This is a genomic window from Clostridium sp. OM02-18AC, assembly GCF_003481825.1.
Taxonomy (GTDB): Bacteria; Bacillota; Clostridia; order Lachnospirales; family Lachnospiraceae; genus Brotaphodocola.
The window spans coordinates 57,672-101,335 of the sequence record NZ_QULW01000015.1 but is presented as its reverse complement, the minus strand read 5'-3'; the positions used below and the strand labels follow the sequence as shown (position 1 = coordinate 101,335).

Annotated in this window: 48 protein-coding genes and 2 pseudogenes (1 of these 50 only partly in view); 3 read left to right on the top strand and 47 right to left on the bottom strand. The window is 48.8% G+C overall.

Going from position 1 to position 43,664, the window contains the following annotated elements; translation table 11 throughout:
- Positions 1 to 49: 49 nt before the first annotated feature.
- From DXB18_RS11470 to DXB18_RS11435, 8 genes and pseudogenes are all read right to left on the bottom strand, one after another.
- Positions 50 to 241: a hypothetical protein gene (locus DXB18_RS11470; protein WP_118707927.1), complete on the bottom strand. Its 192-nt coding sequence runs from the start codon at positions 239 to 241 to the stop codon at positions 50 to 52.
- The gene (locus DXB18_RS11465) at positions 222 to 689 is read right to left on the bottom strand and encodes a DUF6765 family protein (protein ID WP_182430557.1); all 468 of its coding nucleotides are present in this window, start codon (positions 687 to 689) and stop codon (positions 222 to 224) included. The genes DXB18_RS11470 and DXB18_RS11465 overlap by 20 nt, the downstream gene beginning before the upstream one ends.
- Positions 690 to 912: 223 nt before the next feature.
- Entirely contained in the window at positions 913 to 1,164 is a 252-nt protein-coding gene (locus tag DXB18_RS11460) for a hypothetical protein (RefSeq protein ID WP_118707924.1), read from the bottom strand.
- A 19-nt stretch (positions 1,165 to 1,183) separates the two neighbouring features.
- A complete protein-coding gene (locus DXB18_RS11455; RefSeq protein WP_118540898.1) occupies positions 1,184 to 1,705 on the bottom strand; it encodes a hypothetical protein in 522 nt (173 codons plus the stop codon).
- Positions 1,692 to 2,321 (bottom strand): hypothetical protein, encoded by a 630-nt coding sequence (locus DXB18_RS11450; RefSeq protein WP_118707922.1) that lies wholly within the window; start codon positions 2,319 to 2,321, stop codon positions 1,692 to 1,694. The genes DXB18_RS11455 and DXB18_RS11450 overlap by 14 nt, the downstream gene beginning before the upstream one ends.
- Positions 2,322 to 2,326: 5 nt before the next feature.
- Positions 2,327 to 2,938, bottom strand: a complete 612-nt coding sequence (locus tag DXB18_RS11445) for a sugar O-acetyltransferase (protein ID WP_118541217.1) — start codon at positions 2,936 to 2,938, stop codon at positions 2,327 to 2,329.
- 93 nt (positions 2,939 to 3,031) lie between these two features.
- A pseudogene (locus tag DXB18_RS11440) lies at positions 3,032 to 3,643 on the bottom strand (CatA-like O-acetyltransferase); the annotation flags it as partial.
- Positions 3,644 to 3,671: 28 nt separating this feature from the next.
- Positions 3,672 to 4,001 (bottom strand): helix-turn-helix domain-containing protein, encoded by a 330-nt coding sequence (locus tag DXB18_RS11435; protein WP_118541219.1) that lies wholly within the window; start codon positions 3,999 to 4,001, stop codon positions 3,672 to 3,674.
- Positions 4,002 to 4,137: 136 nt separating this feature from the next.
- Between DXB18_RS11435 and DXB18_RS11430 the strand changes: the two genes are divergently transcribed.
- A complete protein-coding gene (locus DXB18_RS11430) occupies positions 4,138 to 4,710 on the top strand; it encodes a flavin reductase family protein (protein ID WP_118707920.1) in 573 nt (190 codons plus the stop codon).
- Between the two features lie 57 nt (positions 4,711 to 4,767).
- Here the strand turns inward: DXB18_RS11430 and DXB18_RS11425 are convergent, their stop codons facing one another.
- From DXB18_RS11425 to DXB18_RS11375, 12 genes and pseudogenes are all read right to left on the bottom strand, one after another.
- Positions 4,768 to 6,363, bottom strand: coding sequence for an AAA family ATPase (locus DXB18_RS11425; protein WP_118707918.1), 1,596 nt, complete (start codon positions 6,361 to 6,363; stop codon positions 4,768 to 4,770).
- 104 nt (positions 6,364 to 6,467) lie between these two features.
- Positions 6,468 to 7,379, bottom strand: a complete 912-nt coding sequence (locus tag DXB18_RS11420) for a hypothetical protein (protein ID WP_118707916.1) — start codon at positions 7,377 to 7,379, stop codon at positions 6,468 to 6,470.
- Positions 7,380 to 7,420: 41 nt separating this feature from the next.
- Positions 7,421 to 7,858, bottom strand: a complete 438-nt coding sequence (locus DXB18_RS11415; RefSeq protein WP_118707914.1) for a phenylalanine--tRNA ligase beta subunit-related protein — start codon at positions 7,856 to 7,858, stop codon at positions 7,421 to 7,423.
- Between the two features lie 29 nt (positions 7,859 to 7,887).
- Entirely contained in the window at positions 7,888 to 8,379 is a 492-nt protein-coding gene (locus DXB18_RS11410) for an NUDIX domain-containing protein (RefSeq protein ID WP_118707912.1), read from the bottom strand.
- Positions 8,380 to 8,445: 66 nt separating this feature from the next.
- Positions 8,446 to 8,850: pseudogene (locus DXB18_RS11405) on the bottom strand (DUF554 family protein); the annotation flags it as partial.
- A gap of 67 nt (positions 8,851 to 8,917) precedes the next feature.
- A complete protein-coding gene (locus tag DXB18_RS11400; RefSeq protein ID WP_118707908.1) occupies positions 8,918 to 9,385 on the bottom strand; it encodes a YbaK/EbsC family protein in 468 nt (155 codons plus the stop codon).
- Between the two features lie 86 nt (positions 9,386 to 9,471).
- Positions 9,472 to 9,885 carry an EamA family transporter gene (locus tag DXB18_RS11395; protein WP_118707906.1) on the bottom strand — a complete coding sequence of 138 codons (414 nt, stop codon included), beginning with the start codon at positions 9,883 to 9,885 and terminating at the stop codon, positions 9,472 to 9,474.
- Positions 9,886 to 9,975: 90 nt separating this feature from the next.
- Entirely contained in the window at positions 9,976 to 11,265 is a 1,290-nt protein-coding gene (serS, locus tag DXB18_RS11390) for a serine--tRNA ligase (RefSeq protein WP_118540918.1), read from the bottom strand.
- Between the two features lie 149 nt (positions 11,266 to 11,414).
- Positions 11,415 to 12,515, bottom strand: a complete 1,101-nt coding sequence (locus DXB18_RS11385) for a BMP family ABC transporter substrate-binding protein (RefSeq protein ID WP_118707904.1) — start codon at positions 12,513 to 12,515, stop codon at positions 11,415 to 11,417.
- A 131-nt stretch (positions 12,516 to 12,646) separates the two neighbouring features.
- Positions 12,647 to 12,772, bottom strand: coding sequence for a hypothetical protein (locus DXB18_RS16735; protein WP_279220622.1), 126 nt, complete (start codon positions 12,770 to 12,772; stop codon positions 12,647 to 12,649).
- Positions 12,773 to 12,830: 58 nt separating this feature from the next.
- Positions 12,831 to 13,100 (bottom strand): TIGR04076 family protein, encoded by a 270-nt coding sequence (locus tag DXB18_RS11380; protein WP_118540922.1) that lies wholly within the window; start codon positions 13,098 to 13,100, stop codon positions 12,831 to 12,833.
- Positions 13,100 to 13,927: a pyridoxamine kinase gene (locus DXB18_RS11375; protein ID WP_347560038.1), complete on the bottom strand. Its 828-nt coding sequence runs from the start codon at positions 13,925 to 13,927 to the stop codon at positions 13,100 to 13,102. The genes DXB18_RS11380 and DXB18_RS11375 overlap by 1 nt, the downstream gene beginning before the upstream one ends.
- 207 nt (positions 13,928 to 14,134) lie before the next feature.
- Between DXB18_RS11375 and DXB18_RS11370 the strand changes: the two genes are divergently transcribed.
- Together DXB18_RS11370 and DXB18_RS11365 are read left to right on the top strand one after the other, a co-directional pair.
- A complete protein-coding gene (locus DXB18_RS11370; protein WP_118707902.1) occupies positions 14,135 to 14,398 on the top strand; it encodes a hypothetical protein in 264 nt (87 codons plus the stop codon).
- 16 nt (positions 14,399 to 14,414) lie between these two features.
- Positions 14,415 to 14,618 carry a hypothetical protein gene (locus DXB18_RS11365; protein WP_118707900.1) on the top strand — a complete coding sequence of 68 codons (204 nt, stop codon included), beginning with the start codon at positions 14,415 to 14,417 and terminating at the stop codon, positions 14,616 to 14,618.
- A 113-nt stretch (positions 14,619 to 14,731) separates the two neighbouring features.
- On the opposite strand, the gene DXB18_RS11360 is transcribed toward DXB18_RS11365, so the two are convergent.
- The 27 genes from DXB18_RS11360 to DXB18_RS11230 form a co-directional block, all read right to left on the bottom strand.
- Entirely contained in the window at positions 14,732 to 15,922 is a 1,191-nt protein-coding gene (locus DXB18_RS11360; protein ID WP_118707898.1) for a phosphopentomutase, read from the bottom strand.
- 16 nt (positions 15,923 to 15,938) lie between these two features.
- Positions 15,939 to 16,367, bottom strand: coding sequence for a cytidine deaminase (locus DXB18_RS11355; RefSeq protein WP_347560039.1), 429 nt, complete (start codon positions 16,365 to 16,367; stop codon positions 15,939 to 15,941).
- 87 nt (positions 16,368 to 16,454) lie between these two features.
- Positions 16,455 to 17,120 carry a deoxyribose-phosphate aldolase gene (gene deoC, locus DXB18_RS11350; protein WP_118707897.1) on the bottom strand — a complete coding sequence of 222 codons (666 nt, stop codon included), beginning with the start codon at positions 17,118 to 17,120 and terminating at the stop codon, positions 16,455 to 16,457.
- Positions 17,121 to 17,231: 111 nt separating this feature from the next.
- Complete coding sequence (gene deoD, locus DXB18_RS11345) at positions 17,232 to 17,942, bottom strand: purine-nucleoside phosphorylase (RefSeq protein WP_118540937.1); 711 nt, start codon at positions 17,940 to 17,942, stop codon at positions 17,232 to 17,234.
- A gap of 209 nt (positions 17,943 to 18,151) precedes the next feature.
- Positions 18,152 to 19,087: an ABC transporter permease gene (locus DXB18_RS11340; protein WP_118707895.1), complete on the bottom strand. Its 936-nt coding sequence runs from the start codon at positions 19,085 to 19,087 to the stop codon at positions 18,152 to 18,154.
- A gap of 1 nt (position 19,088) precedes the next feature.
- On the bottom strand, positions 19,089 to 20,156 hold the full coding sequence (locus DXB18_RS11335; RefSeq protein ID WP_118707893.1) for an ABC transporter permease: 1,068 nt from the start codon (positions 20,154 to 20,156) through the stop codon (positions 19,089 to 19,091).
- A complete protein-coding gene (locus tag DXB18_RS11330) occupies positions 20,149 to 21,696 on the bottom strand; it encodes an ABC transporter ATP-binding protein (protein ID WP_347560884.1) in 1,548 nt (515 codons plus the stop codon). Before DXB18_RS11330 ends, DXB18_RS11335 begins: the two co-directional genes overlap by 8 nt.
- A gap of 68 nt (positions 21,697 to 21,764) precedes the next feature.
- Entirely contained in the window at positions 21,765 to 22,607 is an 843-nt protein-coding gene (locus tag DXB18_RS11325; protein ID WP_118707891.1) for a YjjW family glycine radical enzyme activase, read from the bottom strand.
- On the bottom strand, positions 22,608 to 24,137 hold the full coding sequence (locus DXB18_RS11320) for a YjjI family glycine radical enzyme (RefSeq protein WP_347560885.1): 1,530 nt from the start codon (positions 24,135 to 24,137) through the stop codon (positions 22,608 to 22,610). It abuts the gene before it with no gap.
- A gap of 101 nt (positions 24,138 to 24,238) precedes the next feature.
- Positions 24,239 to 25,012: a uridine phosphorylase gene (gene udp / locus DXB18_RS11315; RefSeq protein WP_118540947.1), complete on the bottom strand. Its 774-nt coding sequence runs from the start codon at positions 25,010 to 25,012 to the stop codon at positions 24,239 to 24,241.
- 3 nt (positions 25,013 to 25,015) lie between these two features.
- Positions 25,016 to 25,735 (bottom strand): Crp/Fnr family transcriptional regulator, encoded by a 720-nt coding sequence (locus tag DXB18_RS11310; protein WP_118707887.1) that lies wholly within the window; start codon positions 25,733 to 25,735, stop codon positions 25,016 to 25,018.
- Between the two features lie 251 nt (positions 25,736 to 25,986).
- Entirely contained in the window at positions 25,987 to 27,090 is a 1,104-nt protein-coding gene (locus DXB18_RS11305) for a BMP family ABC transporter substrate-binding protein (protein WP_118540951.1), read from the bottom strand.
- A gap of 198 nt (positions 27,091 to 27,288) precedes the next feature.
- Positions 27,289 to 27,885: an ECF transporter S component gene (locus DXB18_RS11300; protein WP_118540953.1), complete on the bottom strand. Its 597-nt coding sequence runs from the start codon at positions 27,883 to 27,885 to the stop codon at positions 27,289 to 27,291.
- A 168-nt stretch (positions 27,886 to 28,053) separates the two neighbouring features.
- The gene (locus DXB18_RS11295; RefSeq protein ID WP_118540955.1) at positions 28,054 to 28,710 is read right to left on the bottom strand and encodes a thiamine diphosphokinase; all 657 of its coding nucleotides are present in this window, start codon (positions 28,708 to 28,710) and stop codon (positions 28,054 to 28,056) included.
- On the bottom strand, positions 28,711 to 29,373 hold the full coding sequence (rpe, locus tag DXB18_RS11290; protein ID WP_118707885.1) for a ribulose-phosphate 3-epimerase: 663 nt from the start codon (positions 29,371 to 29,373) through the stop codon (positions 28,711 to 28,713).
- A gap of 97 nt (positions 29,374 to 29,470) precedes the next feature.
- Entirely contained in the window at positions 29,471 to 30,352 is an 882-nt protein-coding gene (rsgA, locus tag DXB18_RS11285) for a ribosome small subunit-dependent GTPase A (protein WP_118707883.1), read from the bottom strand.
- A gap of 17 nt (positions 30,353 to 30,369) precedes the next feature.
- Positions 30,370 to 32,574 carry a Stk1 family PASTA domain-containing Ser/Thr kinase gene (gene pknB, locus DXB18_RS11280; RefSeq protein WP_118707881.1) on the bottom strand — a complete coding sequence of 735 codons (2,205 nt, stop codon included), beginning with the start codon at positions 32,572 to 32,574 and terminating at the stop codon, positions 30,370 to 30,372.
- On the bottom strand, positions 32,571 to 33,314 hold the full coding sequence (locus tag DXB18_RS11275) for a Stp1/IreP family PP2C-type Ser/Thr phosphatase (RefSeq protein WP_118707879.1): 744 nt from the start codon (positions 33,312 to 33,314) through the stop codon (positions 32,571 to 32,573). Before DXB18_RS11275 ends, pknB begins: the two co-directional genes overlap by 4 nt.
- A 4-nt stretch (positions 33,315 to 33,318) precedes the next feature.
- The gene (gene rlmN / locus DXB18_RS11270) at positions 33,319 to 34,371 is read right to left on the bottom strand and encodes a 23S rRNA (adenine(2503)-C(2))-methyltransferase RlmN (RefSeq protein ID WP_118540965.1); all 1,053 of its coding nucleotides are present in this window, start codon (positions 34,369 to 34,371) and stop codon (positions 33,319 to 33,321) included.
- Between the two features lie 88 nt (positions 34,372 to 34,459).
- Complete coding sequence (gene rsmB / locus DXB18_RS11265; RefSeq protein WP_118707877.1) at positions 34,460 to 35,806, bottom strand: 16S rRNA (cytosine(967)-C(5))-methyltransferase RsmB; 1,347 nt, start codon at positions 35,804 to 35,806, stop codon at positions 34,460 to 34,462.
- Positions 35,799 to 36,515: a zinc metallopeptidase gene (locus tag DXB18_RS11260; protein ID WP_118707875.1), complete on the bottom strand. Its 717-nt coding sequence runs from the start codon at positions 36,513 to 36,515 to the stop codon at positions 35,799 to 35,801. Before DXB18_RS11260 ends, rsmB begins: the two co-directional genes overlap by 8 nt.
- A 2-nt stretch (positions 36,516 to 36,517) precedes the next feature.
- Positions 36,518 to 37,459: a methionyl-tRNA formyltransferase gene (gene fmt, locus DXB18_RS11255; RefSeq protein WP_118707873.1), complete on the bottom strand. Its 942-nt coding sequence runs from the start codon at positions 37,457 to 37,459 to the stop codon at positions 36,518 to 36,520.
- Between the two features lie 4 nt (positions 37,460 to 37,463).
- The gene (def, locus tag DXB18_RS11250) at positions 37,464 to 37,943 is read right to left on the bottom strand and encodes a peptide deformylase (protein WP_118540973.1); all 480 of its coding nucleotides are present in this window, start codon (positions 37,941 to 37,943) and stop codon (positions 37,464 to 37,466) included.
- 92 nt (positions 37,944 to 38,035) lie between these two features.
- Entirely contained in the window at positions 38,036 to 40,168 is a 2,133-nt protein-coding gene (gene priA, locus DXB18_RS11245; protein ID WP_118707871.1) for a primosomal protein N', read from the bottom strand.
- A 132-nt stretch (positions 40,169 to 40,300) separates the two neighbouring features.
- On the bottom strand, positions 40,301 to 41,677 hold the full coding sequence (murF, locus tag DXB18_RS11240) for a UDP-N-acetylmuramoyl-tripeptide--D-alanyl-D-alanine ligase (RefSeq protein ID WP_118707869.1): 1,377 nt from the start codon (positions 41,675 to 41,677) through the stop codon (positions 40,301 to 40,303).
- Positions 41,678 to 41,801: 124 nt separating this feature from the next.
- Positions 41,802 to 43,262: a UDP-N-acetylmuramoyl-L-alanyl-D-glutamate--2,6-diaminopimelate ligase gene (locus DXB18_RS11235; protein ID WP_118707867.1), complete on the bottom strand. Its 1,461-nt coding sequence runs from the start codon at positions 43,260 to 43,262 to the stop codon at positions 41,802 to 41,804.
- 126 nt (positions 43,263 to 43,388) lie between these two features.
- Positions 43,389 to 43,664, bottom strand: partial view of a formate--tetrahydrofolate ligase gene (locus tag DXB18_RS11230; protein ID WP_118540981.1) — the end only. It continues 1,395 nt past the right edge of the window; the window shows 276 of its 1,671 coding nt (coding positions 1,396-1,671); the start codon falls outside the window, past its right edge; its stop codon occupies positions 43,389 to 43,391.

Below are 43,664 nucleotides of genomic sequence, written 5' to 3'. Positions count from 1 at the left end.
AACTTTTAAAAGAGCGGTGGAATTTACTTTTGCACTGGAATTTACTTTTTCAAGTCAGCCATGGAATATAAATGATTGCGCTCTTCTGAAATGCCGTAACCACCAGTCCCAGACAGAGAATATCCAGCATCACCACTTCCGAATTGTTGTTGAGCAGGCAGACAAAGGCGAGAACCACCTCAAAGATTCCCTGCAGAAAATTCAGCTTCCAGACACCGGTCTCAAACCTGCGCGGTTCCATGGATCGTAAGCGCGAAAACCCCCAGATCCAGCGTAATCAGCGCCCGGTAAAGGATAACCCTGCCGCCTACCATATGGATTCCCATGCTCACATAGTATATAATCCAGCTGCCGTTTACAAAGAATCGTCCCCAGGCCGGCTGATACCGGTAATGGGCGAAGCTGTAATCCGGCAGATGCCCGGCCCTTCCATGCCCCAGATTCATGATCGATGTTTCACATCCATTGTTGATGCTGTTTGTATACAGGGAATGCTCCAAATCGTCCTTTGCCGCCGGGTTATGCCGGAAATGGACCGGTACCTCGCAGGTACTGCCGTCTTCTTTCTTCACGATCTTAGAAAACACAAAATCGGTATTATTGATCATCCGGTATTTATTCCGGCAGGTCTTGGACCAGGCCTTCACCGGCGCATAGAGATCGTATGGCAGAAAATGAAAGGGTAACACCAGATCCTGGTAATATTCTGCAGACCGATCAGATCGGTCCTTGCATCCATCAGTTCGCTTTGCAGCTGTGTGGTTGCCGCTGCACGCGCTGCCTGAACCTTTTTTAACAGCGTTTCCGAACAGCAGTCCACAAACTGGGCACTGTAGGCAATGGCCTGACTGTCAGGGGCGCTGTCACATCGATTACCATCAGCACAACCTCTTCCACATCCGGAACCCGTGGTCAGGTATGCGCTCTCAGATCTCCCAGATAGAGCAAAGCACTCCCGCCAATCACGGCAAAAAACAAAATACCTAATATGATCCGCGCCGTTTCCTCGATGATCACTCCATTTACATCAATCGTTTGTCCTCTCATCTTTTCAAACAAAATCTGGATATCCCGGATGCCGGACCACACGGAAAACAGCATGATCCCGAATCCGCCTGTATATAACCGGCTCTGCAAACGGCGCATTTTCTGACCTGTATCCACGGCTTGTCACCTTCTTTTCTTAAGTATCCTGACTCAGGGTTTCTATCGTTCCAAAAATCATTTCTTTGTAATTGCCCTGCTTCACATCCGTAAGTTCATAATTCTTTTTTATCACACGAGAAAGTCCCCAGAAAGACTGCAGTTCTTCCTCATGAATCGCATTGTAAAACAGCGTATGGTTCGCTGGGGAACAGCCCTTCGACCAGGACGGGATACCGTCAAAATCCATTCTCGCCACGATCAGCTGCGGAGTTTCGCAGGTATCCGGGTCTACATTAATCTCCACTGCATAAACCGGCCCGTTGATCCAGCCATTTTCCATGACTGGCCCGTCTTCCTTTCTCTGGAATAACAGAATAAAGCTCCAATAGATCCAGCCCTCCCAGGTAAGATCAGAGCTGTAGCGCATGAAGCGCTCCATCGGCATGTAGTACCGTTCTTCATCCAGCTCTGCCCTGCATTTTTTCATAAGCTTTTCAATACTTTTTAACGTCTGGAATACCACCAAAAACGCATTATGTATATTTTCACCCGAAGTCATAATACAACGTCTCCTCCACTTCCGTCTTGGACCATGTAAAGCCGTCAAAGGCCACAAATCCTTTTTCCGTAAGCAGCTGTTTCAAATCCCCGATCATCGTCTTTCCGTATGGGGTCACGACAGGTAGCTGGTCCAGACCAAGGAGAATATCCTGCCAGGAAAGATACGCAAGATGCACGTTCTGAAACACCGGCTTGGTGCAGTTTTCCGCATAAATCTGCTTCGATTCTTCTGCATCTGCCACCAGAAGCAGGATCTTTTCCTTCTTCCTGCACCACTCATTCTGGAGCACCAACGCTTCTTTTTCCAACTGATCCTCTCCGGATAAACCGCTGCGGTATTTCACTTCAATCCCGATTCCAACATCGGAAAACGGGATAAATCCGTCAATCTCCACCAGCCCGTTTTCCGAACGTTTCCAGAATTCCAACGTAAATGCATCGTCTGTAAGCGTGTTCAAAATACGCATCACCTCAGGATCCCTGCTGACAGTATAATGCCGGAAAATCCACCCAAGGCCACGCTGAAAGGGCATATAACGCATGGTTCCGAAAAAATTCCCAGTCAGCTCATCTTCCAGAACGGAAACCGTCTTATGATATAGTTCTGCGATCACATTATTTAACTCCTTTTTTCATCCTTTGTTTTCCGGTCCCAGCAGGTTTTCCGGTCAGCTTCTGTAATCTTACGAACAACTTTGCACGGATTTCCAACCGCTACAGAATCACTTGGAATATCTTTGACCACAACGCTTCCGCCGCCGATCACAACGTTATCCCCAATGGTGACACCCGGCATGACCTGAACGCCCGCTCCGATCCAGACATTGTTACCAACCGTGATCGGATACGCGTATTCCAGTCCCTGGTTACGGCGCTCCAGATCGATCGGATGCCCCGCCGTATAGAAGCCACAGTTCGGTGCGACAAATACATTATCCCCGAATGTAACTTTCGCGCAGTCCAGGATGACCATATTGTGGTTGGAATAAAAATTTTCGCCCAGCACAATGTTATAGCCATAATCACACCAGAACGGTGCTGTGATGCAGAAATTTTCGCCCGTTTTTCCCAGAAGCTGAAGCAAAATCTCCCGCTGTTCTTCTTCCTGTGCCGGATGAAGCTGATTATACTGATGACACAGTTCCTTGGCATGGATACGTTCTGCCTTCAATGCTCCATCATAATTGGCATCATAAAGCATCTGATTTAACATTTTTTCTTTTTCGGTCATGTTTGTCTTCTCCTCTCCTACCTGCATTCCAGTCATCTCGCTCTGCTTTTCCGCCGCTTCCTGCAGCCCGTCAAGTTCCTCCTGCAAATACTGGAAAAACAGTCCTGCATGATACCCATCTGCTACCGCATGTGCGATCAGAAGATTCACCGGCATCGTGATCTTGTCACCATTTTTTTCGTATTTTCCCATCGTAATGATCGGGAAAAATGCCGGGTCTGAACCGTTCGTTGTCCTGCTGCCGAATGCAGTAAATGAGGTCCACGGCACACCGGAAATGCAGTAAAAGTTGGCTGGCTGTCCTGCCTTTGCCTTGATTCCTTTTTTGTCTTTATAAGTCTGCATATCCGTTATGATATCCCGGTAAAAGGTATCAAAATCACTGGAATAATCCGTCCAGCAATCGGAGAACGTTTTATCGTCCTCATGAAAAATCGTGTAGTTTGGAACCACCTGCTCCCAGACACAAAGGTGCCCATCTGCGTCCCGGAACATGCGGAAATTTTCAATCCGGTTCACTACTTTTGTGACCAGATAGATCAGAGATGCATAAAATTTATAGCCGCATGAATGGCAAAAATCAAGCAAATTCTTCACATCGATAAGCGCTGTCATGTTGCACTCAACCTTCAATTTTTCCGTATAATACTGGTAATGTTCCCGGCGCGCCCAGGTTTCCATATCGATTTTTTGATACGAAGTCATGACTTGTATTCCCCCTATCTTAATTCATCTACAGGCGGTTTTTCGCGCCCCACACACAAAGCTGGTCCAACACCTTCATGAGCGACTTGCCCCGCTCCGAAAGAGAATATTCCACTTTCGGCGGGATCTGCGGATATTCCTTGCGCACGATCAGCTGGTCTGCTTCCAGCTCTTTTAAATTGCTGCTCAATGTCTTGTCTGTGATGTTTCCCAGATACCGCTTCATTTCATTAAAACGGACTGGTTCATATTCCATGAGACAGTACAGGATTACCATTTTGTGTTTGCCGCTGATCAGTGACATCGTGTAGCTAAACCCGGTATCCGCAAAATTCGCATGCTCAATATAACGTTCCATGCATCCCATCTTCACACTTCCTTTCATGATAGTACCTGTCTTTCTTAACAGTACTTGTGTTTTTTACGTCGTCTGCTATCATTATAGGAGGATGACCATACGAAGTCAATCCTTAAGAAGACTGGAGGGATTTTTCATGAAAAAAGATTTAGGAATCAAACCATATCTGTTTCCAATGCCGGTTCTGATGATCGCAACCTACGGCGAAAACGGCAGTGTTGATGTCATGAACATGGCATGGGGCGGCATCTGCGCAGCGAACATGGTTTCTTTAAACATCGATGAAGATCATAAAACTTCTGAAAATATCAAAAAGCACGGTGCTTTTACCTTAAGCATCGCGGATATCCCGCACATCGAAGCGGCTGATTTCTTCGGCATTGCCAGCGGCAACAAAATGGAAGATAAATTTGAGCGCAGCGGTCTGACTTCTGTCAAGAGCGAAAAGGTCGACGCCCCTGTCGTTCAGGAATTCCCGCTTACCCTGGAATGCCGTGTTGTAGAAGACAAAATGGAAGTCTACGGGCACCATGTGATCGGCGAGATCGTCGGCGTTCTGGCCGATGAATCGGTCCTGGATGAAAAAGGAAATGTGGACCCGACCAAGTTAAATGCTTTCGTATTCGACCAGTTCCAGAGCGGCTACTATGCCATCGGGGAAAAGGTTGGCCAGGCATGGCAGACCGGTGCTCCGCTGATGAAGAAATAATCGAGAAATAGATTGAAAAAAGCCCGCTCAAAATTTGGCGGGCTTTTGCAATCCATTTTAATCCTTATACATTCTTTCAATCACACAAGTATGTGTCTTCGTATCTTTCTCATAATTAATCCCCACCAAAAGAAGATTTCCCTGATATTCTTTCAGTGCATCTACACAGTGTTTGTCTTTAATCTGGCTGATTGCACCTCTCGCGCTTTTATCCCATTTCAGTTCCATAACGATTGCCGGTTTATCCAGATACATTTTTCTTGGGATAAAGCAAACGTCTGCATATCCTTTTCCTGTTGGAAGTTCCCGGATAATCGTATAGTATTCTATTGCAAAATAAAAAGCAAGATTGATCGTACAGCTTAGTGAATTTTCATCGTTATACTGAAGAATGGAAATTTCCCGATGCGCTTTATCAATTCCTTCTGCAACTGCCTTTTCATCCAGATTCCAAAGAGCCTTTAATAATTTTCTGGAAGACTCAACTGACGCTGTTACTTCAGCCCAGTCCATGGTACTGATTGCATTGATATATTCCTGGGAAACTTCTTTGTTAGGAATTGTAACCGTTTTATCCGGCCAGTGATAGCTCAGATATCCCAAATGGATCAGCAATGTTAAAACATCATCTTTCCCTTGAAAATTCGTCATATCATTTGAAAATGTTCCCGTATTGATCTGGACTCGTTCTCCTGCAAGCATACGGATTACCGAATCCTTGAGTCCATCAAAATTCATCTTAATATATACTTTTAATGCCTCATATGTTTCTGTTTGATTCCAGTAGTTATCGAACACGCCACTGAGCATCGCGTCTACTACCGATTTCGGACTATACATCGCGTACGAAATTTTTTCTTCGCCGTTCACTGCTACCAGTTCATATCCATCATACCAGGCTTGCGTTTCCTCAAAATTTCGATGAAATCTTTCACACAGTGACGTTACTTCTTTCTCTGTAAAGCCGAAATATTCAGCCATCTCCCTTGGATTCGTCATGGAATATTCCGTAAACATATTCAATGCCGAATGAGAACCATATTTTTTTATTGGGAGAATCCCTGTCATATAAGCCAGCGCCACATAGTCTTTATCTTTCAGCCATGCACGTAAAAAATCCAGATACTTTTTCTGTGCATCTTTATTCTGTTTATACTCACGGAACAGACAATCCCATTCATCGATCAAAATCACAAACGGACATTTCGTATAACGGAATACATCCTTCATAACCTGAATCAGGTTCTTTTCATCCCGAAATTGTATTTCGTGAAAGGTTTCTTTAAAATCCGAAACCAGATAATTTTTAAGCATCTCAAGCATCTCTTCCATGGTTTCTGACATGCTTAAAAATTCCTGCATATTAATCTTGATCACGTCATATTGATTCAGATGTTCTTTATATGATTTTTCTTTACTGATTGCAAGACTCTGAAACAATTCTTCTGTATCTTCATTTCGGTCATAGTACGCGGCAAGCATATTGGCTGCCATAGACTTGCCAAATCTTCTTGGACGGCTTACACAGATGTATTTCTGCTCTGTACAAAGAGCTTCATTCGTCCTTGCGATCAATTCGCTTTTGTCCACATATATTTTTGAACGAAGACTGCCGCGAAATGAAAGATTTCCCGGATTTAGGTAACTTCCCATGCAAATCCCTCCCATCAAAAACGCTTTTATCTGAGTTCATTATACTTGATTCCATTCAGAATCACAAGACAGGAAGCCTTTGTCTCAGACTTTTATTCCAGGCATTATTTTTCCCCAGACCTCTTTCTCAGATCAGATATCGCAGTCATCTTTCTGCTCAGATCTACATTCACCAAAATCTTGATCAGCCAGACAAATACGACCAAGACCAGAAGTGGGATCACACAGGATGTGATCAACATGACTGCCACAGCCTCCACAAAACGGCTCAGGGAATGCTCTGCTTTCTGCAACAGCTCTTCTGTTGATAATGTTACATTTTCCACTGCACTCGTAACAGATTCTTTTGCACTGTTCAAGGCTCCCTTTGCCATTTCCCACAGATTACCGCTTCCTTCTTTTTGCTGCTTCTGTTCTGTTTTAGCATTTTGTTCAGGCTGGACTGCCGTTGTATCGGATTCTGACTGACTTTCCAGGATTTTCTGTGTTTTCCTGGCCTCGTCCAACGTCAGATCGATCTGTGTATGATACGTATCATCAATCAGATCTGCCAGCTTTACGCTGGATGGAACTACCAGGAAAATACAAATTCCAAATACCAAAAGTTTTCTGGCAAGACATCGGATACTGTCGTTTTCAAAGAATTTATTTCCGGCAAACAGCAAACAGGCCAATGGAATAAAAATGCGAAACGCAGCATATCCGGTAATTGTCACCAAATATTTTTCCAAAAATATCGCGCAAAGTACAATCATCAGATAACCGCTTAAATCTGCTATTTTTTCCGCAATGGGTGTTGCCACATCACCAGGCAGCAGCGTGATCAGCGCAGAAGTTGCTGTTGCAGCTACCGTGAGTTCAAGAACCGTATCCTTTTTTTCGTCCAGCGAGGAAATTACTTCTTTATGATGTTCCGGGGCAGAGGCATACTTTGCTGCTACAGTAAACGATAAAACCGCAATCAGCAGCCAGACTGCAACTATGATCCACTTCTTTTTCTCATAAGTAAACGGCATCTTTTTTCTCCTTATGTATCAGTTTGTTGTTTCCTTTCCAACTATAAATTCCATACTTCCACCTGACTGGCTTCTGCTTTGCGAAACACAATATCACCCTGCAGCTGTTCCAGATCATAAGAACCGACAGACAATCCGCTTTCCACGGAAATCAGGGTATTTACATCCACGACAGAATTCACATGGTACAGCTCGTCACCACGCCGCACTCTGCGCAGCAATGCCTCGGAAGAAACACGGTAACGCCCCGGATTGCGGCCAAATGCTTTGTAAGCGGCGCGACTTCCTCGCACGCCTGTAACCTCGCTCCACTCTTTTCCTTCGATATCATTTTTTACCGCTGGAAGGATTTCATGATCCAGATAATCCCAAAATACGTCCGAAGATGCTTTTACTTCTGCGGTAAAATGAAGACAGCCAAGACGGATCTCCGGGTAAACCGAAAGTAAGGCAGGATCTATGTTTATCGTTCTATTCATACGTGTCACCTCTTACGAAATTTTTTGATCTATCTTTCATCCAGATAGCTCTTCAAAAAATACTCGGCCAGACTATTTGGCCGGATATTGGTTCTTGCTTCTTCCGGTGTAAACCACTTGCAGCGGTCCACCTCCTGATTTGTGTGCAGTTCCTCTGCATTATCCACATAGGCCGTAAAATTGCACATCAGCGTGTTCGAGGGCTCGAAAAACTGGGTCCGGTTAAATTTCATGTGGGAAACATGAAGTCCGGTTTCTTCCCTTACTTCGCGCACAACTGCATCTTCCTCGGCTTCCCCGCGGTTCACATAGCCAGCCACCAGAATGTAGGTTGGCTTTCCGTATTGCTGGATCAGCAGGATTTTTCCGGTCTTTTCATCGGTAACGATCATGCTGACCGCCACGTTATACATCGGGAAACGGTACTGCTGGCACTTTGGACAATAGGGAACCATTCCCTCTCCTTCCAGTTCTTTTTCCATCAGCTCCGTTCCACATTCGTAACAATGTTTTTGAATCATGTCACACCTCTTTCTCTCACATCCATGCGTTCTCATGTGCTTTATCGTTATTCCACACCCAAATATTTAGAATCCCCATGGCAGATACGCTGCCACAACCGCTAATATTACCGCCGGGAGCATATTGGCTACGCTCAGCTTTTTCCCCCAGATCAGATTCACGCCGATACAGAAGATCAGCGCAGAACCAACCAGGGACAGATAGTCCAGTGCCAGCTCCGTCATAATTAGAGAAAGCAATCCCGCCAAAAGCGTAATACCGCCTTCAAATACAAACACTGGAATTGCAGAAAACGCACATCCTTTTCCCATGGATGAGGTCATGACCGCAATGATGATAAAGTCCAAAACCGATTTCACGGCCAGGGTAGAATAATCGTGCAAAAGACCGTCCTGGATTGATCCCACGATCGCCATAGCGCCAATGGAAACGGTCAGCGATGCGGTCACAAAGGCATTGACCAATGCAGCGTCACCGGAAAATCGGCAAAATCGGCTTCCGCAACTTTACTGTACGGAATTTTCTTTCAAAAAATTCCTATCCATGTACCGTAACATCCACCCAGCTTTTTGCGCCAGCCACCTGCTCTAACTCCGGAATCGTCAGTTTTACCGCACTGTGGTCATTGCCTGCTGCCGGATAGACTACGTCAAACTGACGAAGGCTCTCATCCAGATACACTTCCACACCTTCCCTGATCCCAAACGGGCATACTCCGCCCGGCGCATGTCCCACATGCTGCTCTACTTCATCAAACGGGATCATCCTGGCCTTCACATGAAAGGTGTCCTTATATTTCCGGTTATCTACCTTTGCCGTTCCCTCTGTCAGAATCAGCACGGTTTTTTCTCCCTGTAAAAATGACATGGTCTTTGCGATCATGGCCGGCTTTACGCCCAGCGCCTCTGCTGCATCGGTAACTGTTGCAGTCGAAGCATCTAACTCGATAACGTGATCCAGAAAGCCCTTTGCTTCCAGATCTGCTTTTGCTTTTTCCAGTGACATTTATTCCTCCTGTGTTTCTGTCATTTATCTGACGATCCGATTGGATTCAATCAAAACTTATCCTGTCCTACTTCCAGTTCATTCCCCTACAGCACCATCAGCAGCGTTCCCGCTCCGATCAGGACACACCCGATCATGGATTTCATTGTAAAGGATTCGTGCAAAAATACAAATGCGAGAACCAACGTAATGAGCACGCTCAGTTTATCAACCGGCACCACTTTGGATGCCTCCCCGATCTGCAGTGCCCGGTAATAACAAAGCCAGGACGCCCCGGTTGCAAGTCCGGAAAGAATCAAAAACAGCCAGCTCTTTTTGCTGATCTCGGAAATACCGCTCTGGGTATGTGTCAGAAAAACCATTCCCCATGCCATCACAACAACCACCATAGTCCGGATCGCTGTTGCAAGGTTGGAATTCACGCCATCAATGCCGACTTTCGCAAGAATGGAGGTAAGTGCCGCAAATACTGCCGATAATAATGCGAATAAAAACCACATAACGCATTTCTCCTCATATGTTCAACTCCGAAAATAATATAATGAAAGCCGCCGCATATCAAACGTGCGGCGGCTTTCTGCCAATATATCTTATTTATGCTTCGGTACCATAACTTCCATACCGCCCATATACGGCTGCAGCACCTTCGGGATCTTGACAGTGCCGTCTGCCTGCAGGTTGTTCTCCAGGAATGCGATCAGCATACGCGGCGGAGCAACTACGGTGTTGTTTAAGGTATGAGCGAAGTACTTTCCGTCCGGTCCGTCTACGCGGATCTTTAAGCGGCGTGCCTGTGCGTCTCCTAAGTTGGAGCAGGAACCTACCTCGAAGTACTTCTTCTGACGCGGAGACCATGCCTCTACGTCACAGGATTTTACCTTTAAGTCTGCCAGATCACCAGAGCAGCACTCCAGGGTACGAACCGGGATGTCCATGGAACGGAACAGATCTACGGTGTTCTGCCATAATTTGTCGTACCACATCTTGGACTCATCCGGCTTGCAGACAACGATCATCTCCTGCTTCTCGAACTGGTGGATACGGTATACACCGCGCTCCTCAATGCCGTGGGCACCTTTCTCCTTACGGAAGCATGGGGAATAGCTGGTTAAGGTCTTCGGAAGCTGGTCTTCCGGGGTAATGGTGTCGATGAACTTACCGATCATGGAGTGCTCACTGGTACCGATCAGGTACAGGTCCTCACCCTCGATCTTGTACATCATAGCATCCATCTCTGCGAAGGACATAACGCCGGTTACCACGTTGCTGCGGATCATGAACGGCGGGATGCAGTAAGTGAAGCCACGGTCGATCATGAAGTCACGAGCGTAGGAAATGACTGCGGAATGAAGTCTTGCGATATCGCCCATCAGGTAGTAGAAGCCGTTTCCTGCTACTTTACCTGCTGCGTCTAAGTCGATGCCGTCAAAGGTCTTCATGATGTCGGTATGATACGGAATCTCAAAATCCGGTACGAACGGATCGCCGAATTTTTCGATCTCTACGTTCTGGCTGTCATCTTTACCGATCGGTACGCTCGGATCGATGATATTCGGAATGGTCATCATGATCTTTAATACCTTTGCTTCCAGCTCGGTCTCCTGAGCTTCCAGCTCTGCAAGGCGTGCTGCGTTTGCTGCTACCTGAGCCTTAACCTCTTCTGCCTCTTCCTTCTTGCCCTGACCCATTAACTGGCCGATCTGCTTGGAGAGCTTGTTGCGGGATGCACGAAGGCTGTCTGCCTCTGCCTTTGCTGCACGGTTCTTCGCATCCAGCTCAATCACCTCGTCCACCAGCGGAAGCTTCTCAAACTGGAACTTGTTTTCGATATTTTTCTTTACGATGTCCGGATTCTCACGGACAAACTTTAAATCTAACATCTCTTCCTCCTGTATACGTTTCTGTTTTCCCAACCGTAAAATACATACTCTGTACTTCCAATATGCCCGGAAAGCAAAAATGTAGTATAATCAAAATCGATTATACTACACTTTTTTCTGAATGGAAAGACTCTATTTTATTTTAGCACTTAGTCTAACTCGTAAACATCGCCGTATTTTGCTTCGAAGGATTCTTTATCAGCCGGTACTTCGATCTCGCTGCTGATGATCTTCTCTTTCACTTCGTTTACTGCCTCGATGACATCGTCTGCGATCAGATCCTGGCTCGGTGCGATATCTACACCGCCTGCTGCCAGGTCATAGGTGTGAACACTGCTCTCCAGGGTTCCGTTTACTAAAGACTCGATGGTATCAAATACAGCATTGTCTACACGCTTCATAGCAGAGGTCAGGACGGTATCCGGGGAGATGCCGGACTGGTCGCTGTCTACGCCGATCGCATAAACACCAGCCTCATGACAAGCCTCGATCACGCCAAGACCGGTTGCTGCTGCTGCGTGGAAGATGACATCTGCACCGTTGGTGATTGCAGTATTTGCCATGGTCTTACCAGTTGCTGCATCTGCAAAGGAGTTTGCGTTGAACTGCTGGATGGTTACATCCGGGTTCGCATCCAGGGCACCTGCACAGTAACCGTAACCAAACTGGTTCATGGTCTCGTTTGCCATACCTGCTACATAACCGATGTTGTTGGTCTTGGTGGTCTTACCTGCTACAAAACCAGCCAGGTAGGAAGCCTGCTCTGCGCGGAACATCAGGCAGGTAACGTTCGGAAGGTCGATGGTTGCATCATCTACGATCGCAAACTTGATATCCGGGTTCTGCTCTGCTGCGGTTCTGGTTGCATCTGCAAGCATGTAACCGATGCTGATGATCAGGTCATACTCCTCATCTGCGAAGGTCTCCAGGTTCGGTGCGTAGTCTGCATCGGTGCTGGACTCTAAGTAGTTTACGGTTACGCCAAGCTCTTTTGCTGCACGCTCCATACCTTCCCATGCGGTCTGGTTGAAAGAACCATCGTTTACACCGCCGACATCGGTAACCAGACCGATCTTTAAATCAGATGCGTCTACTGCTGCGGAACCGCTTTCTGCGGTGTTGCTGTCTGCACTGTTGCTGTCTGCTGCTTTGGTGTCTGCTGCACCGGTGCTGCTGTTAGAACCGCCGCATGCCACAAGAGACATGCACATTGCTGCTGCCATCATAAGAGCTGTAATTCTTCTTTTCATAATGTTCTCCAATATAATAATTTTCACGGTCTCAGAATAACCCTATAGTTTATAACACAAATCAATGTGCTTGAAAAGGACACATGTCACTTTTTCATTGTTTTTTTATAAATACGAGAGCCTGACGTGTTTCATTTTTCACGGACATATTGACAAATAAAATCTGCTTTCGCAGTTCTGGAGACTTCACGGGAGCGGATGGTGCTGTCGATAACCAGAAGCTTCATATTCTTATCGTCCTTTCTTTTTGGATCCAACTATATCATCCTTTTGCATAGAAAATCACCCTTTGTTCCTAATTCCAATTTCAAGGAATTATGCATCTTCGTCAATTCGTTCAATCTTAAATACATTGAGTGTATCCACATCCGGACAGGCAAACAAAGCAGTTCCCTCTTTCTGCCCTGGAATGTTTCCGCCGTACCGCAGGATATCAACATACGGAAACGCTACATGCATCGCCATAGGGCACAGATTGCCTCTTTCCGTGTCAAAATCATAGGAATCACCAATCTTATGCCCTCTGTGGCAGCCAACGGTACCTTTTTGATCAATCAGGGTAATTCGGATCTTTGGTCTTTTCATCAATCAATCTCCTCCAGACATGTCTCAATCGGTATTCCTTTGTATTTATCTGCGTTCCCGGCATTCTTCACGATCATATTTTTTACCGTCGTCATGGCACGCTCTGTGGCATCGCGCAGGCTGCATCCAGCTAATATCTTACCCATGAAAACGGCCGAGAAAATATCTCCTGTGCCAGGAAATCTTACCGGAATCTCCTCAAAATCAATCTGAAAATATTCCTTCGTCTTATCATCATAACCGAACACACATTTTTGTTCTGAACCTTTGATCTTTGCACTTGTGATCACAATGGATTTTGCACCCAGGCGTTTCAGTTCATCGATGATATCCTTTAATTCTGCCTCTGTGGCACCCTCTTCATGGTACTCAGAACCGGCGAGATATGCAGCTTCCGTATAATTAGGAACCGTGTAATCGGAAACCGAGATTAATTTCCGCATAAGCGCAACCGTTTCCTGCGTAATGCCATTGTAAAGCTTTCCCTCATCACCCATGATCGGGTCGGTAAATATGGTAATGCCCGCTGCAGATTCTTCCCTGCAGAATTCCGTGATCAGCTCCGTTTGTTCTTTGGAAACAATAAAGCCAGTTGATATGGCATCGAACTCAAAATTCAGCTGTTTCCATACGTCAAGCGTATTTTTCATGTATTCTGTGGTATCGAGAATATCAAATTTACCATAGTCCAGCGTGTTCGAAACGATAGCCGTAGGAAGGCTGAATATCTCATATTTCATATGAGAAAGCACCGGAATCATTGCAGATAATGCGACTTTTCCGTAGCCTGCCAGGTCATTGATCAGCAAGAGTTTGTTATTCATCATTTGTACCTCATTTTCGTGTTTTTTGACAGATCTTTAAGAGTTTCAAAAGGCCCCGTCAGATATTTTTCTAATGCGAGCATAGCATATTCCTTTTGCAAATACAAGAAAATGCCAGACGATTCGTTCATCTTAGATGACATGAGAGTTGACAACTCCCGATTAAAAACAATAAAATCGAACCATATTTTAAACGAAAGGACCTAACCAATGAAAAGCAAAATCATGACAGCAGCAGGCCTGCTCACCGTAGCCCTGACCTTCACAGGATGTGCAGGAAACCAGGCAAAGGAAACTGCAGCACCGGCAGGAGAAGCAACAACCCAGGCAGAAGAAACAACTGCACAGGCAGATGCATCTGTAAAGGAAACCGAATCAGAAGCAGTATCCGAAACAACTGGAAATGCCGCAGAATCAGAAACAAAAAACTTCGAGCAGCGTCTTGAGCCGGTAGAACCGGTAGACAAGTGTTGAATGGGGCGGTCATTGGATGGTCCTGATCGGTTATGACGATATGAGAACCTCTGACATCATGCTCGATGATGTACTGGTATTCGCTGACTCCTACGACACTTCTGACCAGTGCCAGGATGGTTACTATACCATGAGCTTTGAGCGTTACGTGAGCCAGTGGTTTGACCATCAGGTTATGGGAGAAAATGAGAAGAACCAGCAGTATGTAACAATTAAGTAGAAAAACAGAATCATATCGTTAACGCAACGAACAAGGGCCGAAAGATCCTGCCCCGCCATACGGCGGAGCAGGATCTTTCGGCCCTTTCATGTTTCCTGTATCAAATTACTATTTTATTTCAGCTTATCCAGAATCGAATCCCCAATGGTTCCTTCCGGCATCTTTACACCGAAATCGTCGGCAATGGTTGCTCCGATGATCGCAAAGGTATCGGTCTCCGGAAGCTCGCCGCTCTCCTTGCACGCCTTAGAATATGCCAGAAACGGCACTTTCTCGCGGGTGTGATCGGTTCCGGTGTAGGTCGGATCATTTCCGTGGTCTGCCGTGATGATGAGGAGATCATCTTCCCGCAGCGTATCCAGAAGTAAGCCAAGATTTACATCGAACTTTTCAATCTCCTGTGCGTAGCCGGACGGATTTCTGCGGTGTCCCCACAGGGCATCGAAGTCAACCAGGTTCACGAAGCACAAACCATGGAAATCTTTCTTTGCCACATCGATGGTCTGCTCCATGCCATGAACAGAGCTCTTGGACTTGTAGGCCTCAGTGATACCCTCGCCCACAAAGATGTCGTTGATCTTTCCAATGGAAATGACATCATAACCGGCACTTTTAAGCGCATTCAAAGCAGTCGGACCGAATGGCTTTAACGCATAGTCGTGGCGGTTGCTGGTGCGCTTGAATTCGCCCTTTTTCTTTCCTATATATGGTCTGGCGATGACGCGGCCAACCTTCCACTCATCCTTCATGGTCAGCTCCCGGGCGATCTCACAGCAGCGATAAAGTTCATCAAGGCCAAATGTCTCCTCATTGCCGCAGATCTGAAGCACAGAGTCTGCAGAGGTGTACACGATCATATGGCCGGTTGCGATTTCCTCTTCACCAAGCTCGTCTAAGATTTCGGTGCCGCTGGCGCTCTTATTGCCGATGACTTTATGTCCGGTGCGCTCCTCCAGCTCTTTGATCAGCTCCGGTGGGAATCCGGTCTCGGTGAAGGTCTGGAATGGTTTGGTCACTTCCAGACCCATCATCTCCCAGTGTCCGGTCATGGTATCCTTGCCGCGGCTCTTTTCACGCAGTTTTCCATAATAGCCCAGCGGCTTCTCCACCGGTGCGACCTGCTTTAACGGGATGATGTTTGCCATCCCCAGTTTCTGAAGGTTTGGAATCTGAAAGGTTTCCACGGATTCGGAAATATGCCCCAGGGTGTTCACCCCGATATCACCAAAATCTGCAGAATCCGGCATAGCTCCCACTCCAAGGGAATCCATGACTACTACAAATACGCGTTTAAACTTTTCCATGTAATTCTCCTTAATTTTATTTCAGATTATCCGGCCCGAATCCAAGAGGCAGCAGCTCTTTTAAAGTATAGATCTCATACTGCTCTTTGGAGACTGCCAGAATGATCTGGAATTCTTCCGGGTTACAGAACTCCATCATAACCTGGCGGCAGACGCCGCATGGAGCTGTGATTTCTTTTAATTCTTTATTGGCGCCACCGACTACGCAGATGGCATCAAACTCCCGCACGCCTTCACTCACGGCCTTGAAAAATGCGGTGCGCTCTGCGCAGTTGCTTGGCGTATAACCGGCATTTTCAATGTTACAGCCACCGTAAACGGTGCCGTTTTTCGCCAGCAGTGCAGCTCCCACATGGAAGTGGGAATACGGCACATAAGAGTAATCCATCATGCTGATGGCCTTTTCGATCAGGGCTTCGATCTGATCCTTTTCCAGTTTCTTCATGATTTGCTTAACACTCCTTGGGAGGATTCCCTATTTCGGATTTCCTCACTTTCTTTATCCATGCGCCCACTCAGGCAGGCAGATTTTTTAGTATCCGGTTGCCTCTTCCTGCTTTACCAGCTTGATGATGCGGCTGGTTCCCAGTCTGTCAGCACCCAGGGAAAGGAATTTTTCTGCGTCATCCAGAGAAGAGATACCGCCTGCTGCTTTCATCTTTACATTCGGCCCGATGTGCTCGGAGAAGAGCTTAATATCGTCGAAGGTTGCTCCTGCTTTGGAGAAACCGGTGGAGGTCTTGATGTAATCTGCTCCTGCCTTTGTCACCACTTCGCACATGCGGATCTTCTCCTCGTCGGTCAGAAGACAGGTCTCGATGATGACCTTTAATACCTTGGAGCCGCATGCTTTTTTCAGGGTGCGGATTTCTTCTTCGATGCAGTCAAACTTTCCGTCTTTTGCCCAGCCGATATTGATGACCATATCGATCTCGTCTGCGCCGTTTGCCAGTGCATCTTTGGTCTCAAACTCTTTTGCTGCGGTGGTCATATAGCCGTTCGGGAAACCGATGACGGTGCAGACTGCCATCTTGTCCTGCACATATTCCTTCGCCTGTTTTACATAGGACGGCGGAATGCAGACGGAAGCGGTTCCGTAAGCAACTGCGTCATCGCAGATCTGCCTGATCTCAGCCCAGGTTGCGGTCTGGGTTAACAGTGTGTGGTCCACATGCTTTAAAATTTCTTTTACATCCATTTTATGAATCCCCTTTCGTTTCTATCACTTATCACAGTCAGAAGCAGATTGTCCCGGCACATGCCAGATTCTCCATGTTCTGCTTCTGCATTTCTGTTTTTTGCAATATCGTTATGCCAGCTCTAACGCAATCTCCATCATCTTGTGAAAACCAAGCTGCCGGTCTTCGGCGCTTAAATGCTCGTTGGTGTAGAGATGATCGGAAATCGTGAGCATGCAGAGTGCCTTCTTGCCTGCCTTTGCCGCATTCATATAGAGTGCTGCTGCTTCCATCTCCACAGCAAGCACGCCCATACCGCGCCACAGGTCATTGACATTGCCCATTGCGTTGTAAAACACATCGGAGGAAAGCACGTTTCCGACTACGACGTTTGTGCCCTGGCGCTTTGCGGTTTCCACAGCCCGGCTCAAGAGCTCATAGTCTGCGATCGGCGCAAAGGTTCCCGGCAGTCCATACTGGTATGCATAGTTGGAATCGGTGCAGGCACCCATGCCGATGACAACGTCCATCAGCTTCATATTGTCCTGCAGAGCCCCCGCGGAACCGATACGGATCACCTGATCTACATCATAAAAGTGGAACAGCTCGTAGGAATAGATTCCGATGGACGGCATTCCCATACCGCCTCCCATAACAGAAATTTCTTTTCCCTTGTAGGTTCCGGTATAACCAAACATATTCCGGACCCCGTTTACCTGTCTTGCATTTTCCAGATACGTCTCTGCAATGTACTTTGCACGCAGCGGATCGCCCGGCATCAGTACGGTTTTGGCGAAATCGCCGAGTTTTGCGCTGTTGTGCGCAGTTGGTGTATTCGTCATAATAAATCCCCTTTCCTTCTCCTGTTTTCCAGATAGTGGGAGACATCGAGCTGCCTTTCGCGCCAGACCCGCCTGCCCCCTATTTCTACTTAGATTATTACAGGCCTGTATATAAGTCTTACTTCCTATATACAGACCTGATTAAAATTTTAAAGAACAGTGTAAACCTTTGCTGCTGTGTATGCGCTGCGCAAACAGCAACGTCATTCTTATTTGGACTTTACAAAGATCTTTCCGTTTGCTGCCGGGGTATGTGCCTTACCGACAAACAGTACCAGTGCCACGATGGTTACCACGTACGGGATCATGGAGATTAAGTTCGGGGATACCATGTTGCTCTGCGCTGCCAGGGATTTGATACCGCTGCACAGACCAAAGAGCAGGCATGCCTTAGTTGCTCCCTCCGGGGAGAACTTACCGAAGATAACCGCTGCGATCGCGATGAAGCCCTGTCCTACGATAACGCTCGGGCGGAACTGGTTGATGGTTGCCAGGGTTACGAACGCACCGCCGAGACCTGCCAGGAATCCGGAAAGGATCACACAGGTGTAACGGACTTTGTAAACGTCGATACCCAGAGACTCACATGCCTCCGGATGCTCTCCGACTGCTCTTAAATGTGCACCGAATTTGGTCTTGTAGAATACAAACCAGCAAACAAATGCCAGAACAAATACCAGATAAGCAACTGCGTATACGTTCAATACGTTGTTCCAGAAAGAACCGGTCGGGAACACGCCCTCAAACAGCTTCGGGAGCTTACAGCTCGGATCCATAGCCGGTGTATCGGATGAGTTGTTGTACATGGCCTTACAGAGGAACAGTGCCAGACCAGGTCCTAAGAAGTTGATCGCTGTACCGGCGATGGTCTGGTCTGCATGGCAGGAAATACATGCGTAAGCATGGATCAGTCCGAACAGTGCGCCTGCCAGACCTGCACAGAGGAATGCGATCCAGCCGTTTCCGGTGGTCAGCCCCATAACAGCACCGGTGAACGCGCCGATGGTCATCATACCCTCAATACCGATGTTAACAACTCCGCTTCGCTCAGAGAAGCAGGAGCCAAGAGCCGCAAGAAGAAGCGGCGGAGTCGCGATCAGGGTCGCGTTGATCAGAAGACCAAGGTCTTTTATAATTTCATTCATCTTACTTTGCCTCCTTCTTCTTTGCTGTCTTCAGGACAAAATACTTAAATACATGAGCGATCGCAATCAGTAAAACAACGCAGCCCATGATGATGTCTACAACCTCAGACGGTGCTTTTACGATACTGAGCTTGGATCCGCCGTATTTCATGGCACCGTAGAACAGACCGGAGAAGATGCAGCCGATCGGGTTTGAAGAACCGATCAGGGCAACGGTGATACCCTCGAAACCAAAGCCCTCCTGACCAGCGAACTGGCTTAAACGTCCGGACATACCAAGTACCTGGACTGCTCCGCCAAGACCGGATAACAGACCGGAAATACCAAGTGCAGTCAGAATGGATCTGTTTGCATCGATGCCGCCATACTCTGCAGCGCTGCTGTTAAAACCTACGGCTTTCAGCTTATAGCCAAGGGTGGTCTTCTCGATGATGATCCAGATCACGATTGCTGCGACTACAGCCAGGACAAAGCCCCAGTGTGCACTGGTACAGCCAAGTGCGTTTCTCAGGCTTTCCGGAAGAAGGAGTCTCGCGGAAGCTGCGATATCCTGGGTTGCCTCAGTCTTATCGCGGTGGATGAACGGCAGGTTTACCATGTAGTTGGACAGATAGAATGCGATCCAGTTAAACATGATAAAGGAAAGTACCTCGTGGATGCCGCGTTTTACTTTCAGGAGGCCTACGATCAGAGACCAGATGCAGCCTGCAGCTGCCGCTGCCACCAGACATACGATCGCATGGATGCCTGCCGGAAGCTTTAACACAATTCCCAGAATGCAGGCTACCAGACCGCCGATCACGAACTGACCCTCAGCGCCGATGTTGAACACACCGGTACGGAACGAGAAAGCTACACTTAAACCAGTGAAGATCAGCGGTGCTGCGTAAACCAGGGTCCATACCAGGTACTTCGGCTTACTGAAAATGCTGCTAAAAAGCTTTCCGTAAGCGACTGCCGGGCTGATGCCCGCAATCGTCAAGAAGATGGCTCCTACCAAAAAGCCAATGATAATTGCAATGATGGTGTAGAGTACATTGCATTCCAGAATACTTTTCTTTTTATTCATTTGTCTTTTTTCCTCCTGCCATCATAAATCCGAGTTCCTTCTCGTCTGCGTTCTTACCAGGAACACTTCCGGTGATCTGGCCATCGAAGATAACCTCGATCCGGTCGGAAAGGCTCATGATCTCATCCAGCTCGAAGGATACCAGCAATACTGCACGGTTTTTATTTCTCTGCTCTACCAGATACTTGTGTACAAACTCGATCGCACCGACATCAAGACCTCGGGTCGGGTTCACCGCGATCAGAAGGTCTTTGTCGTTCGTTACCTCGCGGGCAATGATGACTTTCTGCTGGTTACCTCCGGACAGGGTGCCGGATGGTGCCTCTGCACAGCCGCGCGGACGGACATCGAACTTCTCGATCAGGTCCAGGGCATGTTCCTTGATCGCTTTGCGGTCGAGGATACCATGTTTGGAATACGGCGCTTTCTCGAAGTGCTGCAGGATCAGGTTATCCTCGTTGGAAAATTCCAGAACCAGACCATGTTTCTGACGGTCAGCCGGAATACTGGAAATTCCATTTTCAAACGTTTCCTTCGGAGTCTTGTTGAAGACATCTTTTCCAAGCATGGTAACCGTGCCGGACTCTGCCTTTCGAAGACCAGTCAAAATCTCAACCAGCTCGGTCTGTCCATTTCCGTCGACACCGGCCAGTCCTACGATCTCGCCTTTTCTTACATCTAAGTTAAAGCCTTTTAAGATTTCCACACCGCGGTAATCCTTTGCGTGCAGGTTTTCTACATGCAGGACAACCTCGCCTGCTTCCTGGTCTTTTTTGTCGACCTTAAAGTTAACGTCTCGTCCTACCATCATGGCAGCCAGGGCATTCTCATCGACATCGGCTACTTTTACAGTCTGGATGTATTTACCCTGACGGATAATGGTACAGTTATCGGAGGATGCGGTGATCTCCTTTAACTTATGAGTGATCAGGATGACACTCTTTCCGTCTGCAGTCAGGTTGGAGATGATCTCCATAAGGCCCTCGATCTCCTGCGGGGTCAGGGACGCAGTCGGCTCATCCAGGATCAGGGTCTTCGCACCGCGGTACAACACCTTCAGGATCTCCACACGCTGCTGCATACCTACGGAAATATCTTCTACCTTTGCGTCCGGGTCTACCTTCATGCCATAACGCTCGGACAGCTCCAGCACTTTTTTCTTTGCAGTTTCCTTGTCAACACTTAAGCCCTTAACCGGCTCCATACCCAGAATAATATTCTCGGTTACGGTGAATGGCTGGATCAGCATGAAATGCTGGTGTACCATACCAATACCGATGTCGATCGCATCCTTCGGGCTGTTGAAATGAACTTCCTTCTCGTTGATAAAGATCTGTCCGCTGGTTGGTTTGTACAGTCCGCAGAGTACATTCATCATGGTACTCTTTCCGGCTCCGTTTTCACCTAAGATTGCGTGCACCTCTCCTTTGTGCACGGTCAGGTTGATATGGTCGTTCGCCGTAAAGTCGCCGAACTTCTTGACGATGTCTTTCATCTGAATTACGACTTTACTTTCATCCATATGGCTCGTTCTTGCCACGGCTTGGTCCCTCCTGTTTCTTTTATCGTTTGCTGTCTGCGCAAGCGCGTAACAGCAATCTTTCCTCATCAGATCAGCGTGATATGCTGGAATCCTTTTTCTTTTAAAATGTCTGCCAGATAAGAAAGATACTTCTGGTCAGGCACCTGGAAATGGGAATATTGTTCCCGCACTCCCATAGGGCGGTATGCAATGATCTTTACGCGGATATCTCCGTATTTCAGATAAGGAGACAGAAAATCGCCCATCTCCCGCACACTTTTTTCCGTATCGTAAAGATCCGGGACGATCACCGCGCGTACCTCGTAAAGCTTTCCGGTTTTTGCAAGATAATCCGCATTCTGAAGCACCATTTCATTGGTGACCCCTGCCACCCGCTCATGCTCTGCTGCCTCAAACGCTTTGATGTCCAGCATCACACCGTCGGAAACCTCCATAAGCTCCGGATACTGTTCGAACGGGACCATGCCATTACTGTCGATCAGGGTTCCAAGACCATCTTTTTTCGCAAGCTTAAACAGCTCTGTTAAAAATTCCGACCAAAGCATGCACTCGCCGCCAGAAACACTGATGCCCCGGATAAACGGGATCTGCTTTTTCACGCGTTCATAGACTTCCTCTGGTGTCATCTCGCAGGTACGCGGAGAACTGTCATGCGGACAGATGTGGATACAGGTATCGCACTGTACGCACTTTTGGGGGTCAAAAACAACCTTCTTATCCTCTCCCATGGTTAATGCTCCTGCAGGACAGTTTACCACACATTTCCCGCACTGTACACAAAGTTTTCTCGTTTCCGGGTTATGACAGTATTTGCAGTCAATATTACAGCCCTGTAAAAAGATGGCTGTCCGGTTTCCCGGACCATCCACACTGCTGAACGGGATGATCCGGTTTACGATTGCTTTCATTTAGCGCACCTTTCTTTCCAGAATGTGGCCATTTCTTGCCGCGCCAAGTCCCAGTGCCGTGGTATCCTGAAGGACAGCCTCACCGCCAGCCAGTTTCTCCAGCTCAGAACGTTTTACCAGATAACCGGTTACACGGATCACATCGCTGTCGCTGGAATAGAAGGACAGGTAACGCAGATCCATCTTGAAGGAACCTTTGATGATATCCAGAACGTACTCCGGGTTTCTGTGCACAGTCATATCGATCGGGAAGATATCGCCGGTGCCGGATGTAAAGTACTTGTGGAACTTTCTTAACACGTTCAGCTGGTCGATCAGCTCCTCCGGCTCCTCGCCGATCGGAATTCTGGTTCCCGGAGTTACGTTCTCATCCTCTGCCAGGCCTACCTGTGCATGAAGCAGGAAATGTCCGCCGGTTCCCTCGCAGTATTTATTCTTATGGTTTAAGTTGAACTCCTTGATGATCTCCATGATCTCTACGCCAAGATTGTTGGCATTCTCGTCATGACCGAAGCGTCCCTTGATGCCCTCTTTCTCGAACAGGATGTTGACGCAGTCAGCCAGACCTACCAGACCATACATACCGGAGAAACGGTCTCTGTGGATGAAGCCCTCTTTTGCCAGGAAGTTATTCTCAAAGAAACCGCTCTCCTCAACCTCAAATTTGATGCGGGCATCCATATAGCGTGCCATGATATCCAGTACATACGGAAGCTCTCTCTCCTTGAAATCCTGGATATTCTTTGCGCGCTTTGCGATATTGCCCAGCACCAGACGGCAAAGGGTGTAAGCGCCGCCGCCAAGCAGCAGGCCATTGTAGCAGCTTGCGATGACATAATTCTCGCCCAGTTCGCTCTTAAACATCTTGTGGTTTGCAAAGCTCGGCTTTGCGCTGTGCATTGCGCAGTCAATCGCTTTGAGCGCGAAATCATCCGGAGTGATATCCTCGTCATACTTGAAGCTTAAGTTCGGAACGGCATTCTCCAGTTCTTTTTCTGCCTCTAAGAGCAGGCGGCCTGCCTTGGTCTCACGCGGTCCGATGTTTGCGTGGGAGAAGGAATCCAGGATAGTACGGTCCATCTGGGTTAAGAACAGCTTCAGCATCTTCTTTGCCTGTGCCTCGTCCACCGTGTCGATGTACGGCTCTAAGAGCTCGTCTAACTGGCCCACATAAACCGGGTAGTTGGTCACGCTCGGGACATGTTTATAGAAGATCATCAGGCTGTTTAATGCCTCATACAGATCGGTCGGCGGATCTAACTGGAGGAATTTGCTTCCTTCTTTTAAGAATTTTGCGTAATCCGGGATGATGTAACGCGGACGCATCGGCGCATGACCCTCGCTTAAATCGCAGATGCACTTTCTGTCGATCGGCACGTTTAACAGTTCATCCAGACCTTCCGGAAGATCTAAGACCTCCATCAGGGAATCTGCCTGGTTTGCCAGACAGGTCAGCTTCTGCTCATGGGTGAGCGTCGCGCTCTCAATGATCTCAAGAATGTTTTTTCTGGTTTCGTTGACTCTTTCCATAGAAATGTCACGCATAATAACAACTTCCTCCTACATGTGATAGATATGATTGATAAAGTTTCAGAATCGTAATGATTCCGTTTCTTTGCAATTGCTGAAAGTTACTTCGCATCTTCGCGAATCAGTTTCCGGATGGCTTCCACTGCCACACGGATGGCCATATCGGTGTCGTGGGCTACCGGATTGGACAGTCCCTGTTTTTCCCGCTCCTGGTTGGCCATAACCAGAAATACGGAACCGCAGCGTACGTGCAGTGTGCTGGCTACGATGAAAAGGGCCGCGGATTCCATCTCCGATGCAAGACATCCAAGACGTTTCCAGGCTTCCCACTTATTTAAAAGTTCATAGCTGACCGGCATGGTCTCCGGGGAGTGCTGCCCATAAAACGCATCCTTACACTGCACCACACCGACGTGGCAGGTCTGTCCCAGTTTTTTCGCGGACTCCCGAAGTGCAATGGTCACGTCCAGATCGGCTACTGCCGGAAATTCGATCGGCGCATACTCTTTACTGGTTCCCTCCATGCGGATAGCACCGCTTGCCACAACAACGTCTGAGCTTTTTACGTCAAGCTGCATACCGCCGCAGGTTCCGACACGGATAAAGGTGTCTGCCCCGCACTTGACCAGTTCTTCCATGGCAATGGATGCAGACGGACCGCCAATACCGGTGGAGGTCACGCTCACTTTGACCCCATCCAGGTAGCCGGTATAGGTCACATACTCACGGCTGTCGGCAACCAGCTTTGCGTCATCAAAATAAGCGGCGATCTTGGCGCAGCGCTTCGGATCGCCAGGCAGAATCACGTAACGACCTACATCGCCCTCTCCTACCTGAATATGATACTGTTTCTCTGGATTTTCTGAATACTTCATTTGTCATTCCCCCGTTTCATTGATCTGTGCTCCTACGAGTTTCCGGATTTTCTGATACTGCTCCCACGTCATAACGATGCTCCAGCCATCTCTTGCGATCAGCCCCTTCTCCTCCAGATCTTTTAACGCTCTGGTAATCGTCCGCTCGGAGACACCAGTGACTTCAGAAAAATCTTTTCTGCTTAAGTATACGCGGTACGTATCACATTTTCCGTAGGTTTCATATAAATTCGTAAGAATGAGATAAACCCGCTCATTGCCCGGCAGCATCACATAAAGGCGTTCTTTTCTGGACTGGCCCAGAAGATACCCAATGATGCGCTCAGTTTCCATGTGCAGGGCAGATACATCGTTTAAAAGCCATTTTTTACAGATATCCCCCGGTATCTTTAAAAGCAGGCTGTCCTGTGTCGTGGCCAGCGTTGTCTTATATCGGTTCATCTGTCCCAGGATCTCCATGGTCCCGAATATTTCAATGGGTTCAAAATGGCAGAACCCATAAACCGTTTCGCGCACCCGGTAGTCAACCGCGGATACACTTCCTTTTAAAAGGATATACACCTTATCGACCAGTGTTCCTTCCTGAATGAAAGTCGTTCCCGCCGGCATCCGCACCACCTGCATGCTGCTTTTTAAGGCTTCCGGCGCATAAGTAAAGTAACGATTTAAGTAATTCTGCTGTTTCGGACTCAGTTTGCTGATCACGTCATCTGCTTCGCTCATTTTGTTTATTTCCCCGGTTTTATTCTCATGATACCTTTTTTATACCACATTTCCCATAAACAAGAAAGGACAAATGTCACTTTTATTCTCGATTTCCATTATTTTTATGCCACTTGGCAGATTTTCCCATGAAATAAAATTCTGCATAGAAATACGGGGTCCGCAAATCTGCGAACCCCGCGTCTGCCATGCAGTATCTGTCATGTTACGATTCACGTAATGTGCCATGTAACACGATAATAGCATCTGTATTAGTCTAACTGATATACATCACCGTATTTTGCCTCGAAGGACTCCTTGTCATCCGGAACTTCGATCTCGCCGTTTACAATCTTTTCTTTTACTTCGTCAACTGCAGAAATGACTTCCGGTGCGATCAGATCCTGGCTCGGAGCGATGTCTACGCCGCCTGCTGCCAGGTCAAAGGTCTTCACGCCGCCTTCAAGAGAACCGTCGATCAGTTCCTGAACTGCCTCGTATACTGCATTGTCTACACGCTTCATGGCAGAGGTTAAAACGGTGTTCGGAGCAATGCTGGACTGGTCACTGTCTACGCCGATCGCATAAACGCCAGCCTCCTGGCATGCCTCGATTACGCCAAGACCGGTTGCACCTGCAGCCTGGAATACGATGTCAGCACCGTTGGTGATTGCGGTGTTTGCCATGGTCTTACCGGTAGCGGAATCAGCAAAAGAGTTTGCATTGAACTGCTGAACGGTGATGTCCGGGTTTGCATCGATCGCACCTGCGCAGTAGCCGTAGCCGAACTGGTTCATGGTCTCATTGGTCATACCAACGACAAAACCGATGTTGTTGGTCTTGGTGGTCAGACCAGCTACATAACCTACCAGGTAGGAAGCCTGCTCAGCACGGAACATCAGGCTAGTTACGTTCGGAAGGTCGATGGTTGCGTCATCGATGATCGCAAACTTGGTATCCGGGTTTGCTTCTGCTGCTGCTCTGGTAGCATCTGCAAGCATGTAGCCGACACTGATGATCAGGTCATAATCCTCATCCACAAAAGTTTCCATGTTCGGAGCATAGTCAGCATCGGTAGCGGACTCTAAGTAGTTTACGGTCACCCCCAGTTCCTCGCCTGCTCTCTCAAGGCCTTCCCAGGAAGACTGGTTGAAGGATCCGTCATTTACGCCGCCTACATCGGTGATCAGACCGATTTTGAACTCGGAAGCGTCTTTTGCGTCTGCTTTTGCCTCCCCGGTCTTTTCTGCGCTGTCGCCAGCCTCCTTTGCTGCTGCAGTGGTGTCTGCAGTGTTACTGGAGCTGCTGCCTCCGCATGCGGTCATGGATGCTGCCATGGTACCAGCTAATAATACAGCCAGCATTTTCTTTTTCATAAGTTCTCTCTCCTTTTTGGGTTCTCGGGCAAAAAAGCCTTATTTTCATATTATCATTAATTCCTATAAAAGAAAAGGATAATTTAACATGAATTTTACTTATTTTCACTTATAAATAAATATCATGAGAAATTATCCTGTTTTTCTTCTGTTTTTTTGCTTTTACTTTTATCGTTTTATCACTGCTTCAGCCTGACTTTATTTGATTTTCATAAAAAGACCAGCCTTTTTTAAGACCGGACGCACTGCCATGTAAACCACGACGACTACAATGGTTCCGACAATGGCATTGACGAGGGTTGCACCTGCTGCCCAGGTTGCCATGATCTTGGCTGCGTCAGACTGGACGCCAAGAATGTAATTTTTATAGAAGTAACCAACAATCGGATCCATCACCACGTTAAAGCCAAGTCCTGCAATCGAAGCGATCAGGGACCACTTCATAATGTATTTGCTGTCGTGATCCTCCGTAATGTGTGCAATGTTATGTGCCACAAAACCTGCGATCAAACCAATGCAGAGCTTTAAGATAAAGGTCTTTGGAGCACTGGTAATATAAACCGGGTCTAACAAATCTGCAATGGTCATTCCCAGGGAACCAGCCACACCGCCGTAGCCACCACCCAGAAGCAGAGCTGCCAGAACGCAGAATGCATTTCCGATATGCAGTGCCGTGGTGTCTCCGCCCGGAGTCGGGATCGGAATCTTTAAGAAGGTAAAGGCCACATAACACAGGGCCGCCATCAGCGCAGTCAGTACCAGCTTGTATACCTTATCGTTTTCTCTGTCTTTCATAATCATTCTCCCTTGCTGCTTTTGTATTTATGTTGTGCCGGCAACAACGATCTTGTCGCATATCATAGCACGCAAGTGGAGTGATATTAATAGCCAGTTTTAAACTTTTTAACCAGTCCAGTTTTCGTGTGCCTTCCAGCCTGCAAAACAGCCAGAAGCTCCTGACCCCTAATCCCTGGATTCGATACAGATCAGCACCCCATCCTCCAGCGTAATCTTCGCCGTATCTTCCGCGATCTCATTGCTGACGCAAAGCCCCACCTCTTCACCGCGGCGGATGGTCTTATCCTTTAACGGGTATTTAAAGCCGGTCAGCGTGATCCCCGTCACCTCTTCTGTGTACGGGGCAAAGGAAACGTATTTTCCCCACTGCGTTTCTTTGGAGAACTCCCGCTCCCCGTCCAGCAGATACAGCCGGTTCTGGGCGTCGATGATATAGGCATCGATTCCGCGCTCCATACAGGTTTTCAGCGCATGGATATTGCCGATCATATGGTCAATGCGGCCTCCGGTCGCACCAAGAAATACAATCTCGTCACAGGCAAGGGTCAGCGCCCGGTTTCTCGCAAGCTCTGTATCGGTCTCATTTTTCTCCGGCTTGTGCTGTTCCCATACAATGTACGGGTACCGCCGGAATTCCTCCCGGACCTCACTTGAGACCGAATCAAAATCCCCTACGATATAGTCCGGCACCAGTCCCAGCTCCTTCACCGCTTTCAGACCGCCGTCCACCGCTATGATCTTATCAAATGTTTCATGCTCCAAAAAGGAGCGGGCGAAAGCCAGATCCAGCTTTCCGCCCGTCATAACCAGACACCGTTTCATTTATTTCCCAGCCTCATCAAAAATTTTCAAGAATGCCTTTACATTGGCTGCAGCGTCGTTTTTGTATACAGCACTGCCTGCTACAAAGACATTTGCTCCTGCTTCCATCAGTTCCTTTACATTGCCAAGTCCGACTCCACCATCTACCTGGATATCGGTCTTCAAACCGCGCTCATTTAACATGGCGCGGAGTTTTCTGATTTTATCTACCGTATAGGGAATGAACTTCTGGCCGCCAAAGCCCGGGTTCACAGACATTAAGAGGATCATATCTACCTGATCCAGTACGCAGGAAAGCGTTTCCACCGGAGTTGCCGGATTCAATGCCACACCAGCCTTCATGCCAAGCTCCTTAATCTGATTGATCGTGCGGTCCAGATGGCAGCATGCCTCCTGGTGCACACAGAGAAGGTCAGCCCCGGCTTCTTTTAAGTCTGCCGCATAGCGTCCCGGCTCTTCCACCATCATATGGACATCAAAAACCTTATCCGTGCAGGAGCGGATGCTCTTGATGACCGGCATGCCAAAGGAAATGCTCGGCACAAACATGCCATCCATCACATCGATGTGGATGTATTGTGCGCCTGCCTCTGCCACGGTCTGGACTTCCTTTCTTAAATCTCCAAAATCTGCTGCAAGAATAGATGGTGCTAAAATATACATGGTCACTTACTCCTTCATTCCTTTTCTAAAATCCTTCCGCACACTCGTGTCCCGTGCAGCATTTGAAATAGTTCCGCACGCACACAACCGCTGAACATTAATATTTTCTCCGGTTTTTCAACTCCTGATATAAGAGTCCGTAATTGTCATACCGGCTCTGACTGATCTTTCCTTCCGCCAGGGCCTCCTTGACACCGCATACCGGCTCCCCGATATGCACACAGTCGGCTGCAAAACGGCACGCAGGCTCGAAAGCCTCGAACTCCGGGAAGTAATCTTTCAGATTCTGCGGTTCAATCTCTTCCAGATACATGGAAGAAAAGCCCGGCGTATCCATCAGGTACGTATCCTCCTCCACACAGAACAGCTCCGCATGGCGGGTCGTATGTTTTCCCCGCTTGATCTTTTCGCTGATAGTTCCCGTCTCCATCGCCGCCTCCGGCTGCAAGAGATTGGTGAGCGATGATTTTCCCACACCGGAAGGCCCAGCCAGGATCGTGGTTTTTCCACGCAGATATGCCCGCACGGCTTCCACACCGGTCTTCTCATACGTGCTGACAAACATAACCGGATAACCGGCCTGCTCATAGATTTTCCGGTATTCCTCCTGCTTTTCTTCGGATTCCAGATCAATCTTGTTAAAGCAGATCGTTACCGGAATGTCCTGCGCCAGCATCATGATGAGGAAGCGGTCCAGAAGATTAAAATTCGGATCCGGCTGGGTGATGGCAAACACCACCAGAGCCTGATCCACATTCGCTGACGCCGGACGTACCAGCACATTTTTTCTCGGAAGAATTTCATCGATATTGCCTTCCAGTGCGGCTTCATCCAGCACGGTAAATTCTACATTGTCTCCTACTACCGGTTTGATGCCCCGGTTTCGGAAAATTCCTTTTGCCTTACAGGCATATACCTTGTCCACTCCGTCATGGATATAATAAAAACCTGCAATTCCCTTAATGATTTTTCCTGTCATGTCTCTTTCTTCTCTTTCTAATCCATTGGGAAGAATGTCAGCGGATACGTCTTAATGACTGCGCCGGAATTTACATCCACGATTTCCAATGAACCCTGATCGGTGCCATCCATACTCTCGATACTGGTAAAGTTTACCGGAAGGAGTACATCGCCTTTGATGGTAGTAGACTGCGTCAGCACCTTATAATGCGGATCATCCGCAGTTCCCTGGCGCAGGCGGATCATGATGGTAACGCTGGAGGTTCCGGCGCCCGGTCCGATCAGATTGCTCAGATCATAGACCTGGTTGATGGATGCCACATAGCGCTGATGTTTTACTTCCGGTCCGCTGCTGACCACATAATCGATCTTGCTGCCCTTTTCCAGCTGTGTGCCAGAAGTCACAGACTGGCTGATGACAGAGCCCTTTTCCACCGTATCGCTGGATTCCGTCGAGGTATTGCCCGGCATCAGATCATTCTCTGCCAGAAGCGCGATTGCCTCTTCCTCCGTCTTTCCTACCAGATACGGAGCAGGTACCTTATCCACATGAGGTCCGCTGCTGACATACAGATATACCGTACCGCCATCTGCCACCAGTTCCGGTTCATAGCGCATCACGGTTCCGGCCTTGATGGTTTCGTTTTCTTCCTGCGTAACCTGGACATGAAGACCTTTGCTCTCCAGAAAGCTGACCGCCGTCGTTTCATCCAGTTCTGTAATTCCAAGCTTGCCAAGATACAGCTTGTCGGTTCCATTGCTGATCACAACATTGACCTGACCGCCCTTTAGCACAACACTTCCTGCTTCCGGATCCTGTTTTGCCACATGACCTTTTTCTACATCATCAAAATATTCGTAGGTCCGCTTCATAGTCAGAGAGCTTTCTTTTAAGGTACTCTCTGCCATATCTTCTGTCATTCCAAGTACCGATGGCATCGACACTTCCGTATCTTTTAAGATCAGCTCCCCGCTTTCTGTCTGGGCGCTTTCCGTCTGGGTATTTCCAAGGATTCCGCTCCCGGCTTTGAAAAATGCCCCCAGTTTGGAAAATACAACGATCAGCACCGCCACGACTACGATCGCGGCTACAATTCCTGCACCTGCCAGAATACGCTCGATGTGCGGGTTGGCACGGTCTTCTTCCTCATCACGGCTGCGTCGTTTTTGCACGGTTCTGGACGTTGTCTCGGATTTTCTTTCCCGCTCAGGTAATGCCTTTTCCTGCTCTTTTTCATCCTGATAGGACTCCCATGCCGCCTTTGCTTCCCGGTCGTAGTTTTCCCTGTGTTCCGGCTCCATACGTTCCGGACGCCTGAAATGCTTGATCTGGGACAGCTGCTCACTGCTGATCTGAACCGTTTCCCCGTTCAGCGCCCGCTCCTCTGCGTCAATCTGGTTTGCTGTCCGCTCTCCGGACGGATGGATCAGGGCATCGCGAAGGTCCATGATCACATCCTGTGCACTGCGGTAACGGCGCTCCGGCTTTTTCTCCATGCAGGTCAGGATGATCCGCTCCAGGCTGACCGGAATCTCCGGATTGTAAACACTTGGCGGAACCACGGCATTTTCCAAATGTGCAATGGCAATGGCTACGGTGTTGTCTCCCTCGAATGGCACCTGGCCGGTTACCATCTCATACATGGTAACACCTAGGGAATAAATATCACTGCGCTCATCGCTGAAGCCGCCGCGTGCCTGTTCCGGGGAAATATAATGGACCGATCCCATGGCAGACGACGTCATGGTCTGGGCTGATACGGCTCTCGCAATACCAAAATCCGCCACCTTGACTTTGCCATCTTTGGAGATGATCATGTTCTGCGGTTTGATGTCACGGTGAATGATATGCTGCTCATGCGCTGCGGCAATCCCCTGTGCCACCTGAATGGCAATGCCGATGGATTCTTTTACCTCCAGCCTGCCCTTTTTCTGGATATAGCTTTTCAGGGTAATCCCCTCGATCAGTTCCATGACTATGTAATGGAGTTTTCCCTCATCAATAACATCGTAAACACTCACAATGTTTGGATGGGACAATCCCGCTGCAGACTGGGCCTCCATCTTAAATTTGCTTACAAAACTGCTGTCGTTACAGAATTCTTCTTTCAAAACCTTAATGGCTACCAGCCGGTTCAGCTTATGGCATTTTGCCTTATATACCACGGACATGCCGCCTGAACCGATCTGTTCCAGGATTTCATAACGATCCTGCAAAAATGTTCCCGGTCTCAGTATCATAAGCTCACCTCTCTTATCTGCGGTTCTATAAGGACAACGGAAATGTTATCCTGCCCGCCGCTTCGGTTGGCTGCCTCCACCAGAGCCCTCGCTCTATCCTTTACTCCATCTTCCGAACGGATGATATATTCCATTTCGAATTCATCTACCATGTTGCTCAGTCCGTCCGAGCACATTAAGATCTGGTCTCCACTCTTTAATTTTAGGGCAAACAGATCCGTATCGACCTCGTCACTGACGCCGACGGCCCTGGTAATGATGTTTTTCTTTTCCATATAATCCCGGCTGCCGCGCTTTAACTTTCCCATGGCAACCAGTTCTTCCACGTAAGAGTGGTCTTTTGTGATCTGCTCCAGCTCTCCGCGCAAAAGATATAAACGGCTGTCTCCAATATTCGCCACATAAAGGACATTTCCTTTGATCGTAGCCAATACCAGCGTACTTCCCGTACCGTTTAACTCCGGGGTTTTGCTGGCACATTCATAAAGTTCGCGATTCACCGTACGGATTCCCTCCTTCAGGATTCCGTGAACATCCCGGTCCAGATAGGGCGTTTCAAAAAAGCGCACCAGATTTTCCACCACAAAGCGGGATGCAAAATCACCGGCCTGGTGACCGCCCATGCCATCTGCGACAATAAAAAGGTTCTCCAGGGATCCAACCGGCTCAGTGCTCGCATAGACAAAATCCTGGTTCATGCTTCGCTTCTGTCCTACATCCGTCAGTGCACATGCCTCCATGCCTTTAGATCCCTCCTTTGTTTTCCTCTTCCAGGAAACTTTTTCTTAACTGCCCGCAGGCACCGTTGATATCACGGCCCATTTCCCGGCGGACCGTCACATTGATGCCATTTTTCTCCAGATATGCCTTAAATGCCTCGATTGCCTTCCGGTCTGACTGACGGTAGTCACGCTCCTTGATCGGGTTGACCGGGATCAGGTTCACATGGCCGTGCATATGCCGGATCAACGCAGTCAGGGCCTTTGCCTCATCCAGATTATCGTTGACTCCGCTTACCAGACTGTATTCAAAGGTCAGACGGCGCCCCGTCTTCTCAAAATAAGTCTGGCAGGCTGCCAGGATATCTTTTAAGGCATAGCGGTTCGCGATCGGCATCAGCGTCTTTCTCACCTCATCGTTCGGAGCATGTAAGGACAGCGCCAGCGTGATCTGGACATCTTCTTCTGCCAGTTTCAAGATTCCCGGCACAATGCCGCAGGTCGACAGCGTAATGTTTCGCTGGCTGATATTCAATCCGTTTTCATCGGTGATCATGCGGATGAAACGGATCACATTATCGTAGTTGTCCATCGGCTCGCCGGAACCCATGATAACAATGTTGGAAACGCGTTCCCCGGTCAGAGACTGGATCCGGTAAATCTGATCCAGCATCTCTGCCGGTGTTAAATTCCGCTCCAGACCGTCTAAGGTAGAAGCACAGAAGCGGCACCCCATACGGCAGCCCACCTGGGACGAAATACAAACGCTGTTTCCGTGATGGTACTGCATCCACACACTCTCAATGACATTGCCGTCTGCCAGCCGGAACAGATATTTTCTGGTTCCGTCGATCTGTGAGATCTTTACATCCGCCGGATACAGCGCTGTCAGAAAAAACTGCTCTTTCAATTTCTCGCGGAGTGGCTTGGAAAGATTGCTCATCTCATCAAACTCTGTCACCAGCTTCTGATGCAGCCACTGGTAAATCTGCTTTGCCCGGAAGGGCTTATCTCCCATCTGCCGGATGCTTTCTGTCAGCTCCTCCAGCGTCATGGATTTGATATCTTGCTTTTCCATAATCTATTATCTGCTTTCTTTATTGCCGTTCACGCATGCGTGCCCGGCAACAGGATTTTGTGGCTGCTTTCCATTGTCCGCAGCCGCGTTATGTTATCCGTTTTCTCCGAAATGCGGAAATAAAGAATCCATCGCACGGATACTTGCCCGGCAGCAGCTGGATATAACCGTCTTTCATGGTTTCTTCGCTTACCTGACTGCCAAATGCCCCCTCAATGCTTACCGGTTCAAACGGAAAATGCTCTAAAAACCAGGCACGCTGGTCTTCATTTTCCAGATGGTCGACTGTGCAGGTGCTGTAGATCAGCTTCCCGCCCGGTTTTACATACTTCCAGACCACCGACAGGATATCTTTCTGAAGTTCTGCCAGATCTTTTAAGCTTTCTTCTGTCACCTGATACTTGATATCCGGCTTTTTCCCGATGATGCCAAGACCGGAGCAGGGCAGATCTGCGATCACCATATCTGCCTTTTCTTCCCAGGATGGATCCTCCAAAAGGGCATCCCAGACCTCCGCCCGGATATTGTTAAAGCCGGTGCGGCGGATGTTATCTTCCACCAGTAAGATCTTGGTCTCGGTTAGATCTCTTACGACAACCTGTCCGGTTCCCGCAAGCTTATCTGCAATGTGCAGGCTCTTTCCGCCCGGCGCCCCACAGACATCCAGGACCATATCATTCGGTTGCGGATCTGCCACTTCTCCCACAAAAGAAGAACTGACATCCTGCACGGTGATCCATCCTTCCCGGAATGCCTCTAAAGCATCCAGGTAATCATATCCGGAAAGGAGAAGCGCATGGTCCGCAAGCGGGTTTTTCTGAACCGCTGCCCCGTCTTTTTCAAGACTTGCAAGGATTGTCTCCATGGAAGCACGGTCCAGATTGCAGCGCACCGAAGTTGGGCGCTCCTCTAAAAATGCTTTCATGATTCCTTCCACGGTTTCTGCCGGATACTGCTGTTTCCACAGTTCTATGATCCAGTCTGGCATGGAATATTTTCTTTCCCAGTCGATAAATACAAACGTTTCTTTTTCCCTTGCCACGGTGCGCAACACTCCGTTTACAAAGCCTTTCAGGCCATGAAACTTACGCTTCACCGCAAGCTTCACAGCCTCGTCGCACACTGCGCTGTCCGGGATCCGGTCCATCTTTAAGATCTGGTATACCGACATACGGAGGATGGTACGGATCACCGGTTTCATGTTCTTTACTTTTGTTTTGGAACACTGGTCAATGACCGCGTCGATGGTGAGAAGATACTCAATCGTACCTTCCGTCACACGGGTAATGAACGCACGACTCTGTTTTTCCAGGTACTGGTACTTATCCAGTGCTTTTTTTAATACCACATGGCTGTAACCGCCATGTTCCAGGATCTCCATTAAGACATCCAGGATCAGTTCCCGCTCTTTGGTTGGTCCGTTCTGTTTAGTCATTTCGTCTGCGTCCTCCAAACAGGATGATCAGCCGCATAAGCTGTAAGATGGAAGCTGCCGCAGCTGCCACATAAGTCAGGGCTGCTGCCCCCAGTACTCTTTTTGTGCCGCTCACCTCATCGCCCTGCAAAATTCCAAGACTGTCCAGAAGATTTGCGGCTCTCGAAGAAGCATTGAACTCTACCGGGAGGGTGATGATCTGGAATAAGACTGCCAGTACAAACATCCAGATACCAATCTCAATAAACGGAGTCAGACCGATAAAGAAACCAAGGATAATGAGCGGCAGGGAAATCTTGCTTCCAAAGTTTGCGATCGGCACGAACGCGGAGCGCAGACGCAGCGGTGCATAGCCCACATTGTCCTGAATCGCGTGTCCGCACTCATGCGCCGCAACGCTTACTGCTGCAACCGAAGTACTGCCATATACCGATTCCGATAAATTCACAGTTTTCGTCCGCGGGTCATAATGGTCGGTAAGCTGTCCGCGCACCGGCTGAACCGTAACATCGTAGATTCCCTGGGACTGCAACAGACGTTTTGCCGCCTCCGCACCAGTCATGCCGGTCATGCTGCGCACGCGGGAATAACGCTGAAACGTACTGTTTACTTTCGAAGATGCCCACATGGAGAGCAGCGCTCCAATGTAAACAAGGATCATTGTCGGATCAAAAAGGCTGTAGCCCAGCCCGTAGTAACCACCATACATGATTACTCACTCCTTTCCATCATAGAACTGGCTGCCACCTGGTATCCCCTGAGGAATGCCGCGGTATCCATCCGCTTCTTTCCTTCCAGCTGAAGACTGGTCACGCACAAAACACCTGCTCCGGTCTGGATCTTTAAGCCCTCGTCGGATGCACTGATCACGCTGCCGCAGGGAAGCTTCACGTCCGGATCCGGAAGTACTTTTGCTTCCCAGATCTTTAACATTTTTCCATTCCACCTGGTAAACGCACTCGGCCACGGATTTAAGCCGCGTACCAGGCGTTCAATGGAAACCGCATCCATGGTCCAGTCAATATCGCCCATGGATTTGGAAATTTTCTTCACGTAGGTTGCCTTCTCATGGTCCTGAGGCACCGGGGTGATCTCACCCTTTTCCAGCTTACTTAAGGTAGAAAGGATCAGGTCTCCGCCAAGCAGACTCAAACGGTCAAACAGACTTCCGCCGGTTTCCTCCGGGTCCAGCTTCACCACGGTTTTCTCCAGCATGTCGCCGGTATCCATCTCGACATCCATCATCATGGTGGTGATTCCGGTTTCCTCGTCACCGTTAATGACTGCCCACTGGATCGGGGCTGCGCCGCGGTATTTCGGCAGCAGGGATGCGTGAATGTTGACACAGCCGTATTTCGGCAGCTCCAGAAGACTCTTCGGCAGGATCTGCCCAAACGCAATCACAACCATAACATCCGGGTTTAATGCACGCATCTCGTCCACAAATGCCTCATCCCTTGCGCGCACCGGCTGGTACACCGGGATGTTGTGCTGCAAAGCGCATTCTTTTACCGGTGACATATGGATTTCCTTGCCACGGCCCTTTGGCTTATCCGGCTGGGTTACCACACCAACCACCTCATGCTCGGAAGCAACTAATGCTTCCAGTGTCGGCACCGAAAAATCCGGTGTTCCCATAAATACAATTCTCATATGCTTATTCTTCCTCCGGTTCTGCAGTTACATCCATCAGCTCGCCTTCCACTAAATCTACATAGAGTTCTCCGTGAAGGTGTGCACACTCATGGCAGATGCAGCGTGCTAAAAGTTCTTCGCCCTCTAACTCAAACGGTTCCATGTTCTCGTTATAAGCGCGTACCACAACGTGGTTCGGACGGGTTACCATGCCAGCCTTTCCCGGCACGCTCAGGCAGCCCTCCTGACCGGTCTGGCTTCCACTCTGCTCGATGATCTCCGGATTGATGAGCACATACTGGTTGCCGTCATCCACATCCATGACTACAATCTGCTTTAACACGCCAACCTGCGGTGCCGCAAGTCCCACGCCGTTTGCCTCGTACATGGTCTCAAACATGTCCTCGATCAGCTCTGCGATACGCGGGGTGATCTCCTTTACCGGTTTGCATTCCTTTCTTAAAATATCGTCTCCAATGGTTCTTACCTGTCTGATTGCCATTTATCTGTTCCTTTCTGTATTCGATCGATAAGTCATTTTCTGCTTATCGGGGCGGCATCCATGACGCGTCCCCTGATTATTTCCGCTGCAGTTTACGTGAAATCGCACTGCAGGGTTAGTTTTTTACAGCTTTCTGTTTCATCCCAGCGCATTTTGACATACTTCTGGATTTTTATTAGTATATCATAGTTTTCCTGTTTCATATATAAAATTTTTCTGTAAATATCATTAACTTTGTACACCGGTGCCGGAACCGGCCCGATGATCTGGGTCTGTTCTTCAAAGTGTTTCCGCACGGAAGCAGCAATGGCCTCCATGATCCGGGTCATCAGCTCCTCATTTTCCCCTGCCACCTGCATGCTCAGCATATGACAGGCCGGAGGGTACTGCATCAGCCTGCGGTAGCCCATCTCCTGCTTAAAAAAGCTCTCATAATCCTGCGAGGTGGCTGTCTGGATGCTGTAATGCTCCGGCATATAGGTCTGGATCAGTGCAATTCCAGCTTTTCTGCCGCGTCCCGCACGCCCTGCGGCCTGCACTAAAAGCTGGAACGTCCGCTCTGCTGCGGTGTAGTCCGGCGCATACAATGAGACGTCGGCTGCGAGTACACCAACCAGCGTCACGCCCGGAAAATCATGTCCTTTTACGATCATCTGGGTGCCAATCAGGATATCGGCTTTGCCCTTTGCGAATGCGGACAAAATCTTTTCATGACCGCCTTTTTTTGAGGTAGTGTCCAGATCCATCCGAAGAAGCTTTGCCTCCGGAAACATCTGCGCTGCCATCTCCTCAATCTTCTGGGTGCCGATGCCAAAGCCCGCCAGATACGGAGAACCGCAGTGCGGGCATTTCTTCGGCATCGGAATCTGGTATCCGCAGTAATGGCACACCAGCCGCTGATGGTTGTGAAGTGTCAGGGACACATCGCAGTGCGGGCATTTTAATGCCTCGCCGCAGCTTCTGCAGGAGACAAAGCTGGAATATCCGCGCCGGTTGATAAACAGCATCACCTGTTCTTTTTTCGCCAGCCGGTCTTTGATCAGCTCCTGCAGACGCAGGCTGAAGATGGACTTATTTCCGGCTTCCATCTCTTTTCGCAGATCCGCGATCTCCACAGCAGCCAGCTCACTTCCTGCCTTGGCACGTTTTTTCAGGGTAAACAGGCGGTAGATTCCTGCCTGTGCCTTTGCGTATGCCTCCACAGACGGCGTGGCAGAGCCCATAACAAAGGCGGCTTCGTTTAACTCTGCCAGCTTTTCAGCCACCTCCCTGGCATGATACCGGGGCGTGGTCTCGCTCTTATAGGCACCTTCATGCTCCTCGTCCAAAATGATGAGACCCAGATTCGGAAACGGCGTAAACAATGCCGAACGGGCACCGATCATAATATCCGTCTCGCCCTTTCTCGCCCGCTCAAACTGGTCGCATTTCTCTCCCGCGGAAAGCCGGGAATGCATGACACAGATCCGGCTTCCAAACCGGCTGTAAAACCGGCTCACCGTCTGGTAGGTCAGGGCAATCTCCGGGATCAGCACGATCACCTGTTTCTGTTGTTTTAACACATGGTCGATCATCGCCATGTAAACCTCGGTTTTTCCGCTTCCGGTAACACCATGGAGCAGACACGGAGTGCGGTCTCCGGTATCGTAAGAGGAGCAGAAGGCATCCACAACTGCCTGCTGTTCCGGATTCAGTACAACCGCAGAGCTGTTTCCTGCTGCTGGTACTGTGTTTTCTGCCCCTGCTGCATTTCCTGTGTCTGCCGCATTTCCTGCGTCTGCCGCATTTTCGCTGGTTCCAGTCTTGTTTTCGTCCTGCAGACTCGTTCCGGGCAACTGCGGCATCCCGGTCATGGTTTCCACAATCTTTTTATTGCGGGCCTTCACCTTTTTTTTCACCGGAAGCACGGTTTTTAATGCCTGATTCATGGTGGAGCCGTACTGCTCTTTCATCCACCAGGCCAGCTCAATGAAACGGCTGTCTGCCGTAATGCTCTTTTCCGTGACTCCGATGATTTCCTTGATCTTATCTTTATCATAATCCGGCTTGTCGGTGAGTTCCACCACATAGCCAGTCCGTTTTCTGTTTCCTGAACCAAAAGGGACGCAGACCTGCACCCCGACACGGATCTGCGGCAAAAGCGCCGGCGGGATCCGGTACTGGAATACCCGGTCTACGTCTTCATGGGAAATATCTATGATAATGCTGGCATATTGTTCTGCCATAAATACTCCTGTCTTTTGAGGTCTTACACCCCATGTTTTCATTGCTGCCCGCACAAAACCGGGCAATTCTTTGTGCAGCTGGCTATCATGCTTCTTTCATTACTCTTCACGTGCTGCGCAAACAGTAATTTTTTACTCAGCCAGCAGCTTTGCCGCCACCTCGCCCAGGCGCATGCTGTTGGAGCCCTTCAAGAGCACGCAGTCACCCGTCTGAAGCTTTGCTTTTAAGGCATCTACCATTGCTTCTTTCTGGTTTTCATCAAAATGCAGGTATTCTGCCTTCATACCGGCACGCTTTGCGCCTTTTTCAATCTGCAGGGCAAGCTCTCCGTATGTAAATAATACATCCACCGGATGCGATTTCATCCAGCTTCCTACCTCATAATGGAATTTGGCAGAATCCGGTCCCAGCTCCTTCATATCGGCAAGCACTGCGACCCGGCGCCCTTTTGCTTTCGCCTCTAACACCTCAAGTCCTGCTTTCATGGAAACCGGGCTTGCGTTATAGGTATCATCGATGACCGTGACCCCGTTCTTTTCCGCGATCTGCTGACGGTTTTTAAAGCCGGTAAACGCAGCCAGAGTCTTCACAGCATCAGAAAGCGGAACTCCGCTCAGATCTGCCACAGCCAGTGCTACCATCGCATTTAACACGTTGTGACGGCCCATAATGCTTAATCGCACCATGTATTTTTCGCCGCGGCAGTTTGCTGTGAACACCGGATACCCATCTTCGCTGCGGATATCCTCCGCGCGGTACTCCGAATTTTCCCCGGTTCCATAATAGACGGTACGGCATCCTGCTTTTGCTTTTGTCTCCTTTAGCAGCGGGTCATCCCCGTTTAAGAAGAGAATGCCGCCTTCCTTTAAACCATCCTGAATGGTCAGTTTTTCGCGGTAAATATTCTCCTGGCTTCCAAGCTGCTCAATATGGGTAATGCCGACATTGGTGATCACCGCCATATCCACCTGTGCGATTTTCGCGATCACGGTCAGCTCTCCCGGCATGCTCATGCCAAGCTCTAAGACACCGATCTCATCCGCAGAGATGATCTCGGACAGCGTGATCGGCACACCGACCTGGCTGTTGGAGTTACCCGGGGTCTTGTAAACCCGGTATTTTGCAGAAAGTGCTGCTGCCACCATCTCACGGGTGGTTGTCTTTCCGACACTTCCGGTAATGCCGATGAGCGGCAGACTTAAGTGGCTGCGGTAATAGCGGCCAATCTCCTGCAGTGCCTTTTTGGTGTCGGCCACCCGGATCCACGCATGATCTGCATCCTCTGCATGATCGTGCTCGGAAGTCAGCACCGCCACAGCTCCTGCGCCAAAGGCCTGCTCGATAAAGCGGTGGGCATCTACCTTTTCGCCGATGAGCGGCACAAACAAGTCGTTGCCCTTCATGGTTCTGGAATCAATGCTCAGATGCTCCACCGGATGATTCTCATCCCCGCATAAAAGCGTTCCATTTACTGCTGTTACAATATCCTTTACCGTTATCTTTTCCATGTCCGGTTCTCTTTTCTGTTTCTATTTTTTACATGCTGCCATTCTGGCAATGCTCTATGTCATTTTTACATACAGCATGTTTCGCAATGCCATGCCATTTTCCATCATGGATTCTGCATGCGTTTTACTGCAAGGTCTTCACAACCTCTTCCACCACGGCGCGGTCCAAAAACGGATAACGCACTCCGTTAATCTCCTGATAATCCTCATGTCCCTTCCCGATGATGGCAATCATATCTCCCTGCTCGGCATGGGTGATGCTGTAGGTAATGGCTTCCTTCCGGTCCGGGATTTCGATGAATTTTCCGCCGGTTTTCTCGATGCTGCCGCGGATATCCGCAATGATATCCTCCACCTTCTCAAAGCGGGAGTTATCTGCAGTGATGATGGAAAGATCTGACATGCGGCCGCCGATCTCACCCATGGAATAACGGCGGTCTTTTGAGCGGTTTCCACCGCAGCCAAATACAACCACCAGGCGTTTCGGATGATACTCCCTGAGCGTTTCGAGAAGGCTTTCCATGCTGACTGCATTGTGGGCATAATCCACAATCACACAGCATTTTTCGGAGGTATAGACAATCTCCATACGGCCATTGATCTTTAAATGCTCCAGGGCATGCTGCAGCTTATCTGCCGGAACGCCCACCCAGAGCGTAACCGCTGCTGCCGCCAGCGCATTGTATACATTAAACTTGCCAGGGATACTGACACGCACCGGGATCTGATGCTCGCCCTTGATGTCAAACTCCACGCCGACAAAATCCGGCTCAGAGACATAGTGGATGTTCTCTGCCTGGAAGCCTGCTCCCTCTTTTAAGCCAAATCCGGTCCACGGACACGGGATATCCTTTACAATTTCCTCGATATGCTCATCATCGACATTGACCAGGGCACGCTTACTCTGCGCAAAAAGCTGCTTTTTATAGTATAAGTACTCCGCAAAATCCGCATGTTCATCTTTTCCGATATGATCCGGAGAAATGTTGGTAAACAAGCCGTAATCAAACTGGATGCCTGCGACCCGGTGCATCTTCATTGCCTGGGAGGAAACCTCCATCACGCAGCACGCACAGCCTTCTTCCACCATTTTTGCAAAATAACGGTGCAGATCATAGGATTCCGGCGTCGTGTTCACAGTCGGGAAATGCTCCTCGCCGATGTAGACACCGTTGGTTCCGATCATGCCGGTTTTCTTTCCGGCTGTCTCCAGAATCGTCTTGATCATGTGGGTCGTCGTTGTCTTTCCCTTGGTTCCGGTAACACCGATCATGGTCAGCTTGCGGGAAGGATAGCCAAACCGTGCTGCCGATAAAAGCGCCAGTGCCTCCCTGCCATTTGCTGTCTCCACGACCGTCACATCTGCCGGTGCCTCTACTGCATGCTCAGTCACAAGCACCTTCACACCCGCATCCGTTACCTGTCCCACAAAATCATGGGAATCGATCTTTGTTCCTTTCATGCAGACAAATACAGCTCCCGGAGCCGCTTTTCTGGAATCGTATACGACTTCGTTTACTTCCACGTCCAGGCTTCCCTGTACCAGCTTGTAAGAAAGTCCCTCTAACCAGTCTTTTATCGTCATACTCTTCGTCTATCCTTTCCACACGTTTTTGTTTTCTGTCCATGCATGCACGACATGCAATCCTGCTGCCCCGCATGCATGTTTCATGCCTGCAATCCGGCCTGTGCCAGATTACAGGCGTTTTTTCTAGAACAGTCCGGTAATCACGCCGTTTTCATCGACATCAATGCCGTCTGCAGCCGGTTTTTTCGGAAGTCCCGGCATGGTCATGATCGCGCCGGTCAGAACAACCACAAAGCCTGCGCCTGCGGAAACATAAGCATCGCGCACATTGATGGTGAATCCGGCCGGGCGTCCCAGCCTGGTCTGGTCATCAGACAGGGAATACTGGGTCTTTGCCATGCAGACCGGAAGATTGCCAAAGCCCATCTCCTCGATGCGTGCCAGGGCCTTAGATGCTGC

Coding starts and splice junctions, on each gene's coding strand:
- DXB18_RS11470 (WP_118707927.1), bottom strand. CDS start 241: ATGGAACCGCGCAGGTTTGAGACCGGTGTCTGGAAGCTGAATTTTCTG.
- DXB18_RS11455 (WP_118540898.1), bottom strand. CDS start 1,705: ATGACTTCGGGTGAAAATATACATAATGCGTTTTTGGTGGTATTCCAG.
- DXB18_RS11445 (WP_118541217.1), bottom strand. CDS start 2,938: ATGACCGAAAAAGAAAAAATGTTAAATCAGATGCTTTATGATGCCAAT.
- DXB18_RS11435 (WP_118541219.1), bottom strand. CDS start 4,001: ATGGAACGTTATATTGAGCATGCGAATTTTGCGGATACCGGGTTTAGC.
- DXB18_RS11430 (WP_118707920.1), top strand. CDS start 4,138: ATGAAAAAAGATTTAGGAATCAAACCATATCTGTTTCCAATGCCGGTT.
- DXB18_RS11425 (WP_118707918.1), bottom strand. CDS start 6,363: ATGGGAAGTTACCTAAATCCGGGAAATCTTTCATTTCGCGGCAGTCTT.
- DXB18_RS11420 (WP_118707916.1), bottom strand. CDS start 7,379: ATGCCGTTTACTTATGAGAAAAAGAAGTGGATCATAGTTGCAGTCTGG.
- DXB18_RS11415 (WP_118707914.1), bottom strand. CDS start 7,858: ATGAATAGAACGATAAACATAGATCCTGCCTTACTTTCGGTTTACCCG.
- DXB18_RS11410 (WP_118707912.1), bottom strand. CDS start 8,379: ATGATTCAAAAACATTGTTACGAATGTGGAACGGAGCTGATGGAAAAA.
- DXB18_RS11400 (WP_118707908.1), bottom strand. CDS start 9,385: ATGTCACTGGAAAAAGCAAAAGCAGATCTGGAAGCAAAGGGCTTTCTG.
- DXB18_RS11395 (WP_118707906.1), bottom strand. CDS start 9,885: ATGTGGTTTTTATTCGCATTATTATCGGCAGTATTTGCGGCACTTACC.
- serS (WP_118540918.1), bottom strand. CDS start 11,265: ATGTTAGATTTAAAGTTTGTCCGTGAGAATCCGGACATCGTAAAGAAA.
- DXB18_RS11385 (WP_118707904.1), bottom strand. CDS start 12,515: ATGAAAAGAAGAATTACAGCTCTTATGATGGCAGCAGCAATGTGCATG.
- DXB18_RS11380 (WP_118540922.1), bottom strand. CDS start 13,100: ATGAAAAGACCAAAGATCCGAATTACCCTGATTGATCAAAAAGGTACC.
- DXB18_RS11375 (WP_347560038.1), bottom strand. CDS start 13,927: ATGATGAATAACAAACTCTTGCTGATCAATGACCTGGCAGGCTACGGA.
- DXB18_RS11370 (WP_118707902.1), top strand. CDS start 14,135: ATGAAAAGCAAAATCATGACAGCAGCAGGCCTGCTCACCGTAGCCCTG.
- DXB18_RS11365 (WP_118707900.1), top strand. CDS start 14,415: ATGGTCCTGATCGGTTATGACGATATGAGAACCTCTGACATCATGCTC.
- DXB18_RS11360 (WP_118707898.1), bottom strand. CDS start 15,922: ATGGAAAAGTTTAAACGCGTATTTGTAGTAGTCATGGATTCCCTTGGA.
- DXB18_RS11355 (WP_347560039.1), bottom strand. CDS start 16,367: ATGAAGAAACTGGAAAAGGATCAGATCGAAGCCCTGATCGAAAAGGCC.
- deoC (WP_118707897.1), bottom strand. CDS start 17,120: ATGGATGTAAAAGAAATTTTAAAGCATGTGGACCACACACTGTTAACC.
- deoD (WP_118540937.1), bottom strand. CDS start 17,942: ATGACGAATACACCAACTGCGCACAACAGCGCAAAACTCGGCGATTTC.
- DXB18_RS11340 (WP_118707895.1), bottom strand. CDS start 19,087: ATGAATGAAATTATAAAAGACCTTGGTCTTCTGATCAACGCGACCCTG.
- DXB18_RS11335 (WP_118707893.1), bottom strand. CDS start 20,156: ATGAATAAAAAGAAAAGTATTCTGGAATGCAATGTACTCTACACCATC.
- DXB18_RS11325 (WP_118707891.1), bottom strand. CDS start 22,607: ATGAAAGCAATCGTAAACCGGATCATCCCGTTCAGCAGTGTGGATGGT.
- DXB18_RS11320 (WP_347560885.1), bottom strand. CDS start 24,137: ATGGAAAGAGTCAACGAAACCAGAAAAAACATTCTTGAGATCATTGAG.
- udp (WP_118540947.1), bottom strand. CDS start 25,012: ATGAAGTATTCAGAAAATCCAGAGAAACAGTATCATATTCAGGTAGGA.
- DXB18_RS11310 (WP_118707887.1), bottom strand. CDS start 25,735: ATGAGCGAAGCAGATGACGTGATCAGCAAACTGAGTCCGAAACAGCAG.
- DXB18_RS11305 (WP_118540951.1), bottom strand. CDS start 27,090: ATGAAAAAGAAAATGCTGGCTGTATTATTAGCTGGTACCATGGCAGCA.
- DXB18_RS11300 (WP_118540953.1), bottom strand. CDS start 27,885: ATGAAAGACAGAGAAAACGATAAGGTATACAAGCTGGTACTGACTGCG.
- DXB18_RS11295 (WP_118540955.1), bottom strand. CDS start 28,710: ATGAAACGGTGTCTGGTTATGACGGGCGGAAAGCTGGATCTGGCTTTC.
- rpe (WP_118707885.1), bottom strand. CDS start 29,373: ATGTATATTTTAGCACCATCTATTCTTGCAGCAGATTTTGGAGATTTA.
- rsgA (WP_118707883.1), bottom strand. CDS start 30,352: ATGACAGGAAAAATCATTAAGGGAATTGCAGGTTTTTATTATATCCAT.
- pknB (WP_118707881.1), bottom strand. CDS start 32,574: ATGATACTGAGACCGGGAACATTTTTGCAGGATCGTTATGAAATCCTG.
- DXB18_RS11275 (WP_118707879.1), bottom strand. CDS start 33,314: ATGGAGGCATGTGCACTGACGGATGTAGGACAGAAGCGAAGCATGAAC.
- rlmN (WP_118540965.1), bottom strand. CDS start 34,371: ATGGAAAAGCAAGATATCAAATCCATGACGCTGGAGGAGCTGACAGAA.
- rsmB (WP_118707877.1), bottom strand. CDS start 35,806: ATGACTAAACAGAACGGACCAACCAAAGAGCGGGAACTGATCCTGGAT.
- DXB18_RS11260 (WP_118707875.1), bottom strand. CDS start 36,515: ATGTATGGTGGTTACTACGGGCTGGGCTACAGCCTTTTTGATCCGACA.
- fmt (WP_118707873.1), bottom strand. CDS start 37,459: ATGAGAATTGTATTTATGGGAACACCGGATTTTTCGGTGCCGACACTG.
- def (WP_118540973.1), bottom strand. CDS start 37,943: ATGGCAATCAGACAGGTAAGAACCATTGGAGACGATATTTTAAGAAAG.
- priA (WP_118707871.1), bottom strand. CDS start 40,168: ATGGCAGAACAATATGCCAGCATTATCATAGATATTTCCCATGAAGAC.
- murF (WP_118707869.1), bottom strand. CDS start 41,677: ATGGAAAAGATAACGGTAAAGGATATTGTAACAGCAGTAAATGGAACG.
- DXB18_RS11235 (WP_118707867.1), bottom strand. CDS start 43,262: ATGACGATAAAAGACTGGTTAGAGGGACTTTCTTACAAGCTGGTACAG.